57 protein-coding genes (1 of these 57 running past the window's edge) are annotated in these 55,921 nt (G+C 69.4%); 25 read left to right on the plus strand and 32 right to left on the minus strand.

Annotation, left to right across the window (positions count from 1 at the left end; translation table 11 throughout):
• From CF8_RS21065 to CF8_RS13210, 4 genes are all read left to right on the plus strand, one after another.
• Nucleotides 1-2,617 (plus strand): Ig-like domain repeat protein (locus tag CF8_RS21065; protein WP_198016850.1); only part of this gene is annotated, 2,617 nt, incomplete at its 5' end.
• Between the two features lie 36 nt (nt 2,618-2,653).
• The gene (locus CF8_RS13200; RefSeq protein ID WP_010833607.1) at nt 2,654-3,280 is read left to right on the plus strand and encodes a GNAT family N-acetyltransferase; all 627 of its coding nucleotides are present in this window, start codon (nt 2,654-2,656) and stop codon (nt 3,278-3,280) included.
• Between the two features lie 53 nt (nt 3,281-3,333).
• The gene (locus CF8_RS13205; protein WP_156887225.1) at nt 3,334-3,642 is read left to right on the plus strand and encodes a hypothetical protein; all 309 of its coding nucleotides are present in this window, start codon (nt 3,334-3,336) and stop codon (nt 3,640-3,642) included.
• Nucleotides 3,633-4,439 carry an HTTM domain-containing protein gene (locus CF8_RS13210; protein WP_084622874.1) on the plus strand — a complete coding sequence of 269 codons (807 nt, stop codon included), beginning with the start codon at nt 3,633-3,635 and terminating at the stop codon, nt 4,437-4,439. Before CF8_RS13205 ends, CF8_RS13210 begins: the two co-directional genes overlap by 10 nt.
• A gap of 197 nt (nt 4,440-4,636) precedes the next feature.
• On the opposite strand, the gene trpD is transcribed toward CF8_RS13210, so the two are convergent.
• The 3 genes from trpD to CF8_RS13225 all read right to left on the minus strand — a co-directional run bounded on the left by trpD (nt 4,637) and on the right by CF8_RS13225 (nt 7,087).
• Entirely contained in the window at nt 4,637-5,665 is a 1,029-nt protein-coding gene (gene trpD, locus CF8_RS13215) for an anthranilate phosphoribosyltransferase (protein WP_010833610.1), read from the minus strand.
• Nucleotides 5,666-5,727: 62 nt separating this feature from the next.
• Nucleotides 5,728-6,162 (minus strand): Rv3143 family two-component system response regulator, encoded by a 435-nt coding sequence (locus CF8_RS13220; RefSeq protein ID WP_010833611.1) that lies wholly within the window; start codon nt 6,160-6,162, stop codon nt 5,728-5,730.
• Nucleotide 6,163: 1 nt separating this feature from the next.
• On the minus strand, nt 6,164-7,087 hold the full coding sequence (locus tag CF8_RS13225) for a cytochrome c oxidase assembly protein (protein ID WP_232211511.1): 924 nt from the start codon (nt 7,085-7,087) through the stop codon (nt 6,164-6,166).
• Between the two features lie 76 nt (nt 7,088-7,163).
• Here CF8_RS13225 and ctaE point away from each other — a divergent pair, with 76 nt between their 5' ends.
• Genes ctaE through qcrB form a run of 4 tightly spaced genes read left to right on the plus strand, consistent with a single transcriptional unit; the run spans nt 7,164 to nt 11,546 of the window.
• Nucleotides 7,164-7,805, plus strand: a complete 642-nt coding sequence (gene ctaE, locus CF8_RS13230) for an aa3-type cytochrome oxidase subunit III (RefSeq protein WP_036491008.1) — start codon at nt 7,164-7,166, stop codon at nt 7,803-7,805.
• Between the two features lie 41 nt (nt 7,806-7,846).
• Entirely contained in the window at nt 7,847-8,734 is an 888-nt protein-coding gene (gene qcrC / locus CF8_RS13235) for a cytochrome bc1 complex diheme cytochrome c subunit (RefSeq protein ID WP_156887226.1), read from the plus strand.
• The gene (qcrA, locus tag CF8_RS13240) at nt 8,731-9,798 is read left to right on the plus strand and encodes a cytochrome bc1 complex Rieske iron-sulfur subunit (RefSeq protein ID WP_010833615.1); all 1,068 of its coding nucleotides are present in this window, start codon (nt 8,731-8,733) and stop codon (nt 9,796-9,798) included. The genes qcrC and qcrA overlap by 4 nt, the downstream gene beginning before the upstream one ends.
• On the plus strand, nt 9,795-11,546 hold the full coding sequence (gene qcrB, locus CF8_RS13245) for a cytochrome bc1 complex cytochrome b subunit (protein WP_010833616.1): 1,752 nt from the start codon (nt 9,795-9,797) through the stop codon (nt 11,544-11,546). The genes qcrA and qcrB overlap by 4 nt, the downstream gene beginning before the upstream one ends.
• Nucleotides 11,547-11,885: 339 nt before the next feature.
• On the opposite strand, the gene CF8_RS13250 is transcribed toward qcrB, so the two are convergent.
• The 4 genes from CF8_RS13250 to ctaC all read right to left on the minus strand — a co-directional run bounded on the left by CF8_RS13250 (nt 11,886) and on the right by ctaC (nt 16,259).
• Nucleotides 11,886-13,070: a L,D-transpeptidase gene (locus CF8_RS13250; RefSeq protein ID WP_010833617.1), complete on the minus strand. Its 1,185-nt coding sequence runs from the start codon at nt 13,068-13,070 to the stop codon at nt 11,886-11,888.
• A gap of 119 nt (nt 13,071-13,189) precedes the next feature.
• The gene (locus CF8_RS13255; RefSeq protein ID WP_010833618.1) at nt 13,190-13,588 is read right to left on the minus strand and encodes a cytochrome c oxidase subunit 4; all 399 of its coding nucleotides are present in this window, start codon (nt 13,586-13,588) and stop codon (nt 13,190-13,192) included.
• Entirely contained in the window at nt 13,585-15,273 is a 1,689-nt protein-coding gene (gene ctaD, locus CF8_RS13260; RefSeq protein WP_084623107.1) for an aa3-type cytochrome oxidase subunit I, read from the minus strand. The genes CF8_RS13255 and ctaD overlap by 4 nt, the downstream gene beginning before the upstream one ends.
• A 68-nt stretch (nt 15,274-15,341) precedes the next feature.
• Entirely contained in the window at nt 15,342-16,259 is a 918-nt protein-coding gene (ctaC, locus tag CF8_RS13265; RefSeq protein ID WP_051204217.1) for an aa3-type cytochrome oxidase subunit II, read from the minus strand.
• 139 nt (nt 16,260-16,398) lie between these two features.
• Between ctaC and CF8_RS13270 the strand changes: the two genes are divergently transcribed.
• Complete coding sequence (locus CF8_RS13270) at nt 16,399-17,496, plus strand: cysteine desulfurase family protein (protein WP_010833621.1); 1,098 nt, start codon at nt 16,399-16,401, stop codon at nt 17,494-17,496.
• A complete protein-coding gene (locus CF8_RS13275) occupies nt 17,493-17,729 on the plus strand; it encodes a sulfurtransferase TusA family protein (protein ID WP_010833622.1) in 237 nt (78 codons plus the stop codon). Before CF8_RS13270 ends, CF8_RS13275 begins: the two co-directional genes overlap by 4 nt.
• Before the next feature lie 22 nt (nt 17,730-17,751).
• On the opposite strand, the gene CF8_RS13280 is transcribed toward CF8_RS13275, so the two are convergent.
• Nucleotides 17,752-18,738, minus strand: coding sequence for a carbohydrate kinase family protein (locus CF8_RS13280; RefSeq protein WP_036491013.1), 987 nt, complete (start codon nt 18,736-18,738; stop codon nt 17,752-17,754).
• Nucleotides 18,739-18,845: 107 nt separating this feature from the next.
• Between CF8_RS13280 and CF8_RS13285 the strand changes: the two genes are divergently transcribed.
• A complete protein-coding gene (locus CF8_RS13285; protein WP_010833624.1) occupies nt 18,846-19,088 on the plus strand; it encodes a hypothetical protein in 243 nt (80 codons plus the stop codon).
• 66 nt (nt 19,089-19,154) lie between these two features.
• On the opposite strand, the gene erpA is transcribed toward CF8_RS13285, so the two are convergent.
• A complete protein-coding gene (erpA, locus tag CF8_RS13290) occupies nt 19,155-19,517 on the minus strand; it encodes an iron-sulfur cluster insertion protein ErpA (RefSeq protein ID WP_010833625.1) in 363 nt (120 codons plus the stop codon).
• An 82-nt stretch (nt 19,518-19,599) separates the two neighbouring features.
• Complete coding sequence (locus CF8_RS13295; protein WP_036493118.1) at nt 19,600-20,682, minus strand: glycerate kinase family protein; 1,083 nt, start codon at nt 20,680-20,682, stop codon at nt 19,600-19,602.
• A 90-nt stretch (nt 20,683-20,772) separates the two neighbouring features.
• On the opposite strand from CF8_RS13295, the gene CF8_RS13300 reads away from it, so the two are divergent.
• From CF8_RS13300 to CF8_RS13310, 3 genes are read left to right on the plus strand one after another with little or no spacing between them, the layout of a single operon-like run.
• Nucleotides 20,773-21,660, plus strand: a complete 888-nt coding sequence (locus tag CF8_RS13300; protein ID WP_010833627.1) for a GNAT family N-acetyltransferase — start codon at nt 20,773-20,775, stop codon at nt 21,658-21,660.
• Nucleotides 21,661-21,692: 32 nt separating this feature from the next.
• Complete coding sequence (gene nadA / locus CF8_RS13305) at nt 21,693-22,865, plus strand: quinolinate synthase NadA (RefSeq protein ID WP_010833628.1); 1,173 nt, start codon at nt 21,693-21,695, stop codon at nt 22,863-22,865.
• Entirely contained in the window at nt 22,858-23,208 is a 351-nt protein-coding gene (locus CF8_RS13310) for a zinc ribbon domain-containing protein YjdM (protein ID WP_010833629.1), read from the plus strand. The genes nadA and CF8_RS13310 overlap by 8 nt, the downstream gene beginning before the upstream one ends.
• Before the next feature lie 6 nt (nt 23,209-23,214).
• Here the strand turns inward: CF8_RS13310 and CF8_RS13315 are convergent, their stop codons facing one another.
• The 5 genes from CF8_RS13315 to CF8_RS13335 are packed head-to-tail and all read right to left on the minus strand — an operon-like array spanning nt 23,215 to nt 26,010.
• A complete protein-coding gene (locus CF8_RS13315; protein ID WP_010833630.1) occupies nt 23,215-23,442 on the minus strand; it encodes a hypothetical protein in 228 nt (75 codons plus the stop codon).
• Nucleotides 23,443-23,450: 8 nt separating this feature from the next.
• On the minus strand, nt 23,451-24,023 hold the full coding sequence (gene pspAB / locus CF8_RS13320; protein WP_036491016.1) for a PspA-associated protein PspAB: 573 nt from the start codon (nt 24,021-24,023) through the stop codon (nt 23,451-23,453).
• Between the two features lie 4 nt (nt 24,024-24,027).
• On the minus strand, nt 24,028-24,936 hold the full coding sequence (gene htpX, locus CF8_RS13325; protein WP_010833632.1) for a zinc metalloprotease HtpX: 909 nt from the start codon (nt 24,934-24,936) through the stop codon (nt 24,028-24,030).
• Between the two features lie 7 nt (nt 24,937-24,943).
• Nucleotides 24,944-25,222, minus strand: a complete 279-nt coding sequence (gene pspAA / locus CF8_RS13330) for a PspA-associated protein PspAA (RefSeq protein ID WP_010833633.1) — start codon at nt 25,220-25,222, stop codon at nt 24,944-24,946.
• A complete protein-coding gene (locus CF8_RS13335; RefSeq protein ID WP_010833634.1) occupies nt 25,219-26,010 on the minus strand; it encodes a PspA/IM30 family protein in 792 nt (263 codons plus the stop codon). The genes pspAA and CF8_RS13335 overlap by 4 nt, the downstream gene beginning before the upstream one ends.
• Before the next feature lie 119 nt (nt 26,011-26,129).
• On the opposite strand from CF8_RS13335, the gene CF8_RS13340 reads away from it, so the two are divergent.
• The 4 genes from CF8_RS13340 (at nt 26,130) to CF8_RS13355 (ending at nt 28,403) form a co-directional block, all read left to right on the plus strand.
• Nucleotides 26,130-26,717, plus strand: a complete 588-nt coding sequence (locus CF8_RS13340) for a DUF3043 domain-containing protein (protein WP_010833635.1) — start codon at nt 26,130-26,132, stop codon at nt 26,715-26,717.
• A gap of 152 nt (nt 26,718-26,869) precedes the next feature.
• The gene (locus tag CF8_RS13345) at nt 26,870-27,418 is read left to right on the plus strand and encodes a GNAT family N-acetyltransferase (protein WP_010833636.1); all 549 of its coding nucleotides are present in this window, start codon (nt 26,870-26,872) and stop codon (nt 27,416-27,418) included.
• The gene (locus CF8_RS13350; RefSeq protein WP_036491018.1) at nt 27,418-28,107 is read left to right on the plus strand and encodes an AzlC family ABC transporter permease; all 690 of its coding nucleotides are present in this window, start codon (nt 27,418-27,420) and stop codon (nt 28,105-28,107) included. The genes CF8_RS13345 and CF8_RS13350 overlap by 1 nt, the downstream gene beginning before the upstream one ends.
• Nucleotides 28,107-28,403, plus strand: coding sequence for an AzlD domain-containing protein (locus CF8_RS13355; protein ID WP_010833638.1), 297 nt, complete (start codon nt 28,107-28,109; stop codon nt 28,401-28,403). The genes CF8_RS13350 and CF8_RS13355 overlap by 1 nt, the downstream gene beginning before the upstream one ends.
• Before the next feature lie 86 nt (nt 28,404-28,489).
• On the opposite strand, the gene dapB is transcribed toward CF8_RS13355, so the two are convergent.
• Nucleotides 28,490-29,245: a 4-hydroxy-tetrahydrodipicolinate reductase gene (gene dapB, locus CF8_RS13360; RefSeq protein ID WP_010833639.1), complete on the minus strand. Its 756-nt coding sequence runs from the start codon at nt 29,243-29,245 to the stop codon at nt 28,490-28,492.
• 77 nt (nt 29,246-29,322) lie between these two features.
• Between dapB and CF8_RS13365 the strand changes: the two genes are divergently transcribed.
• Complete coding sequence (locus CF8_RS13365) at nt 29,323-29,838, plus strand: class I SAM-dependent methyltransferase (protein ID WP_036493126.1); 516 nt, start codon at nt 29,323-29,325, stop codon at nt 29,836-29,838.
• A gap of 134 nt (nt 29,839-29,972) precedes the next feature.
• On the opposite strand, the gene CF8_RS13370 is transcribed toward CF8_RS13365, so the two are convergent.
• The 6 genes from CF8_RS13370 to CF8_RS13395 all read right to left on the minus strand — a co-directional run bounded on the left by CF8_RS13370 (nt 29,973) and on the right by CF8_RS13395 (nt 36,035).
• Nucleotides 29,973-31,340, minus strand: coding sequence for a M16 family metallopeptidase (locus CF8_RS13370; protein ID WP_010833641.1), 1,368 nt, complete (start codon nt 31,338-31,340; stop codon nt 29,973-29,975).
• Nucleotides 31,337-33,619 (minus strand): polyribonucleotide nucleotidyltransferase, encoded by a 2,283-nt coding sequence (locus CF8_RS13375; protein WP_084622876.1) that lies wholly within the window; start codon nt 33,617-33,619, stop codon nt 31,337-31,339. Before CF8_RS13375 ends, CF8_RS13370 begins: the two co-directional genes overlap by 4 nt.
• A gap of 191 nt (nt 33,620-33,810) precedes the next feature.
• The gene (rpsO, locus tag CF8_RS13380) at nt 33,811-34,086 is read right to left on the minus strand and encodes a 30S ribosomal protein S15 (protein WP_010833643.1); all 276 of its coding nucleotides are present in this window, start codon (nt 34,084-34,086) and stop codon (nt 33,811-33,813) included.
• Nucleotides 34,087-34,262: 176 nt separating this feature from the next.
• Nucleotides 34,263-34,526, minus strand: a complete 264-nt coding sequence (locus tag CF8_RS13385; protein WP_010833644.1) for a DUF6458 family protein — start codon at nt 34,524-34,526, stop codon at nt 34,263-34,265.
• A gap of 145 nt (nt 34,527-34,671) precedes the next feature.
• Nucleotides 34,672-35,712 (minus strand): hypothetical protein, encoded by a 1,041-nt coding sequence (locus CF8_RS13390; protein ID WP_010833645.1) that lies wholly within the window; start codon nt 35,710-35,712, stop codon nt 34,672-34,674.
• The gene (locus CF8_RS13395) at nt 35,709-36,035 is read right to left on the minus strand and encodes a PadR family transcriptional regulator (protein WP_010833646.1); all 327 of its coding nucleotides are present in this window, start codon (nt 36,033-36,035) and stop codon (nt 35,709-35,711) included. Before CF8_RS13395 ends, CF8_RS13390 begins: the two co-directional genes overlap by 4 nt.
• Before the next feature lie 80 nt (nt 36,036-36,115).
• On the opposite strand from CF8_RS13395, the gene CF8_RS13400 reads away from it, so the two are divergent.
• A complete protein-coding gene (locus CF8_RS13400) occupies nt 36,116-38,236 on the plus strand; it encodes a molybdopterin-dependent oxidoreductase (protein ID WP_036491021.1) in 2,121 nt (706 codons plus the stop codon).
• A 16-nt stretch (nt 38,237-38,252) separates the two neighbouring features.
• Here CF8_RS13400 and CF8_RS13405 read toward each other — a convergent pair whose 3' ends face one another.
• The 3 genes from CF8_RS13405 to ptsP form a co-directional block, all read right to left on the minus strand.
• Nucleotides 38,253-40,214 carry a PTS mannitol transporter subunit IICBA gene (locus CF8_RS13405; RefSeq protein WP_036491024.1) on the minus strand — a complete coding sequence of 654 codons (1,962 nt, stop codon included), beginning with the start codon at nt 40,212-40,214 and terminating at the stop codon, nt 38,253-38,255.
• 127 nt (nt 40,215-40,341) lie between these two features.
• Nucleotides 40,342-42,078 carry an alcohol dehydrogenase catalytic domain-containing protein gene (locus CF8_RS13410; RefSeq protein ID WP_010833649.1) on the minus strand — a complete coding sequence of 579 codons (1,737 nt, stop codon included), beginning with the start codon at nt 42,076-42,078 and terminating at the stop codon, nt 40,342-40,344.
• Between the two features lie 30 nt (nt 42,079-42,108).
• The gene (ptsP, locus tag CF8_RS13415; protein WP_010833650.1) at nt 42,109-43,818 is read right to left on the minus strand and encodes a phosphoenolpyruvate--protein phosphotransferase; all 1,710 of its coding nucleotides are present in this window, start codon (nt 43,816-43,818) and stop codon (nt 42,109-42,111) included.
• Between the two features lie 113 nt (nt 43,819-43,931).
• Between ptsP and CF8_RS13420 the strand changes: the two genes are divergently transcribed.
• From CF8_RS13420 to CF8_RS13435, 4 genes are read left to right on the plus strand one after another with little or no spacing between them, the layout of a single operon-like run.
• On the plus strand, nt 43,932-44,699 hold the full coding sequence (locus CF8_RS13420) for a DeoR/GlpR family DNA-binding transcription regulator (protein ID WP_010833651.1): 768 nt from the start codon (nt 43,932-43,934) through the stop codon (nt 44,697-44,699).
• Nucleotides 44,696-45,649 (plus strand): 1-phosphofructokinase family hexose kinase, encoded by a 954-nt coding sequence (locus CF8_RS13425; RefSeq protein ID WP_010833652.1) that lies wholly within the window; start codon nt 44,696-44,698, stop codon nt 45,647-45,649. The genes CF8_RS13420 and CF8_RS13425 overlap by 4 nt, the downstream gene beginning before the upstream one ends.
• Nucleotides 45,646-47,655, plus strand: a complete 2,010-nt coding sequence (locus CF8_RS13430; protein ID WP_010833653.1) for a PTS fructose transporter subunit IIABC — start codon at nt 45,646-45,648, stop codon at nt 47,653-47,655. Before CF8_RS13425 ends, CF8_RS13430 begins: the two co-directional genes overlap by 4 nt.
• A 29-nt stretch (nt 47,656-47,684) precedes the next feature.
• Entirely contained in the window at nt 47,685-47,927 is a 243-nt protein-coding gene (locus CF8_RS13435) for an HPr family phosphocarrier protein (protein ID WP_010833654.1), read from the plus strand.
• A 27-nt stretch (nt 47,928-47,954) separates the two neighbouring features.
• Here CF8_RS13435 and CF8_RS13440 read toward each other — a convergent pair whose 3' ends face one another.
• Complete coding sequence (locus CF8_RS13440; protein WP_010833655.1) at nt 47,955-48,908, minus strand: GlxA family transcriptional regulator; 954 nt, start codon at nt 48,906-48,908, stop codon at nt 47,955-47,957.
• A 106-nt stretch (nt 48,909-49,014) separates the two neighbouring features.
• Here CF8_RS13440 and CF8_RS13445 point away from each other — a divergent pair, with 106 nt between their 5' ends.
• Entirely contained in the window at nt 49,015-49,650 is a 636-nt protein-coding gene (locus tag CF8_RS13445; RefSeq protein WP_010833656.1) for an isochorismatase family protein, read from the plus strand.
• Between the two features lie 22 nt (nt 49,651-49,672).
• Here CF8_RS13445 and CF8_RS13450 read toward each other — a convergent pair whose 3' ends face one another.
• The 6 genes from CF8_RS13450 to CF8_RS21595 all read right to left on the minus strand — a co-directional run.
• Nucleotides 49,673-50,554, minus strand: a complete 882-nt coding sequence (locus tag CF8_RS13450; protein WP_010833657.1) for a hypothetical protein — start codon at nt 50,552-50,554, stop codon at nt 49,673-49,675.
• Nucleotides 50,551-51,486 carry a bifunctional riboflavin kinase/FAD synthetase gene (locus CF8_RS13455; RefSeq protein WP_010833658.1) on the minus strand — a complete coding sequence of 312 codons (936 nt, stop codon included), beginning with the start codon at nt 51,484-51,486 and terminating at the stop codon, nt 50,551-50,553. Before CF8_RS13455 ends, CF8_RS13450 begins: the two co-directional genes overlap by 4 nt.
• Nucleotides 51,487-51,506: 20 nt before the next feature.
• Nucleotides 51,507-52,370, minus strand: a complete 864-nt coding sequence (gene truB, locus CF8_RS13460; RefSeq protein WP_010833659.1) for a tRNA pseudouridine(55) synthase TruB — start codon at nt 52,368-52,370, stop codon at nt 51,507-51,509.
• The gene (gene rbfA / locus CF8_RS13465) at nt 52,370-52,861 is read right to left on the minus strand and encodes a 30S ribosome-binding factor RbfA (RefSeq protein WP_010833660.1); all 492 of its coding nucleotides are present in this window, start codon (nt 52,859-52,861) and stop codon (nt 52,370-52,372) included. The genes truB and rbfA overlap by 1 nt, the downstream gene beginning before the upstream one ends.
• 130 nt (nt 52,862-52,991) lie before the next feature.
• The gene (gene infB, locus CF8_RS13470; protein ID WP_010833661.1) at nt 52,992-55,754 is read right to left on the minus strand and encodes a translation initiation factor IF-2; all 2,763 of its coding nucleotides are present in this window, start codon (nt 55,752-55,754) and stop codon (nt 52,992-52,994) included.
• Nucleotides 55,755-55,893: 139 nt separating this feature from the next.
• Nucleotides 55,894-55,921: the final stretch of a YlxR family protein gene (locus CF8_RS21595; protein WP_084622877.1), read on the minus strand. 278 nt of this gene lie beyond the right edge of the window; the window shows 28 of its 306 coding nt (coding positions 279-306); its start codon lies off the right edge, out of view — the gene reads right to left on this strand; its stop codon occupies nt 55,894-55,896.

Genomic DNA, 55,921 nt, shown 5'->3' on the forward strand with positions numbered 1-55,921 from the left:
GAGCCTCCATCAGACCCGGGGCGATTCAACTTCCTACACGCCGGTCGATCTCGAACTCAAGCCCGCCGACGGGCCTTTCACCTGGCGGTTGTCAGCGCTCGAAGCCGGCGGGCGGTCGTCTGCCCTCGTCTCCAACACCTTCAACGTCTCGGGCACGACCCCGACGTCAGGAGCCCCCGCGCTGACCGCGCTTTCGGGGCGTGCCTCCGACCCGGCAACGATGCGTGCACCTTCGCTGACGTGGGAACCGTTGGCTGGCGCTTCGTACTACCGCGTGTCGATCGGAGACGACGACGGGACGAACTTCTACTGGATCCCGACGTCGGACGAGTCGTTCGACAAGAAGTCCTACTTCCCGGCCTTCACCGAGACCGGCAAACGGGTGCTCCGTCCAGGCGCGTACAAGTGGGTGGTCGAGGCCTACGACGCCACCAACCTGCCGATCGGCGTGTCAGCGGTCAATGTGTTCCGGATCGCAAATTTCCCCGCGGTCACCGGGCAGACCATCGCCCTCGACGGCAAGACGCTCGATGCCGGGGCCGGATGCGACCTCGCGTTGGTCGACGCTGGCGCCTTCTGTGACGGCGTTCCTGCGACGCCCGTCCTGTCCTGGGACCAGTCCCTCGGCATGTCGTCCTACGTGGTCTACACCTCCCAAGACGCCAACTTCACGAACCTGACCGAGCTGACCCGGATTCCGAACACCTGGAACACCCGCTACGCGTTCACGTTCAGCAACAAGCAGCCCGCCCTCCCCGACAACGAGTCCGGAGTGCCCTATTACTGGCACATCCGCCCCTGCAAGGCGATCGCGGTTTGTGGGCCCGATCCGGTCAGCGCGTCCACGAGTAGGGCAACCAACGCGTTCCTCAAGACGTCGCCCAAGGTGGCGCTGTCCTCTCCGGGCGACACCGCCCCGGTCGACACCCACGAGGTCACCTTCGACTGGGCCGACTACTTCGACACGAACCAGTCAGTGCAGTGGCAGATCGAGAAGAGTCCTCAAAGCGGCAAGTGGTATCGGCTTCAGGTTGACGACAACAGCAACTTCTCGACTCCGATCGACGACATCAAGGTGGACCAGAGCACTTACACCGCCTTCACCAAGCTCTACCCCGAAGGCACGTTGCACTGGCGCGTCGGTGCCATCGATGGCGCTGACAATGAGCTCAACTGGTCGCAGCCGCGCACCTTCGTCAAGTCCAGCCCCCGACTCGCGCTCACGTCACCGCTGCCTGGCTCGACCGTGTCCGGCGTGACGCCCTTCAGGTGGGACTCTCAGGCCTTCGCCAGTGAGTATGTCGTCGAGGTCTACAAGGACGAGGACACCACGTTCTCGACCACAAATCGGATGTTCTCCGCGAAGGTGAGGACCGCGGCGTACGCCTGGACATCACCGCTGCCCCCCAGCCCCAAGCCCTACGTCTGGCGCGTTCGACGTATCGACTCGAACGGCAATGAAGGCCCGTGGTCCACCACCGGAAGGTTCACCGTCGATGGCGGCACGCTTACGCTGGCCTCACCCGCCGACGGCGCCGCTCAGCCGCCGAACGGTCCGGTGATGGCGTGGAATCCGCTGCTCGGTGCGGCGAAGTACCGGGTGGAGATCTTCGCCCTCGCCACGGGCCAGAACCAGACTCCTGTGACCACAGTGGCAACGTCGTACGCCCCGACGAGCATCTTCGCGACGGGAACCTATCGGTGGAGCGTGACGGCTCTCGACCCCAACAACAATGCGCTGACCACAGCCGCCAGGACATTCACCGTCGATGCGGGACTGACGGCGACATCGCCTCCCGCGATCGCGGCGCCCGTCAGCTCTGCGATCGGGCAGACATTGACGAGCACCCCTCCTGTGTGGAATCAGCCGGATGTGTCGAACGTCTACCAGTGGCTGCGCGACGGTAGTCCGATCAGCGGCGCGACGTCATCGACGTACACCATGGTCGCCAGCGACTACACGAAGCAGATCTCGCTGCGCGTCACTGGGAAGAAGCCCGGATACACCGATGGGGTCACCATCAGCAATGCCATCGGCGTCACCGCCGGTGGGGCGCTGCAAAACACCTCACCGCCGACGATCTCCGGCAGCGCCATCGTCGGCAGCAGCCTCATGACGACCGCTGGCACTTGGTCCGAAGCATCACCTGTCCTTCGGTATCAGTGGCTGCGTGCCGGTGCGCCGATCCCCAACGCCAAGTCGAGTTCCTACAGGCTGACGACAGAGGATGCCGGCAAGGGCATCTCAGTGACGGTCTTCGCCTCGAAGACCGGTTTCAACGAGGGGTCGGCCTCCACGGCGCCGGTGACGGTCGCGCGGCTGACGTCGACCACTGTCGCCACCCTCTCCAGGACACGGGTCAAGCCCGGCAAGCGGGTGAAGATCGGCATCACCGTCACCGTTCCGGGTGTCGCCGGGCCCGTAGGCATGATCAAGGTGTTCGACGGCGCGAAGAAGTTGAAGACACTGACGTTGGTGAGCGCCCGGGACGGAAAGATCGGTTGGCGGCTTCCCAAGCTGAAGAAGGGCAAGCACAAGATCAAGGCCGTGTATCTGGGCAACAACTCGACCGCAGGTTCCAAGTCGAAGCGAATCAAGCTCTACGTCGTCAGGTAGCCCCACGCACGATCCCGCCGCACGTACGCTCCGTACGTGACCTGGATCGGCAACCACTGGCTCGACATCCTCGGCTGGGGCGGCAGTGCACTGCTGGTGTACTCCCTGCTCCAGTCGAGGGTGCTCAGGCTGCGCGTCCTCAACCTCGCGGCGTGCCTGATCCTCACGGTGTTCAACTGGGCCCTCGAGGTCTGGCCGATGGTCGGCATGAACCTCGTCCTGTCCGCGATCAACCTGTGGTTCATCTTCTCGCTGCTGCGCGACCGCCACGATGAGGCGGCGTTCCAGGTGCTGCAGGTGCGAGGGGATGACGAATACCTGCGTCATGTAATCCGGGTGCATGCCGCCGACATCCTGCGGTTCAACCCTGACTTCGTCCACGATCCGTCGGCGGAGGGCTTGGACTCGTTCCTCGTCACACGTGGCGACGAGACCGTCGGTGTCGTGCTGCTGAGGGCGGCCGGCGACACCGCGCACGTCCTGCTCGACTACGTCACGCCGCGCTACCGCGACTTCTCGCCGGGCGAGTTCGTCTGGCGCCGGAGCGGGCTGCTCAGCGACCAGGGCTATCGCCGTGTCGTCACCTCTCCCGCCATGGTCGCCCCCTACTACGACAGGGTGGGCTTTCGCCGCGAGGGCGAGTCCTTCGTCCTCGATCTCTGACCGGGTCTGGTCAATCTCGGGACACGGGCAACCAGATCCAGCACGATTGACCCGTGTCGCGAAGGTCGAAGGTGTTGCTGGCGGTGATCGCGGCGCAGGTCGCGGTCCCTGCCGTCGCGCTCGGCCTCGCCCCCGCTCCGTTCGGGTTCCAGATGTATGCCGGCACCGGCTGGACGCAGGTCGAGGTCACGCGCCACGACGGATCCACCATGCAGATCCACCCCACCGGTCTCGTCGCGAACTATCGCGCCGAGATCGACTGGACACGGCGGCTGCCTGAGCGCATCTGCGAGAGCGACAGCGCCATTGCCGCTGTCACCGTGAGGCGCTGGCGCGAGGACAGGACGCTCACATGTCCCTGACACCACCCGACCCCCGGGCGATGGCGGTCTGCCGGATCCTGCTCGGCTGCGCCTTCGTGATGGATGCCCTCGAGGCCTCCGGGATCCTCCTGCGCATCGAGCAGGGCAGGCTGGCGGTGCCCGGCCCGCTGCCCCTGCCGATCACCGACACGACCATCCAGGCGTGGACCCTGCTCAGTGTCATCGCCGGGGCCATGGTGTTCGCGGGAGTGGTCACCGAGGCGGCCGCTGCGGCCGCCGCGGCGCTGGCGGTCCTCGCCCTGGCGTGGGACCAGCAGGTGTACAGCAGCCACCTGTGGCTCACGACCCTGCTCCTGACCTACCTGGTCTTCTCGAAGTCCGACTCCCGTTGGTCCGTGCGTGCCGCACTGCTCGGCAGACGGGACGCGGTGCCTGCGTGGCCGGCGCTGCTGATGGTGACCCAGCTGTCGGTGTGCTACTTCTTCGCCGGGTTGTCGAAGCTCAACCCCTGGTGGCTGGCCGGCGACGAGCTGCGGCCGACCGTGCGTCTCGACCTGCCCGGCGCCGGGTTCACCGTGCTCGCCGCGCTCGTCATTGCGACGGAGGTCTTCATCGCGACCGGCATGTGGTTCCGGCGAACGCGGCTGCTGGCGATCGGGACCGGTGTGCTGCTGCACGCCAGCATCGTGGCGCTGATGTACAAGCCGTTGACCCTGGTCGCCTTCACGTTCGCGTGCCTCGCGGTCTACCCCCTGATGGTGTCCGCTCCGTTCGTCCGCTCCCGCGATCGTGACGCGCGCCGAGCAGCCGATGCACGCGACGCCGTGCTGAGGTAGTACTCGCCGTTCCCCACGACAGGGGTTGTGCCCCGCTACGTCGCGAGCCAGCATGAGACGCCTGACCGGAGGTGTCCATGTTCCGCACGAGGTGGCTGAGCAACAACCGCATCATCGTCGGCATCTTCGTCGTCCTGGCGATCCTCAACGCCTACGCGATGTCCCACGGCTACTACCTCTGACGCCGCGTCACGCTCTCAGCGCGATGACGCCTCGACCCAACGCTCCAGGCTGGCGAGCGCGGCACCGGAGTCGATGGCATCGGCTGCCTTGGCCAAGCCGGTGGCGAGCGCGTCCATCGGCTCGCCCGCCGGGTCGTCGTACACAGCGAGCGCTGCACCGGCGTTGAGCACGACCGCGTCGCGGACCGCACCCTTCTCCCCCGCCATCACCCGGCGGACGACCTCGGCGTTGTGGGCGGCATCCCCACCCCGGAGGTCCTCGATGGTCGCGCGCGCGAGCCCAAGGTCGGCCGGCTCGACCGTGCTCACGACCACCTCGCCCGCGTGCACCGCCCACAGGGTCGAGGTCGTGGTCGTGGTGAGCTCGTCGAGCCCGTCGTCGCCGCGCACGACCCAGGCGTCCACGCCCCGCGCGGCGAACACGCCGGCCATCACCGGCGCCTGAAGGGCGTTGGCGCAGCCGATCGCCTGTGCCGCCGGGCGGGCCGGGTTGGTCAACGGGCCCAGCAGGTTGAAGCTGGTGGCGATGCCGAGCTCGCGGCGGGGCACAGCGGCGTAGCGCATGGCCGGGTGGAATGCGGCTGCGAAGCAGAACGTGATGCCTGCTTCGGTAGCGACCTCGGCGACCCGGTCGACCGGCAGGTCGAGACGGATCCCCAGCACCTCGAGCACGTCCGCCGAGCCGGACTGCGAGGACGCCGAGCGCGAGCCGTGCTTCACGACGGTGGCGCCCGCACCCGCGGCGACGATCGCGGCCATGGTCGAGATGTTGACCGACCTGGACCGATCACCACCGGTGCCGACAATGTCGAGCAACCTGCCCGGGACTGTGATCCGGTTGCCGGCGTCGAGCATCGCGTCAGCCAGGCCGGTGACCTCTTCGATCGTCTCGCCCTTGGCGCGCAACGCGACGGCGAAGCCAGCGATCTGCGCCGGCGTGGCCTCGCCGGCGAGCAGCTGGGCCATCGCCCAACCCGTCTGGTCCGACGTCAGGTCGTCGCCGGCGACCAGCGAGGAGAGGACGTCAGGCCAGGTGTGCGTCATGCGGGCGAGTCTCCCAGACGCCGAGGTACCTCAACCGGTCCGTCTCGCCGACCGTCACAGGCTCAGGCGGTGGTCGCCGGCACTCGCGCGCGCAGCAGCGAGACGACGGCCTCGGCGAGCTGCATCGGGTCGATCGGGTGCGGCACGGCCGCCTCGGCCCGCGACCACGTCGCCAGCCAGGCGTCCTGCGGACGACCGGTCAGCACCAGCACCGGCGGGCACTGGTAGATCTCGTCCTTGAGCTGCTTCGCGATGCCCATGCCACCGGCGGGGACCGCTTCTCCGTCGAGGATCGCCAGGTCGATGTGGCCGGCGTCCATGTTCTGGATCACGACCGGCTCGGTCGCGACCTCGACGTACTCGAGCTCGGGCAGGTCGGGATGCGGCCGACGACCCAGGGCGAGGATGACCTGCTGACGGGTGTCGATGTCGTCGCTGTAGACGAGGACCTTCAGGGCAGCGCGTTCCGATGACGTGGTCTGGCTCACGTTCGGCATGCTATCCCTCGCGGTCGGCCCGCGCCGCACGTGCCTCCATCAGGTCCAGCCGCCGGTCCTCGCGCACTGCCTCCTTCATCGAGGACCGCACCCACTGCACGAACAGCACGACGAAGAACACCAGACCGATCAGGTCGCCCGCGCCCCAGAGGATCCCGCCGGCGAGGTGCTGGTCCTCGAGCGCCGACGGGAGCCAAGACGCCATCGGTCCCTCCCGCAGCGCGAGGTAGTGCTCCTCCCCCAGCAGCGTGGTCTGGCCCATGATCGTCACGCCGAGGAACGCGTGGAACGGCAGCGTCATCACGGTCAACAGGACCCGGAACGGGTAGCCGACGCGACCGGGCAGCGGATCGATCCCCATCAGGGGCCAGAAGAACAGCGCGCCGACCGTCACGAGGTGGACGTGCATCATCTCGTGCACGAACGGCGAGGCCAGCGAGGCGGCGTACCACCCGGAGAAGTAGAGCGCCCACGGCGAGATGGCGTAGAGCAGGAACGTCAGCGGCGGGGAAGAGAGCACCTTCGCCACCCGTGAGTGGAGTACGGCGAGGAGCCAGCGCCGCGGTCGTGGCGGGAGCGTGCGCAGGGCGAGCGTGACGGGGGCGCCGAGCGCGAGGGACAGCGGCACCAGCATCGACAAGATCATGTGCTGCACCATGTGCACGCTGATCAGGGTGGTGTCGTAGCGCCCGATCCCCGAGGCCGTGGCGAAGAAGAACGACCCCATGCCGGCGACCACGAAGGCGAGCGTGCGACCGATCGGCCAGGCGTCCCCGCGGCGGCGCAGCACGGCCACGCCGACGAGGTAGAGCCCCGCGATCCAGATGGTCAGGACGAAGGGCAACGGATCGATTCCCCAGTCGGTGAACACGCGTCCGACGGTGAACCGCTCGAGGTTCGGATCACTCTGCAACGCTGCACTCACCACGGTGTGAACAATATGACGCCCAAAGTGAGGGGGTCGGGGTGCCCTCGGCAACGGCTACCGACATAATGAGCACGTGGCGACAGCACAAGCGACGATTCCGGCATCCCGACTGCACGGGCACCACGATCGACCGAGCATGGTCAGCGTGGGCACGATCATCTGGCTCTCCAGTGAGCTGATGTTCTTCGCAGCCCTCTTTGCGTCCTATTTCACGATCAGGGCCGTGAGCCCTGACCTCTGGGCGCAGGAGACACAGCTGCTCAACGTGCCCTTCTCGACGGCCAACACCATCATCCTGGTGCTGTCCTCGGTGACCTGCCAGCTCGGCGTCTTCGCCGCGGAGCGCGGCCAGGTCGGGCGCAAGGGCTCGGTCCTCAACGTCGGCGGCTGGGGCCTGCGTGAGTGGTTCATCCTCACGTACATCATGGGCGCCGTCTTCATCGGTGGCCAGGCGCTGGAGTACGCCGAGCTGATCCACGAGGGCATGACGATCCCGAGCTCTGCCTACGGCACGATGTTCTACCTCACCACCGGCTTCCACGGCATCCACGTGACCGGCGGTCTGATCGCGTTCCTCTTCGTCCTCGGACGCACTTATCTCGCACGTCGCTTCACCCACGAGCAGGCCGTGACCGCCATCGTCGTGTCCTATTACTGGCACTTCGTCGATGTCGTGTGGATCGGGCTGTTCGCCACGATCTACCTCATCAAGTAGCCCCCAAAAGCGACACCTCCCGGACAGTCAGGATTCTCCAAGTGCGTTTGTTGAACCGCTCCGCAGGTCGGATCTCCCGGCACCGCCGCGGACCCGTCGCGGGTCTGGCCGTGCTTCTCCTCGGCCTGCTCATGACTGGTGGCCTCTACACAGTCTTCGCCCCCGCCCAGGCCCAGAAGGCCCAGAGCGACACCGAGCTCATCGAGGAGGGGCGCAAGCTCTTCCTCGTCGGTTGCGCCTCGTGCCACGGCGAGAACGGCGAGGGCATCGCCACCGTCCGCGACGGCTACCTCAAGGGCCCCTCGCTCGTCGGTGTCGGCGCGGCCGCCGTCGACTTCCAGGTCGAGACCGGACGCATGCCCATGGCCCAGCCCGGCCAGCAGGCGCCCCGCAAGGAAGCTGCCTACAGCGCCGAGGAGACGGCCGCGCTGGCGGCGTACGTCGCGTCGCTGGCCCCCGGACCGGCAATCCCGTCCGAGGCGGACTACTCGATCGACGGACTGTCCGAGGAGGAGCGCGAGGAGGCGATCGTGCGCGGTGGTCAGATCTTCCTGACCAACTGCACTGCCTGCCACAACTTCAACGGCTCCGGCGGCGCCATGCCGCGCGGCGGCTACGCCCCCTCGCTGAAGGGTGTCGAGAGCAAGCACATCTACGAAGCGCTGCTGACCGGCCCGCAGGCCATGCCCAACTTCAGCAACGGCAACCTCTCCCCCGAGGAGAAGCGCGACGTCATCGCCTACCTCCGCAGCCTCGAGACCACCCCTGAGTACGGCGGTTTCGGACTCGGCGGCCTCGGCCCCGTCTCCGAGGGCCTGTTCGCCTGGCTCTTCGGCATCGGCGGTCTCGTCGGCTTCGCCGTGTGGATCGCCGCTCACACCACCCGCACCTCCAAGACCCACCCGATCGAAGAAGGGGCAGAGGCATGACCGACTCGCACGACCACACGCCCGCCGTCGTGGAAGAGCCGATCGCCAACCCCGGTCTGCCGGCGCACCAGTGGCGCCCCACCGACCTCGACGAGCGCGCCGCCAAGCGCGCCGAGCGACAGGTTGCCGGCTTCTTCGGCCTCTCGATGGTCTGCGCGATCCTGTTCGTGGTCGCCTACTTCACCCTCGAGATCGGTGACAACTTCGACACCTTCATCGGGCTGGGCGCCTCCACCGTCGCCCTGGGCCTGGCTCTCGGTGGCGCGCTGCTGTTCATCGGCATCGGCATCATCCAGTGGGCCCGCAAGCTCATGGGTGACCACGAGATCTCCGAGCTGCGCCACCCGGCGGCCTCCAGCGACGCGGACCGCGAGGCCACCCTCGAGGCCCTCTCGCTCGGCATCGAGGAGTCCGGCATCGGCCGTCGACCCCTCGTGCGCAACACGCTCCTCGGCGCCATGGGCATGATGGGCCTGCCGGCCGTCGTGCTGCTGCGCGACCTCGGACCGACCAACGCGCAGGTCGCCGACGCCGAGAAGGGCACCGGACTCCAGCACACCATCTGGAAGAAGGGCATGCGCGTCGTGCGCGACGTGGTCGGCACCCCGATCAAGGCTTCCGAGCTCGAGATCGGTGACCTCGTCAACGCCGCCCCCGAGGCGCTCTTCCCGACCGAGGCCAACGGCTACCCCGAGATCGAGGGTGTCGAGCTGCAGGTCCAGAAGGCCAAGGGCGCGATCATCATCGTCAAGATGGAGCCCGACGAGATCAAGGCCGGCGAAGGCCGCGACAACTGGACCGTCGACGGCGTCATCTGTTACTCCAAGATCTGCACCCACGTCGGTTGCCCGATCTCCCTGTACGAGCGGACCACGCACCACGTCCTCTGCCCGTGCCACCAGTCCACGTTCGACCTGGCCGACAGCGCCAAGGTCATCTTCGGTCCTGCGCACCGCCCTCTCCCCCAGCTGCCCCTGGCAGTCGACGAGGAGGGCTACCTCATCGCACAGGCCGACTTCAACGAGCCCATCGGGGCTAGCTACTGGGAGCGTGAGAAGCAATGAGTCTCGACACGAGCAAGGTGGCGAACTCCAACCGCGCCACCGCTGCAACACCTGCCAAGCCCTCCAAGCTCGGCGGCGTCGCCGGCTGGGCAGACGAACGTCTGGGCCTGGCCACCATGGCGAAGAAGAACCTTCGCAAGGTCTTCCCGGACCACTGGTCGTTCATGCTGGGCGAGATCGCCCTGTGGAGCTTCGTCGTCCTGCTCCTCTCGGGTGTCTTCCTCACGCTCTGGTTCAACCCGAGCATGGGCGAGGTCCACTACGAGGGCTCCTACGACCAGCTGCGCGGCATCGAGATGTCGGAGGCCATGGCCTCCACTCTCAACATCTCCTTCGACGTGCGCGGCGGCCTGCTGATGCGCCAGATGCACCACTGGGCGGCCATGCTCTTCATCGCCGCGATGATGGTGCACCTCCTCCGCGTTGCCTTCACCGGCGCCTTCCGCAAGCCGCGTGAGGTCAACTGGGTGATCGGCTGCGTCCTGCTGCTGCTCGGCACGCTCGAGGGCTTCACCGGCTACTCGCTCCCCGACGACCTGCTCTCCGGCACCGGCGTCCGCGCCGCGGACGGCTTCTTGAAGGCCACCCCGGTCGTCGGCAGCTACATGTCGTTCTTCCTCTTCGGCGGCGAGTTCCCCGGCGATGCGATCATCCCGCGCCTCTACATCATCCACGTGCTGCTGATCCCGGGCCTGCTGCTCGGCCTGATCGCCGCTCACATGCTGCTGCTCGTCTACCACAAGCACACGCAGTGGGCCGGCCCCGGCCGCACCGAGGAGAACGTCGTCGGCTTCCCGATGCTCCCCGTCTACGCCGCGAAGGCCGGTGGCTTCTTCTTCATCGTCTTCGGCGTCTCGGCCATCATGGGCGGCCTGCTGACGATCAACCCGGTCTGGAAGTTCGGCCCCTACGACCCGACCAAGGTCACCGCGGGCTCCCAGCCTGACTGGTACATGGGCTGGCCCGACGGCCTGCTGCGGATCATGCCCGGCTGGGAGTCGGTCCTCTTCGGCTACACCATCTCCTGGAACGTCATGATCCCGATCCTGATCGTGCCGCCGCTGATGCTGATGGTGCTGATCATGCTGCCCTTCATCGAGGCCTGGATCACCGGCGACAAGCGCGAGCACCACCTGCTCCAGCGCCCGCGCAACGCGCCGACCCGCACGGCCGTCATGGTGTCCCTGATGACGTTCTACGGCCTCGCCTGGGCCGCAGGCGGCAACGACATCATCGCGATCAAGCTCAACGCGAGCATCAACCAGATCACCTACTTCATGCGAGTGGCGGTCTTCGTCGGTCCCGCGATCGCCTTCTTCGTGACTCGCCGCTGGTGCATCTCGCTGCAGCGCCACGACAACGAGAAGCTGCTCCACGGCTACGAGACCGGCGTCATCATGCGCTCCACCGAGGGTGGCTATACCGAGCGGCACCTGCCGATCAGCGAGGCTTCGGCCTACACCCTCACGGCGCGCGAGCGCGACGAGATCTACACCGTCGACGGCGACACCGACGCCAACGGCGTCGTGGCCCCGGGCTCCCGGGTCCAGGCCGTTCGGGCCTCGTTGTCGCAGAAGATGTTCGGTCACAACGTGCAGAAGCCGACCGCCGAGGAGCTCGAGGAGGCGCACCACCACGCCGAGCACGAGCACGTCCTGGAGGCGGGTCTCGACCACCCGGCCGACGGACACCAGTTCGACGGGCACAGCGACCACACGGTCGAGGACGCACCGCTGCGCGGTCACTGACCCACCGCTCCACCCACTGGCCCGGCTCTCTCGAGAGCCGGGCCAGTGGCATTTCGGGGTGGCGGCCCCTCCCCCGGGCAGCCCCTGGAGCTCGCGGCACACCGCCTGCCGCCTGCATGGTGGCGGCACCTCGCAAGCTCGGCCGGGGTTTCGGCGCAAGGTGCCGCCACCCCCGCAGAGCCAGCCACGACGGTGGCGGCAGATCACGAGTGCGAAGGCCACGCGGAGGCAAAGTGCCGCCACCCCAGGAGACAGCCGGCAAGGTGCCGCCACTTCACGAGTGCGCCTCCCCCGTCGGGTGCCGCCACCACGCCGCTCTGAGCCAGCGGCGGGTCGACCTCAGCTGAGGGCGGAGCCCGCCTTGTACGACGCGAAGTCGGCGTTCCAGTCGCCGTACCCGTTCTCGAGGGTCATCCAGCGGTCGGTGCCGGTGTACTCGACGACGTCGCCACGCTTGGTCATGGCGTAGAGCCAGGCGGCGTTCTCGGTGGACAGGCCGGTGCAGCCGTGGGAGACGTTGGCGGAGCCCTGCGAGCCGACCGACCACGGGGCGGCGTGGATGAACTCACCGCTGCTGGTCACCCGCATCGCCCACTGGACGTCGTCGATGTCGTAGGCCTCGGGGTCGTTGCTGGCGATGCCGACGGTCTCGGAGTTCATCCTCTTCTCGGCGAACTTCTCCATGATGACCTTGGTGCCGGAGCGGGTGGTGAAGCCGGCCTTCCCCGTGGTGATCGGGATGGTCCGGACCAGCGCGCCGTTGGTGAAGACCTGCATCTGGTGGGACGCCGCGTCGACCTTGTAGACGTTGGCGTCGCCGACGTGGAAGTCGATCACCCGGCTCTCCTGGCCGTAGATGCCGTTGCCGGCCGGGATCGAGTTGAGGTCGAGGTCGACCGAGACGTCCGTGCCGGCCTGCCAGTAGGTCTTCGGTCGGAACCGCACCTCGTAGTCGTTGAACCAGTGCCACGAGCCTGCCTGCGCCGGCGTGCTGGTCACCGTCATGTGCCGCTCGAAGGCGGCCTTGTCGCTCACCGGGAGGTCGAACCTGACTGCGACCGGCATCCCGACGCCCACCGTCTCGCCGGCCAGCGGCGCGACGGAGGGGTAGGCCTGCTGGTCGAGCGTGAGGTCCTCGGTGTGGAACCGCAGCTGCTTGGTGACGACCTGGCCGTCATTGCGCTCGGCCTTGGCCCGCGCGACGTAGTCGGTGCCGGGCTCGAGCCGCGAGGCGAGCCTCCAGGTCTGCCCGTCGCGGTCGCCGTCGAGCTTCGTCCCGTCGCTGGCGAGGAGCGTGAGGGTCTTGAGGGTGCCGTCGACCAGCTTGAACCGCAACGGTGCAGCGATGGGTACGGCGCCCAGGTCCGCGGCACTGGCGGTGAGCCGGACCGGGACGACCGGAGCGGACTGCTCCGACTCCTCGGCCCCGCCACGGATGTCGTCGAGCCCCTCGGCCACGTCGCAGGCCGCGGGGGAGGCGGTCAGCAGAAGTGACGCACCGATGACGCTGAGACGTGCAGACATGTACGCGCTACCCCCGTGAAGACCGACGATCGGTCCTCAGGGTAACCCTGCGGCCGCAACGCGACCCAGTTCTGGACGTCGTGGTGACGTGGACTACGTCACCACGACGCCACCGAGGATCAGTGCGCGTGCTCGCCGCGGTAGTACTCGAAGATCCAGCCGCTGAGCGTCACCATGCCGATGACGCCACCGATGATGAACAGCCACCAGGCAGCCATCGCGGTCGCGAAGACGACGGTGCCGAGCGCCAGGGCGCACCACAGCGGCCACCACGAGTAGGGCGGGAAGAAGCCCAGCTCGCCCGCGCCGTCGGCGATCTCGCCGTCCTTGCGGTCCTCGGGACGAGGGTCCATCCGGGCGGCGTGCACGCCGAGGTAGACCGAGACCATCAAGGTCAGCAGCGTCGTCATCGTGAGGGCCGACGTGCCGGTCCAGTCGTAGGTGATCAGCCAGTAGGCCGGCGTGACCAGGACCAGGAAGACGGTGCAGATGACGAACAACCATGCTTCGTTCTTCATCGGGCGTCTCCCTCGGTGTCGATGTCGTTGTCGATGCGGTCGTTGAGCATGGCCTCGCGGCCCTCGACCTCAGGCGCGTCAGCGAGGTCGCCGCGGCGCTCCACGTCGTTCTCGTGCAGCTCAAGCATCGCGATCTCCGGGTGGTGCAGGTCGAAGGCCGGCGACTCGGAGCGGATGCGCGGGATGGTGACGAAGTTGTGACGCGGCGGCGGGCAGCTGGTGGCCCACTCCAGGGAGCGGCCCCAGCCCCACGGGTCGTCCACGTCGACGAGCGGCGCGTTGCGCGAGGCGAAGACGTTGTAGAGGAACGGCAGCGTCGAGGCACCGAGCAGGAAGGCACCGATCGTGGACACCTGGTTGAGCGAGGTGAACCCGTCCTCGGGCAGGTAGTCGGCGTAGCGACGGGGCATGCCCTCGACACCGAGCCAGTGCTGGACCAGGAAGGTGGTGTGGAAACCGACGAAGAGCAGCCAGAAGTGCAACTTGCCGAGGCGCTCGTTGAGCATCCGGCCGGTCATCTTGGGCCACCAGAAGTAGAACCCGGCGAACATCGCGAACACCACGGTGCCGAACACGACGTAGTGGAAGTGCGCGACCACGAAGTAGGAGTCGGACACGTGGAAGTCGAGCGGCGGGCTGGCCAGGATGACGCCCGTGAGTCCACCGAACAGGAAGGTCGTCAAGAAGCCGATCGACCACAGCATCGGGGTGTCGAAGGACAGAGATCCCCCCCACATCGTGCCGATCCAGTTGAAGAACTTCACGCCTGTCGGTACGGCGATGAGGAATGTCATGCCGGAGAAGAACGGCAGGTCCACGGCGCCCGTGACGAACATGTGGTGCGCCCACACGGCGACCGAGAGGATCGCGATGCCGAGCGTGGCGCCGACCAGGCCGACGTAGCCGAAGAGCGGCTTGCGGCTGAAGACCGGGAGGATCTCGGACACGATGCCGAAGAACGGCAGCGCGATGATGTAGACCTCCGGGTGACCGAAGAACCAGAAGAGGTGCTGCCACAGGATCGGCCCGCCGTGGACGGGGTCGAAGACGTGGGCGCCGAAGAGGCGGTCGGCCTCGAGCGAGAGCAGCGCGCCAGCGAGGATCGGGAACGCGATCAGCACGAGCAGCGAGGTGATCAGCGTGTTCCACACGAAGATCGGCATCCGGAACATGGTCATGCCGGGTGCGCGCATGCAGATGATCGTGGTGATGAAGTTGACGGCACCGAGGATCGTGCCGAGACCGGCCATCCACAGACCCATGATCCACAGGTCACCACCGACACCGGGCGAGCGCACGGCATCGGACAGCGGCGTGTAGGCGAACCAGCCGAAGTCGGCGGCACCGGCCGGGGTCAGGAAGCCGGAGGCAGCGATCAGGCCGCCGAACAGGAACAGCCAGTAGCTGAACATGTTCAGGCGCGGGAACGCCACGTCGGGCGAGCCGATCTGCAGCGGCATGATCACGTTGCCGAAACCGAAGAACAGCGGCGTCGCGAACAGCAGCAGCATGATCGTGCCGTGCATGGTGAAGAGCTGGTTGTAGAGCTCGTCGTTGACGACCTGGTTGCCCGGGAACGCCAGCTCGGAGCGGATCAGCATGGCCATCAGGCCGCCGACCATGAACCACCCGAACGAGGTGATGAGGTACATCTTGCCGATCAGCTTGTGATCGGTCGTGGTCATGATCCGGACCAGCTGCTGGCCCAGCGTCTTGCCAGCAGGCGTTGCGGTGGTCGCCGCAGTCGCGGTGCTCACTCGTGGCCCCCTTCAGTGTCGTCGTGGAGCCCGGCCACGGTGCGGGCGTTGGCGCCGCCGAGCAGCGGGGCGTCGGACTCGGCGCCCTGCTCGGCCAGACCTGCGAGATAAGCGTCGTAGTCAGCCTGGCTGACGACCTTGACGTCGAAGAGCATCCGCGAGTGGTCGACACCGCAGAGCTCGAAGCACTTGCCGTTGTAGTCGCCGATCACGGTCGGCGTGGCCTGGAACTTGTTGATCCGGCCGGGCACGACGTCCATCTTCATCAAGAAGGCGTCGATGCCGAAGGAGTGGATGACGTCCGGAGAGTGCAGGTTGAACTGGATCCGCTGGTCGACCGGCAGGATCAGCGTCGGACGCGAGTCACCGTCGCCCACCGTGTAGACGTAGTCGTCGTAGCGGTAGTCGTTGTCGGTGTAGTTGGGCGTGGCCGGCCCGGTGGGCTCGCCGACGCCGTGGTTGAAGGTCCACTGCCACTGCTGGCCGACGACCTCGATGGTCACGTCGGGCTCGGGCTCGATCTCGATCATCTCGTTCTGGACGTTGACGGTCCAGTAGAAGAAGACGATCACCATCATGATCGGCGCGATCGTGTAGAAGATCTCGAGCGGCAGGTTGTAGCGCGTCTGCACCGGGATCTCGTCGTCGCTGCGGCGGCGGTACTTCACCACGACCCAGAAGATCAGCGCCCAGACGATGGCACCGGTGATCATCGCGGCCACCCAGGACCACTTCCACAGCTCGAAGGTGTGGGGCGCCTGGGCCGTCGCTGGCTCCGGCATCGCGAGCCGCGCGATCTGGTCCTTGTCAGCAGCATCGCATGCGCTCAGGAAGAGCAGGGTCGCTGCGATCAGCGCACCCATGGCAAGCCGGCGCACCGGCGCGGCTGCACGTTTGGGGAGTTGCAGACCCACGAACGAGCCTCTCTCTAGGTCCAGTCTCGACACGAGCGAAGACTATCGTCATTCAGGTCCGGTGGCGGTGGCGGGTCGGGTGTCGAGCCGCTCACGTTCCCGGGGGCGCCGATCACCGTCGATGGTCTACGTTCGGCGCGTGAGCAAGGATATCGACGCCGCGTCCTCGACGCCCTTGCACCCGGCGGCGCGCGAGGCGTTCCTGGCCGCCCTGGATCGGGGGTACGCCGATCCGCGGCGCCTGCACGCCACGGCCCGCGACGCCCGCCTCCTGCTGGACAACGCGCGCGAGGCCACGGCCGACGCCCTCGCCGTACGACCCGACGAGGTGTCCTTCACGGCCACCGGCACCGAAGCCGTGCACCGGGGGCTGCTGGGGCTGGCCTACCGCGGGCTGCGCGACGGGCTGCCGATCGTCCACACGGCCGTCGAGCACTCCGCCGTCCTGCACGCCGCCCGCTGGGGCGGCACTCCCCTGCCGGTCGCGGTCGACACCGCGGGCCACGTCGACCTGGCGCAGCTGCCCTCGACGGCTGCGGTGGTCGCGGTCCAGAGCGCCAACCACGAGGTCGGCACCCTCCAGCCCGTCGCCGAGGCCGGCGCGCAGACCGGCGCGCCGCTCTTCATGGACGCCTGCGCCTCGATGGGCCGGCTCCCCCTCCCCCAGGGCTGGTCGGCCGCGGCCGGCTCCGCGCACAAGTGGGGCGGGCCGGCCGGTGTCGGCGTGCTGCTGGTGCGCAAGGGCGCCCGGTGGCGCAACCCCTTCCCCGGCGACGACCGGGTCGACGAGCGGACCTCCGGCTTCGAGAACGTCCCCGCGATCCTCGCGGCCGCGGCGTCGCTCCAGGCCGTGGTGGCCGAGCGCGACGAGGTCAACGCCCGCCAGCACGCACTCATCGCCCTGGTGCGCGCCCGCGTCGCCGCGGAGGTGCCGGACGTCCAGGTCGTGGGTGATCCGGACGACCGGCTCCCCCACCTCGTCACGTTCTCGTGCCTGTACGTCGACGGCGAGGCGCTCGTCCACGAGCTGGATCGGCGCAGCTTCGGGATCGCGAGCGGGTCGGCCTGCACGTCCTCGACCCTGGCGCCGAGCCACGTCCTGGAGGCGATGGGGGTGCTGACCCACGGCAACGTGCGGGTCTCGCTCCAGCGCGACACCACGCGTGAGCAGGTCGAGGCTTTCTGCGACGTGCTGCCCGAGGTCGTCCGCGAGCTGCGAGCGAGGGTGGGACTGTGACCGAACCCGTCGTCGAGCTGGACTGTCGGGAGCTGCGCTGCCCGATGCCGGTCATCGAGCTGGCCAAGCACCTCACCGACGTCGAGGTGGGCCAGCTCATCGGCGTGGTCGCCCACGACGTGGCAGCACGCGTCGACGTACCGGCCTGGTGTCGCCTGCGCGAGCAGGAGTACGCCGGGGAGGACACCGCGTCCGACGGCGCGCCTCGTTATCTGGTCCGGCGACTCAGCTAGTCACAGGACCGGAGCGACCTCGTCAGGGGTGCAGCGTGACGAGGTGCGGTTCGAAGTCCGCGGTCGCGTCGGCGCCGTACGTCGCAGTGCAGCGCTCGAGGAAGGCCGCGCGCGACAGGACGTACTCCTGGGTGCCGACCTGCTCGACGACGTAGACCGCGAGCAGGCAGCCGAGCTGGGCCGCGCGCTCGTGGGAGAGGCCCCAGCCGAGAGCGGCCAGGAAGCCGGCGCGGAACGCGTCGCCGACACCGGTGGGCTCGACCTTCTCGATCTCCGGGACGGCGGCGACGGTGATGGACTCCGCGCCCTCGCGGTCGATGCGGACGCCCTCGGCGCCGAGCGTGACGACCCAGGTGCCGACGCGGGAGAGGACGTCCTCGACCGACCAGCCGGTCTTCTGGGTGATGAGGTTGGCCTCGTACTCGTTGGAGAAGAGGATCTCGGCGCCGTCGATCAGCGGCCGGATCATGTCGCCGTCGCCGAAGGCGAGCTGCTGCGAGGGGTCGGCGACGAACTTGTAGCCGCGCTGGCGGCACTCGTCGGTGTGGCGGAGCATCGCCTGCGGGTCGTCGGGGCCGATCAGCACGAAGTCCGGGTCACCGACGCGGTCGGCGATCGGCTTCAGCTCGATCTCGCGGGCCTCGCTCATGGCGCCGGGATAGAAGCTGGCGATCTGCGCGTGCGCGCTGTCGTTGGTGCAGACGAAGCGCGCGGTGTGCCGCGTCTCGGAGACGTGCACCGACTCGCAGTCGACGTTGTGGCGCTCCAGCCAGGCGCGATATTCCGCGAAGTCCTCGCCGACGGCACCCACGAGCACGGGCGTCAGACCGAGGTTGCCGAGGCCGAAGCAGATGTTGGCGGCGCAGCCGCCGCGGCGCACCTCGAGGTCCTCGACGAGGAAGGAGACCGACAGCTTGTCGAGCTGGTCGACGACGAGGCTGTCGGAGAACTTGCCCGGGAAGGACATCAAATGGTCGGTCGCGATGGATCCGGCAATGAGAAGAGGCACGGCGGAACAGTACCCGCGCGCGCGTCTGCGCCCACATCGTTGAGCCCTCGAAAACTACCGATCGGTACGACGTGGGCTACGCACGAGTAGCCGTTAGCGTCCTTGGCATGACGCCTCGCACTCCTGCCTCGCACCTGGTCCACGACGAGCTGTCGCCGACCCCGGAGATGGCTGCCGACTGCCGCGCCCTCGGCGCGAACCTCCACCTCGAGCGGGTTGCCCGGGCGGCGGTGGAGACCCCGCCCAGCCTCCACTTCGCGGACTTCCCCAGCGACGTACCCAAGCGCGAGATCCAAGTAAGCGAAGCCGCCGCCCGGATCGCCAACGCGCTCCACCTGCATCTCGACTGAGCCCTCCCAGGTGTCGAGACACGACAAAGGCCCCCGTCCATCGGACGGGGGCCTTTGTGTCGTCGATCAGTGGAACGAGTCTCCACACGCGCACGAGCCCGTGGCGTTGGGGTTGTCGATCGTGAAGCCCTGCTTCTCGATCGAGTCGACGAAGTCGATCTGCGCACCGTTGAGGTAGGGGACGCTCATCCGGTCGACGACCACCGTCACGCCGTCGAAGTCGGTGGTGACGTCGCCGTCGAGGGTGCGCTCGTCGAAGAAGAGCTGGTAGCGCAGGCCGGAGCAGCCACCAGGCTGCACGGAGATGCGCAGGGCCAGGTCGTCGCGACCCTCCTGCTCGAGGAGGCTCTTGACCTTGGACGCTGCGACATCGCTCAGGTTGATCTGGTCGGTGCGGCGGTCAGTGGTCGTCTCGAGCTGCTCGGTCATTGGTGCTCCCAAAAGATTGTCGGGCGGTTGCCTGGCTCAATCCTCGCACATCAGCGGTTATTCCCCGACCCGTTGTGACGCATCAGCGAGACCAGGTGCGAGCGGTCCGCTGCGCGAGCTCGGCGAGGGCACCGGAGGGGTCGGCGAACGCCCGCTCCTCCCCCACCAGGTCGACGAGGGAGTAGGCCGACTCGATGCCCAGCGCCCGCATCTCCCGCGAGCCGACGAGCACCTGCCCGGCGAGCGCGATGCAGGGGCGCAACGCCTCGGCGGCGATCCCCGCGACGCCGTACGGCACCTTGCCCGAACGGCTGGAGAAGTCGAAGGCGCCCTCGCCGGTGATGACGAGGTCGGCCCGTCGTGCCCGCGCCGCCAGCCGCACGTGCTGCGCGACCAGCTCGATCCCCGGCTCCCGGGTGGCGCCGAGGGCGAGCAGCGCGAAGCCGATGCCGCCGGCGGCACCGGCGCCCTTCTCGAGGGAGGTACGGCGATCGGTGGCTGCCGCGAACTTCTCGAGGACGCCGTCGATCTCGACGATCCGGTCCTCCGCGATGCCCTTCTGCGGGCCGAAGGTCTTGGTCGCGCCGAAGAGGCCGGTCAGTGGGTTGTCGACGTCGGTCGCGGCGACGAGCTCGATGCCGGCCAGGCGTTCCCGGGCCGGCCCGAGGTCGACGGTGGTGACGGTGTCGAGGGCGATGGCGCCGCTGTCGAGGATGCCGTCGGAGGTGGCCCCCAGTGCAGCCAGCACGCCGGCGCCGCCGTCGTTGGTGCCGGAGCCGCCGAGCCCGATCACGATCTTGCGGGCTCCGGACTCGATGGCCGCGAGGATCAGCTCCCCCACCCCGGAGCTGTCGCCGAGCTCGGCGCCGCCCTCCATCAGGTGGATGCCGACGGCCTGCGCGGACTCGACGTAGGCGACGTCCTCGACGAACAGGATCGTCGCAGGCACGCGCTCACCGTGCGGGGCCTCGACGGCGACGCCCAGGAGCTCCCCACCGAGGGCGGCGTGGAGCACGTCGACGAACCCCGGGCCACCGTCGGCCATCGGCGCCAGGTCGAGCACGTCATCGGGCGAGTGCCGCCCCCAGCCCTCGGCGATCGCATCGGCCGCCTCGACCGCGGTCAACGTGCCGGCGAACTTGTCGGGAGCAATCAGCACGCGCATGCCGGCCATCTTGTCGCACGTGCACACACGATCCACAGCGCGCTGCGCCACTTCGCTCGGGGTCATCGGAGTGCACGGCAGGATGGCGCCATGACGCAGGTGCTGATCCGCCCGGCCCGGGAGGCCGACCTCGAGGCGCTGAGCGCGATCACGGCGACGAGCTACCACGAGGTCGACCGGCGGACGTTCCACCGCTCCTGGCCCGACCCGGAGATCAGGCCACCGGCTCGCAACGGCCTGTGGATCGACCGCACCCGCCACACCCTCACCACCGACCCAGAGGGCTGCTGGGTCGCGGAGGTCGACGGCGAGGTCGTCGGCGGCGCCATCTCCCGCGTGCGGGAGCTGATGTGGATCCTCGCGTCGTTCGCGGTCAGGCCCGGGCTCCAGGGGCAGGGCATCGGCCACCAGCTGCTCGCTGCCGCGATGCACCACGGCCGGGGGTGCCTGCGCGGGATGCTCGCCGCGAGCGCGGATCCGGGCGCCGTACGCCGTTATCGGCTCGCGGGCTTCACGCTGCACCCCCAGATGTTCCTCACCGGGGTCGTCGACCGCGACGCGATCCCCGTCGTCGAGCGGGTCCGTGAGGGCTCCGCCGGTGACATCGACCTGCTCAACTCCATCGACCGGCAGACCCGCGGCGCCGCCCACCTCTCCGACCACGAGGTGCTGCTCGACCAGCTGCGCCTGATCGTCTGCGAGCGCACGAACGGCGCCGCCTATGCCTACGTCGACGAGACCGGCGCACCGTCCCTCCTCGCAGGCACCACGCGGCGTACGGCGACGGACGTCATGTGGGAGGCCCTCGGCTCCTCGACGCCCGGCACGACGGTCTCGGTGCACCACATCACCGCGGCCAACGAATGGGCCGTCGACGTCGGCCTGGCCGCGCGGATGTCGCTGCACCAGAGCGGCTACCTGTGTCTCAGGGGCATGAAGCCGCCGGCGCCCTACATCCACCACGGATCGCTGCTGTGAGGGCAGTGGGCCGCCCCCAATAGACTGGGGCCATGACCACCATCGACCTGCCGCTGCTCCCGCTGGGCAAGGGCCGCGACCTCACCGCAGAACGCGGCGTGGAGTGCCCGGGCGACATGCCCGCCGCCTCCGACCCGGACCTCGTGGCGCGCGCCCGCGCGGCGAAGGAAGCCCTCGGCGACCGGGTGTTCGTGCTCGGCCACCACTACCAGCGCGACGAGGTCATCGAGTTCGCCGACGTCACGGGCGACTCCTTCAAGCTCGCGCGCGACGCGGCCGGGCGCCCGGACGCCGAGTTCATCGTCTTCTGCGGCGTGCACTTCATGGCCGAGTCGGCCGACATCCTCACCGCCGACTCGCAGAAGGTGATCCTTCCCGACCTCGCCGCCGGCTGCTCGATGGCCGACATGGCGCGCCTCGGCCAGGTCGAGGACGCCTGGGACGCGATGGCCGACGCCGGCGTCCAGGACAGCATCGTGCCGGTCACCTACATGAACTCCTCGGCCGACATCAAGGCCTTCTGCGGCCGCAACGGCGGCGTGGTCTGCACCTCGTCCAACGCCGACGTCGCCCTCGAGTGGGCCTTCGAGCAGAAGCCCGACGCGAAGATCCTGTTCTTCCCCGACCAGCACCTCGGGCGCAACACCGCGGTGCTGAAGATGGGCTTCTCGCTCGACGACTGCGTCGTGTGGGACCCGCTCCAGCCCGGTGGCGGCCTCACGGCCGAGGAGCTGCAGAACGCGCGGATGATCCTGTGGAAGGGCCACTGCTCGGTGCACGGCCGCTTCACCCCGGAGGTCATCGACGCGCTGCGCGAGAAGCACGAGGGCATCAACATCCTCGTCCACCCCGAGTGCACGCACGAGGTCGTCCTCAAGGCCGACCTCGTCGGCTCGACCGAGTTCATCATCAAGACGATCGAGGCAGCCGAGCCCGGCACCACCTGGGCGATCGGCACCGAGCTCAACCTCGTCAAGCGGCTCGCCGACGCCCATCCGGACAAGAACATCGTCTTCCTCGACCGCAACGTCTGCTACTGCTCGACGATGAACCGCATCGACCTCCCCCACTTCGTGTGGGCGATGGAGTCGCTCGTCGCCGGCAACGTCGTCAACCAGATCATCGTCGACGACGAGACCGAGCAGCACGCGCTCGTCGCCCTCCAGCGCATGCTGGACCTCCCCGGAAAGTCCCACCGTGACTGACACCCTCCCGGCCTGCCCGTCCTGCGCGTCGGCCTACACCTACGAGATGGGCACGCTCCTCGTCTGTCCCGAGTGCGCCCACGAGTGGTCCCTCACCGAGGCGGCGGAGGAGGCGGCCGCGGCCGTCGTCAAGGACGCCCACGGCACCCCGCTGGCCGACGGCGACGACGTCGTCATCGTCAAGGACCTGAAGATCAAGGGCGCCGGCGGCGGCACGCTCAAGGTCGGCACGAAGGTCCGGGGCATCCGGCTCGCCCAGGGCGTCGGCGACCACGACATCGACGCCAAGGTCGACGGCTTCGGTCAGATGCAGCTCAAGTCGAGCGTGGTCAAGAAGGCCTGACGCAGGTCAGTCGAGCGGCCAGTCGGCGGCCTTCGCCGGCAGTTCCTGGAGGCTCGACGCGAGCTTGGTCGCGTTGCGCTGCACGCGCTCGAGCAGGCCCGCCAGGTCGTCGTCACTGCCCTCGGGGAGTACGTCGATGGCCAGCTCGACGGCCATCGTGATCGCTGCCACGGTGTTCTTCAGGTCGTGGGCCGCCTGCTCGGCGAACGCAACGAGCTCCTCGCGAGTGCTCATGGGGGTGCTCACAGCCCGGGCGCATTCCACAGGGCGAGCCACTTCTGCAGGTCGCGCTCCATCGGCAGCTCGGCCGCGAGGTGGTCACGCACGCTGATCTCGGTCAGGTTGTCGCGCTGGTGGGCGCCGGTGGGCGCGAAGGCGTAGAAGGTCCCGCCCTTGAAGAGGTAGACCAGCCCCACCGGTCGCTCGGCCGGGCCGGTGAAGGTCACCATCGAGCAGAGCAGGCCGGACCCGAAGCCCTGCGCCTCCAGGCTGGTGTTGACGGCGTGCAGGTCGGTGCACAGGTCGGCCAGGTTGTCGGGGTCGCCGTTGACCACCAGCCACGTGAAGCCGAAGTCGTCGCGGCTCACCTCGACCGCGGGCGCGTCCGGGTCGTCGGAGATGAGCGCCGTCATGTCGTCCTGCGTCTGGGCGAAGGCTGCGCCGGTCGCTGATCGGTAGCAGACAGCACCCTGACCGGTCGGCGTGAAGCCGGCCGCGGTCTGGAGCGTGATCGCCGCGCTCGGGACCAGGAACAGTGCGTCGAGGTTGTTGGTGACGCGCTTGTTGCGCCCGGTCACCGCATCCACCCAGCGCACGGCCTCAGCCCATCGGGCGCGCGAGCTCGGCCTGGATCCGGGCCAGCTGCTCGAGGCGCTGCTCGAGGGAGGGGTGGGTCGCCGTGAGGGTCTTCATCGAGATGCCGGCGACGGCCGGGACGATGAACAGCGAGTTGACCGCGCTGTTGGCGCGCAGGTCCTTCTGCGGGATGGCGCCGGCTCCCCCGGAGATCTTGGTCAGCGCCGAGGCGAGGGCCTGCGGCTTCATCGTGAGGTAGGCGCCCGAGCGGTCCGCACACAGCTCGCGGTAGCGCGAGAGCAGGCGGAGCAGCAGGAAGCTGACGGCGTAGACCACCAGGCTCACGAGGACGGCGACCAGGACAGCGGGCAGCCCGCCGTTGTTGCCGCGTCCCCGCGACAGACCCGTGAACTGGGCGCCCCTGGTCAGCATGCCGGCCAGGATGCCGGCCGAGGAGGCGAACGTCATGACCAGCACATCGCGGTGGGCGACGTGGCTCAGCTCGTGGGCCAGCACCGCCTCGAGCTCCTCGGCGTCGAGGAGCTGCAGGATGCCGGTGGTCACGCACACCACGGCCCGGTCGGGCGAGCGGCCCGTCGCGAAGGCGTTGGGCAGGTCCATGTCGGCGACGCCGACGCGCGGCTTGGGCATGTCGGCCAACGCGCAGAGCCGGTCGATCATCCCGTGCAGCTCGGGGGCCTCCTCGGGAGTCACCTCGCGCGCTCGCATGGCCTTCATGGCGACCTTGTCGGAGGACCACCACTGCCAGAACACCAGGCCGATGCCGGCCAGGCCGATCAGGACGACGAACGGGCCCTCGACCACGAACATCAAGGCGACGATCAGCGCCACGAACAAGGCGCCGAGCAGGAACATGACCAAGGTCATCCGGGCCGTCAGACCGGCGTCCTTGATGAAACGCGAATGCGCCACGGTCAGGTCAGCCGGGGATCAGGCCGTCATCGCCGAGCAGCTCGCGCACCTCGTCGATGCTGGCGTCTCCCGGAGGCAGGATGAGGTCGGACTCGTCGAGGCTGTCGGGCGCGTGGTGGGTGCCGTTGGAGCGCACACCCGCCAGCAGCCCGGCCAGGGCGGTCCGGAACATCTCCTCGTCGCCCGCCTCGATCGCGAGCTCGATCTGCTGGTCGAGGCCGTTGAGGGCGTCGAGCGCGTGGTCGGCCACGTCGTACTGGCCCTCACCGAGGATGCGGACGATCATGCCGGACCGCCCTCGCTGATCTCGCGCTCGATCGCCTGCCGCTCGGAGTCGGCGAGGATGTCGCCGTCGCCGGCCTCGATCGCCTGTGGCTTGCTGCTCCCCTTGAGTCGCGCCAGCTCGGACTCGACGTCGGAGGTGGAGCTCAGGGCGTCGAGCTCGCGGGCGATGTCGTCGCCTGCGTTGAGCGAGGACGCGTCGTCGAGGGCGCCGGAGGCGATGAGCTCGTCGATGGCACCGGCCCGGGCCTGCATCTGGGCCGTCTTGTCCTCGGCCCGCTGGATCGCGAGGCCGACGTCGCCCATCTCCTCGCCGATGCCCGACATCGCCTCGCCGATGCGCGTCTGCGCCTCGGCCGCGGTGTAGTTGGCCTTGATCGTCTCCTTGCGCGTGCGGAAGGACTCGACCTTCGTCTGCAGGCGCTGCTGGGCGAGGACGAGCTTCTCCTCCTCGCCCTGGAGGTTGGCGTGCTGGACCTGGAGGTCCTGGATCTGCGTGGTGAGCCCCGACTTGCGGGTCAGCGCCTCACGGGCCAGGTCCTCGCGGTCGGCAGCGATGGCCTTCTCGGCCTGCCCCTGGAGCTTGGCCGACTGCGTCTCGAGCTGCTTGATCTGCAGCTCCACGCGCTTGCGGCTCGTGGCGACGTCGGCGACCCCGCGGCGTACTTTGCTCAACAGCTCCAGCTGGCGCTGGTAGCTGTAGTCAAGGGTCTCGCGCGGATCCTCGGCGCGGTCGAGCGCCTTGTTGGCCTTGGAACGGAAGATCAGACTCAAGCGCTTCATCACACTCATGGGGATGTTCTCTCCTGTGTCACCCTCGGGGTTCTGCCTTCACCCTAGGACCAAACCCAAAGGCAGTGATAGGCGCCGGTAGGCTGAAGGTTCACGTCACCCGATCTCATGAGGCTCAGTTGTTCGGTCGAAGCAAGTCGCAGGACACCAGCTCCACCACCCCGGTCGTGGACAAGCCGGGTGGCAAGGGCCGCCCGACGCCGAGCCGTAAGGAGGCCGAGGCGGCGGCGAAGGCCCGCGCCAAGGTGCCGCGCACCCGGCGCGAGCAGATGATGGCCAAGCGCGGCGTCAGCGCCGAGTCGAGCAAGACCATCCGGGCCGGCATGAAGGCCGGGGACGAGCGCTACCTGCTCCCCCGGGACAAGGGCCCGGTCCGCAGCTTCATCCGCGACTTCGTCGACTCGCGCTTCTCCTTCGTCGAGCTGATGGTGCCGCTGCTCATCGTGACGCTGCTGCTGGGCTACTCCGGCAACTCCTACCTCGTCGGCGTCGGCAACACCGTGCTGTTCGGCACCGTCCTCCTGGTCGCGCTGGACATCTTCGTGATGCGCTTCCGGCTGCGCCGTGAGCTCGCGCGACGCTTCCCCGACGAGCCCACCAAGGGCACGACCTACTACGCGATCATGCGTGCGCTGCAGATGAAGTTCATGCGGATGCCGAAGGCCAAGGTCAAGATCGGGCAGACGCTGCCCGAGCACTACCGCTGAGCTCCGGTTGATCCTCGGGCTCGCCAGCGCGCTGGCCTCCGGGGCTGGCCCAGCGTCGTCGTCGCCGGCCTGGCCCTCTCGGTGGCCGGAGCCATCCATCTGGGGCGGCAACCGGGGTCAGCCCCCGTTACGCCTGGTGTGAGGATGGGCCCATGAGCCACGCCCCGACCGCCGACGTGTCCGTGCGCATCGCTTGGGCCGACGACGCCGATGCCATCGCCGCCGTCCAGGTCCGCGCTTGGCAGGTGCTGTACGCCGATGTGGTCCCTGCCGAGGCCCTGCCGTCCGACCCCGAGCCGGTCGCGGCGGCCTGGCGGGTGTCCCTGGGCAAGCCCGACGACGCCCGCAACCGGGTGCTGGTCGCGCTCGAGCGCAACCGCGTGACCGGCTTCGCCGTCACCGGTCCGACGTCCGACCCGGACGCCAACCCGATCGACGACGGCGAGCTCAGCGAGCTCACCCTCGACCCCGCCGAGCGCGGCAAGGGCCACGGCTCGCGCCTGCTCCAGGCGGCCGTCGACACCCTCGCCGCCGACCGGTTCACCCGCGCGGTGAGCTGGGTCATCGCCACCGACGACGACCACCGCCGCTTCCTGACCGAGGCAGGCTGGGCGCCCGACGGCGCCCACCGCGAGCTCGACCTCGACGGCACCGGGACGACCACGGTCAAGCAGGTCCGGCTCCACACCGCGATCGGCTGATGTCGGCTCCCCTGCCACCTGCCGAACGCTCGCGGATGATCCGCGACGGCATCGCGGTCGGGATCGCCACCGGCACCTACGGCATCTCCTTCGGCGCCGTCGCGGTCACGGCAGGGCTGAGCGTCCTGCAGGCCTGCGCGCTCTCGTTGCTCGTCTTCACGGGGGCGTCCCAGTTCGCGCTCGTCGGTGTGGTCGCGGCGGGCGGTGCGCCTCTGAGTGGCGCCATGACCGCGATCCTGCTCGGCACCCGCAACACCCTCTACGGCCTGCGGTTGGCGCCGCTCCTCCAGTTCTCCGGCCTGCGCCGGGTCGCCGCCGCCCAGATCCTCATCGACGAGTCCACCGCGATGGCGGTCAACCGCGGGTCGGCACCGGCCGCACGCGTGGGCTTCCTGAGCACCGGGCTGGCCGTCTTCGTGCTCTGGAACGCCGCCACCCTGCTCGGCGCCCTGGCTGGTACGGCGATCGGTGACCCCCGCACGTTCGGGCTCGATGCCGCGGTCGGCGCGGCGTTCCTCGCCCTCCTGTGGCCGCGGCTGAGCGATCGACGCAACCAGGTCGTGGCGGTGTGCGCCGGCGCCGTCGCGCTGGGCCTGGTGCCCTTCACGGCGGCCGGGGTGCCCGTCCTGGCCGCCGGCGGGGTCGCCCTGCTGGCCGGCGTCCTGACTCATCCTTCGGAGCGCCCCTGATGTGGCTCGCGATCATCGTCGCCGCGCTCGGCTGCTACGCCCTCAAACTCGCCGGCCTCTCATTGCCCGAACGGGTGTTGAGCAACCCGCTCGTCGAGCGGATCGCCGACTTCATCCCGGTCGCACTGCTCGCGGCGCTCATCGCCGTACAGGTGTGGTCGGACGGGCCTGCCCTGACCGTGGACGCCCGGACAGCGGGTCTCGGATTCGCGGTCGTGGCCCTGCTCGTGCGGGCGCCGTTCCTGGTGGTCGTGATCGGCGCAGCGGTCGTCTCTGCGCTGGTCCGTCTCGCCTGACACGGTTGCCCAGGTGGTTACCCAATCTCGAGATTCGAAGGATTCGACAACTACCCGCCTACCGTCCGAGATCAGCTGAAACTCGTTCAGCCGAGCGGCAGGAAGTGCTCGAGGCCGACCGTGAGACCCGGGTGGTCGGCGATCTCGCGCAGGCCCGTCAGGACACCCGGCGAGAAGGAGGCCCGGTCGAGGGAGTCGTGGCGGATCGTCAGGGTCTCCCCCACGCCGCCGAGGATGACCTCCTGGTGGGCCACCAGCCCGCGGACGCGCAGGCCGTGGACCCGGACGCCGTCGACGTCCGCCCCGCGAGCCCCGTCGAGGCCCGTGGAGGTCGCGTCGGGCATCGGGGCACTGCCGGCCTCCCGGCGCGCCTGCGCGATGAGCTCGGCGGTACGCCGCGCCGTACCGCTCGGGGCGTCGGCCTTGTCCGGGTGGTGCAGCTCGACGACCTCGACGGACTCGAAGAAGGGCGCCGCCTGGGCGGCGAAGCGCATCATCAAGATCGCGCCGATGGAGAAGTTGGGAGCGATCAGGACGCCGGTCTGCGGGCTCACCTCGAGCCAGCCGCGCAGCTGGGCGAGCCGCTCGTCGTCGAAACCGGTGGTGCCGACAACGGCGTGGATGCCATGGGCGACGCAGAACTCCAGGTTGGTCATCACCACGTCGGGGTGGGTGAAGTCCACGATCGCCTGCGCACCGCTGGCGACCAGCTCGGCGATGTCGTCGCCGGCGTCGATCTGTGCCACGAGGGCGAGATCGGGGGCCGCCTCGACGGCTCGGCAGATCTCCGCTCCGACCTTGCCGCGGGCACCCAGGACTGCGACCTTGAACTGTTCACTCACGGCTTCAACCTACTGTGATGTGTGCCCGCTGGGTGGCGGTGACTGACGGGTGAACCAGGAAGTGGCAGGCTGTGACCATGCCAGTGCAGACGATCCCGCCGCGCATCCGATGGGCCGTGGAGCTCATGGACATCCAGCCCAACGACCAGGTCCTCGAGATCGGCTGTGGACCGGGTGCTGGAGCCGAGCTGATCTGCGGCAAGCTCGAGACCGGCAAGCTGTTCGCGATCGACCGTTCGGAGTCGGGAGTGGACCGCACCAAGCGCCGCAACCAGAAGTACGTCGACAGCGGACGCCTCGTCGTGCGCCAGATCGACCTCGCGACCCTGCGCGTCCCGGTGAAGCGCCTCACGAAGGTCTTCGCGTTCAACGTGAACCTCTTCTGGGTGCGCCGCTGCGACGACGAGATCGCCCTGCTGCACGAGCGCGTCGTGCCGGGCGGCGCCGTCTACTTCTTCTACGAGGCCAACCGCCCCGAGCTCGTCCCGAACATCGTCAAGAAGACCTCCGAGGCCCTCCTGCGCGGCGGCTTCCGGGTGTCCGTCGTGGAGCAGAAGGCCCCCGCCGTGATCGGGATCATCGGGCGGCGCTGAGCCGCTCCCGGCGGAAACCGTCAGGAACGTTCGATTCCCCCGCCTCTGCGGGGGAATCGAACGTTCTGGGGTGTTGCAACACTCACGAAGGTGACACTCCCCCGCATATGCGGGGGAACAGGGGGCGCGAGGGGTCAGGCCGGGCCGACGATGGCCAGGACCTCCGGCTGGGCGAACAGGGCTCCCGCGATGTCGCGGACCTCCTCGAGCGTGACCGCGTCGATCTTGGCGATCACGTCGTCGATCGAGAGGAACTCGTCGTAGACGAGCTCCGCCTTCCCGAGGCGCGACATCCGCGACCCGGAGTCCTCCAGCCCGAGCACGAGCCCGCCGCGGAGCTGGCCCTTGCCACGATCGAGCTCCTCGGCGGTGATGCCCTCGGCCGCCACCTTGGCGAGCTCGGCGCGGACGGTCGCGAGCACGTCGTCGAGCTTGCCGGGCAGGCAACCGACCGCGACCCCGACCAGGCCCGCGTCGGCGTGGTGGGAGGCGAAGGAGTAGACGGAGTAGGCGAGCCCGCGGTGCTCGCGGACCTCCTGGAAGAGCCGTGACGACGTGCCGCCGCCGAGGGCCGTGTTCAGGATGCCGAGGGCGTAGCGGCGCTCGTCGCTGCGGGTCAGGCCCTTCATCCCGAGGACGATGTTGACCTGCTCGAAGGGGCGCGTGGTGTGCGACTCCCCCGGCGAGACGGCGCGCGCCTTGGTGGTGTTGCGGTGCCCGACGGGCTCCGCGTCGCCGTCGAGGAAGCCTTGGCGGCCGAATGCGCGGCGTACGTCCTTCACGACCTTGGCGTGGTCGAGGTTGCCGGCGACCGCGACCACCATGTTGTCGGGCCGGTAGTGACGCCGGAAGAACCGGACGACCTGCTCACGCGTCATCGAGGTGATCGAGGCGTGCGTGCCCGCGATCGGGCGGCCCAGCGGCGAGTCGCCGAAGGCCTGGTGGGCGAAGAGGTTGTGGACGACGTCGTCGGGGTCGTCGTCGTGCATCGCGATCTCGTCGAGGATCACGTCGCGCTCCGCCTCGACGTCGGCAGCGGTGATCAGCGAGCTGGTGATCATGTCGCCGATGACGTCGACAGCGAGCGGCAGGTCGTCGTCGAGCACGCGCGCGTGGAAGCAGGTGTACTCCTTCGCGGTGAAGGCGTTGAACTCGCCGCCGACCGCGTCGAGGGCCACCGAGATGTCGAGCGCGGAGCGCTCACGGGTGCCCTTGAAGAGCAGGTGCTCGAGGAAGTGCGAGCAGCCGTGCAGCGCCGGGGTCTCGTCGCGCGAACCGACGTTGACCCACACGCCGATGCTCGCGGAGCGCGCACCGGCCATCTGCTCGGTGACGACCCGCAGGCCGCCGGGCAGGACGGTACGGCGGATGCGTGACGTCACCTGGCCGTCGGCGTCCTTGACGGTCTGGACCGTCCGGGTGGAACCGATCTTCTGGGGAACGGCCGACCGGCCAGCAGAGGAGCTCTGCTGACCGGTCGGACGGGTGGTGCGGGTGGTCACTCGGCGTCAGTCGCCTCGGTGGACTCGTCGGACTCGGACGCCTCGGCGCCCTCCTCCACGACCGGGACCAGCGACAGCTTGCCGCGGTCGTCGATCTCGCCGATCGCGACCTGGATCTTCTGACCGACCGACAGGACGTCCTCGACGGCGTCGACGCGCTTGCCGCCGGCGAGGGAGCGGAGCTTGCTGATGTGCAGCAGGCCGTCCTTGCCGGGCATCAGCGAGATGAACGCGCCGAAGTTGGTCGTCTTGACGACGGTGCCGAGGTAGCGCTCGCCGACCTCGGGCATGGTCGGGTTGGCGATCGCGTTGACGGCGTCCTTGGCGGCCTGGGCAGCCTCGCCGTTGGTCGCGCCGATGTAGACCGTGCCGTCGTCCTCGATCGACAGGGTCGCGCCCGTGTCGTCCTGGATCTGGTTGATGATCTTGCCCTTCGGCCCGATGACCTCACCGATCTTGTCCACGGGGACCTTGATCGTGATGATCCGCGGGGCGTGGAGCGACATCTCCTCGGGGGCGTCGATGGCCTCGGCCATGACGTCGAGGATCGCCAGACGGGCGCCCTTGGCCTGGGTCAGCGCCGAAGCGAGGACCTCGGCCGGGATGCCGTCGAGCTTGGTGTCGAGCTGCAGCGCGGTGATGAACTCGCGCGTGCCGGCGACCTTGAAGTCCATGTCGCCGAACGCGTCCTCGGCGCCGAGGATGTCGGTCAGCGCGACGTACTCGGTCTTGCCGTCGACCTCGTCGGAGATGAGGCCCATCGCGATGCCGGCGACGGAGGCCTTGAGCGGCACACCGGCCTGCAGCAGCGACAGGGTCGAGGCACAGACCGAACCCATCGAGGTGGAGCCGTTGGAGCCCATGGCCTCGGAGAGCTGGCGGATCGCGTAGGGGAACTCCTCACGCGTCGGCAGCACGGGCAGGATCGCGCGGCGCGCGAGCGCACCGTGGCCGACCTCGCGACGCTTGGGCGAGCCCACGCGGCCGGTCTCGCCCGTCGAGAACGGCGGGAAGACGTACTTGTGCATGTAGCGACGGTGCTTCTCCGGGGAGAGCGTGTCGAGCTGCTGCTCCAGCTTGAGCATGTTGAGGGTGGTGACGCCCAGGATCTGGGTCTCGCCACGCTCGAACAGCGCCGAGCCGTGGACGCGCGGGATCACGCCGACCTCGGAGTGCAGCGGACGGATGTCGGCCAGGCCGCGACCGTCCATGCGGATCTTGTCGCGCAGCACGCGCTGGCGCATGAGGGACTTGTTCAGCGAGCGGAACGCAGCGCCGATCTCCTTCTCGCGACCCTCGAACTGACCGGCGAGCGACTCGAGCAGCCCGGCCTTGATCTCGTCGAGCTTGGCCTCGCGCTCCAGCTTGTCAGCGATCGTGAGCGCCTCGGCGGTGGGAGCCGACACGGCACCCTCGACGGCGGCGTAGACGTCGTCCTCGTAGTCGAGGAAGATCGGGAACTCCTGGACCGGCTTGGCCGACTCCTTGGCGAGCTCGACCTGGGCCTCGATGAGCTGCTTGATGAAGGGCTTCGCGGCGTCGAGGCCGCTGGCCACGACCTCCTCGGTGGGGGCCTTCTGGCCGCCCGCGACGAGCTCGATGACACGCTCGGTGGCCTCGGCCTCGACCATCATGATCGCGACGTCACCGGTCTCGGTCACGCGACCGGCCACGACCATGTCGAAGACGGCGTCCTCGAGCTGCGAGTGGGTCGGGAACGCGACCCACTGGCCCTCGATGAGGGCGACGCGGACGCCACCGACGGGGCCGGAGAACGGCAGGCCGGAGAGCTGGGTCGACAGCGACGCGGCGTTGATCGCCAGCACGTCGTAGGGCATGTCGGGGTCGAGCGCCATCACGGTGATGACGACCTGGACCTCGTTGCGCAGACCCTTCTTGAAGGTCGGGCGCAGCGGCCGGTCGATGAGGCGGCAGGTGAGGATCGCGTCCTCGCCCGGGCGACCCTCGGAACGGAAGAAGGAGCCGGGGATCTGGCCCACGGCGTACATCCGCTCCTCGACGTCGATCGTGAGGGGGAAGAAGTCGAAGTGGTCCTTCGGCGTCTTGCCGGCGGTCGTCGCCGAGAGCAGCATGGTCTCGTCGTCGATGTAGGCCGTGACGGAGCCGGCGGCCTGACGGGCCAGCAGGCCGGTCTCGAACTTGATGGTGCGCTTGCCGAACTTGCCATTGTCGAGAACGGTCTCGACGGCGGAAATGATGGGGCCCTCGTTCAAAGGGTTTCCCTTTCTCTTCGCGGAGCGATCCGCGACGCCGCTCATGTGAGTGCCGGTCTTCGATCGAGGCCCGCAGGTGCGTTCACCTGAAGGCCACTACCGAGGACCGAGCCGGGCGAGGCGGGTCGCTCCTGGATCTGGAGTGTTCAGTTGAGTTGGTTCGGCTCCGAGCCTATCGGCTGGGGGCCGAAATGCTGAGAAGCGGCTCCCCGACCGGGGAACCGCTCCTCACGACGTCAGCGTCGGAGACCGAGGCGCTCGATGATCGAGCGGTAGCGCTCGATCTCGGTCTTCTGCAGGTAGTTGAGCAGACGACGGCGCTTGCCCACGAGGAGCAGCAGGCCACGACGGCTGTGGTGGTCCTTCTTGTGCATCTTGAGGTGCTCGGTGAGGTGAGCGATGCGGTAGCTCGCCAGGGCGATCTGCACCTCGGGCGAACCGGAGTCGCCCTCGGTCAGACCGTATTCGGCGATGATCTTCTTCTTGGTCTCCGCGTCAGTACCGATCGACATGCGGGGCTCCTCTCGTGTCTCGTTGCGCGGCGCTCGGGACAGGATGTCCGGGGCTCTCTCGATCCGCGGCCGTTCAGACGGCAATTCCCACCGGGGTGGGCAACCTGAGAAGACTAACAACGCAGTCACCCGGGCCCCAAAACGCTGGGACCCGGGTGACCACTCACTGTCGTGCGTCAGATCGCCGGCGGCGGAGGCGGGTCCGTCTCGGTACGCCGCTCGGTGGTCGCCTGGCGACCGTGGGCGTCCGTGGTGGTGGCGGTCGTGGTCGCTCGCCGGCGCGTGTTGGTCTGGATCGCGGTGAGCGCGATCACCAGGATGCCGGCGAGGCACAGGATGTAGCCGACCACGGTGAGGTCGACTGCCTCGATCATGTCCCGCACCGCGAAGGCGAGGATCAGCCCAATCGCAAGCAGGAAGACTCCCAGTCCGTAACCCATGATGTGTCTCCTTCTGTCCGGGCGATGGTGAGGGCGAATGCCCCGCCCCGGAGCGTCCACCACCTCGGCGCGCCGCACATCCCCCGCAGGGGTGGTGACCGTGTGGATCTGCTGCACCCCCGTGACACCAGATCCACACGGTCGGTCAGGGGCGCCGCTTCTTCTCGCGGCGCTTCTCGGCCTCGACGGGAGCCGTCACGGTCGGGGTCACGCCGTCCAGCGTCACCGGCGGAAGTACGGCGAACGGCGGCGCTTGCAGCGTCGGCTCGCCGACCGCCTCCCAGGCCATGTCGTCCCAGTCCCGCTCCGGGAGCGGGAACACGCTGTACAGCTCCGTGCGCCCGTTGAGCCACGGCGCAAGAACTCGCTCGCCGTTGTCGATGTACGCGTAGTCAGGATCGATCTTCAGCCGTCGCCCTTGGTCATCGACCAGCTGCACGCCGACGAGCGGATTGCCGGCCGCGTCGAACGGATAGACGTTGGTCACGGGCTGGCCGTTGAAGGTGAGCCCCGGGGTCGGGGTCGGCTGGCCGTTGTAACCGAGCCTCTCGACCATGTCGTCCTGGATCGAGTACTCGACCCGCTGGAGCGTGTCGAACGTGATGAGCAGCGCGAAGACGTTGAGGACGAGCAGCACCACTCGAGCGAGCAGTCCCGACGTGCCCGGCCAGATCTTGCCCCGACCGATCTGGATGCTGACGATCGATGCCACCGCGAGGATCAGCAGCCCCAGCCCCCACGAAGGTGTCGGCAGCCACGCGACGTCGGGGCGCGCCGCCCACCGGGCGAACGTGTAGTTGAACCACATCACCGCCAGCCACGCACGGAAGACCCACCACGCCGGGCGCGCCGCCCGGACGGCCGAGCCGATGTCGGCCGGCATCTTGTCCAGGAGGCGGCTCCAGTGCGTGCTCGCGGCGTCGAGCACGGCCGTCGGGGACGTGGTCGACCACTGCCTGCGACCAGGGCCGGCGGGCGCCAGCCCTGCCGCCGCACGGAGCTCGGCGGCGTACGCATCGGGATCACCGAGGGCCTCGGGGCCACGCTCGGCGACGAGGTCGGCCATGTCGGCCTCCAGCCCGTCGAGCAGGTCTTCACGCTCGTCGGCACCGAGGTCGGAGAAGCGTGCGCGCACGGCGGCGACGAAGGCGTCGACCTCGGGCGTGAGTCGGATCGTGTCGTTCATGCCGAGGCCCCCTGCAGCAGGTTGGTGACGGTGGTGGAGAAGTGCGCCCAGTCGTCGCTCTGGGTCTTGAGCTGGTCGCGGCCCGACGGCGTGATGCCGTAGTACTTCCGGTGCGGTCCGCTCTCCGACGGGACGACGTAGGAGGTCAGGGCGCCGGCGGCGTACAACCGACGCAGCGTGCCGTAGACCGACGCGTCGCCGACCTCGTCGAGGCCGCCCGCCCGGAGGCGGCGGACGACGTCGTAGCCGTAGCCGTCCTCGTCGTCGACCACGGCGAGCACCGCCAGGTCGAGCACTCCCTTGAGGAGCTGTGTGTTGTCCATGCCGTGAACAGTAGTGCGGATAGCGCACTACCGTCGACACCACAGTTCCGATGGGCGTGTCGGCATGTGATGATCCGCAGATGTCAGCCCACGAAGCGGCGCAGCAACGCATCGGCGTCTGCAACCTCTGCGAAGCCATCTGCGGTCTCGTCCTCACGATCGAGGACGGCACCGTCACCTCGGTGAGGGGCAACCCCGACGACCCGCTGTCCCGCGGACACATCTGCCCGAAGGGCGTCGCGATCGCGGACATCCACACCGACCCGGACCGGCTGCGCCGACCCGTGCGCCGCGACCGGGCGACCGGCGAGTTCCACGAGATCGGCTGGACCGAGGCGATCGAGCTGGTGTCGAGCGGGCTGGCCGCGACCATCAACGCGCACGGCCGCGATGCGCTCGGCATCTACCTCGGCAACCCCAACGTGCACAGCCTCGGCTCGATGACCCACGGCATCGGCCTGGTCAAGGCCCTGCGCACGAGGAACACCTTCAGCGCCACCTCGGTCGACCAGCTCCCCCACCAGCTGCTCGCGCACCTGATGTTCGGCCACCAGCTGCTGCTGCCGATCCCCGACATCGACCGCACCACCTACTTCCTCGTCTTCGGCGCCAACCCGATGGCCTCCAACGGCTCGCTGATGACCGTGCCCGACTTCCCCACCCGGCTGCGCGAGCTCAAGCGTCGCGGCGGCCACATGGTCGTCTTCGATCCACGGCGCACCGAGACCGCCAAGGTCGCCACGGAGCACCACTTCATCCGACCCGGCACGGACGCGTGGGTGCTGCTCGCGATGTTGAACGTGCTGTTCGCCGACGGGCTCGCGCTCGCTCCGGCGTACGCCGACGGGCTGGCCGAGGTCGAGTCGGCGGTCGCGCACTTCACCCCCGCCCTGGCGGAGCAGATGAGCGGCGTCCCTGCCGCGGACATCGAGCGCGTCGCACTCGAGCTCGCCACCGCCGAGGGCGGGGTGGCCTACGGCCGGGTCGGCGTCTCGACCCACGAGTTCGGCTCGGTCTGCCAGTGGGCGGTCAACCTGCTCAACATCGTCACCGGCAACCTCGACTCGGTCGGCGGCGCGATGTTCTCCTCCCCCGCGATCGACGCCGTCGGCACCGGCCTGATCGGGCGCGGCCACCACAACGCCTGGCAGTCCCGTGTCCGCGGCCTGCCCGAGACCGCCGGCGAGCTGCCCGTGTCCGCGCTCCGCGAGGAGATCACCACCCCCGGCGCGGGGCAGGTCAGGGCGATGCTGACCCTCTCGGGCAACCCCGTCCTGTCGACCCCCGACGGCGCTCGGCTCGACGAGGCGCTGGCAGGCCTGGACTTCATGGCGGCCGTCGACATCTACGTCAATGAGACGACCCGGCACGCCGACGTGATCCTGCCGCCGACGGGGGCACTGGAGCGCGACCACTACGACCTGATCTTCCAGACCTTCGCCGTACGCAACACCGCCCGCTTCACGCCTGCGGTGTTCGAGAAGGAACCGGAAGCCCGCCACGACTGGCAGATCTACCGCGACGTCGCGCTGGCCACGATCGACAAGCTGGACCGCAAGCCCTCCCTCAAGGCGCGGCTGACGCTGCGAGCGCGCCTCGGCCTGAGCCCGACGCGCCTCGTCGGGCTGCTGCTCGCGCGCGGTCGAACCGGGGTGACACTGCGCAAGCTGCGGGCCAACCCCTCGGGCGTCGACCTGGGCCCCCTGCGGCCGAACCTGCTGCCCGACCGGCTGCAGACGCGGGACCACCGGATGGGCCTGGCGCCGCCGTTGGTGCTCGCCGACCTCGAGCGCCTGACCACCGTCGAGCCGCCTGCCGAGGGTGAGCTGCTGCTCATCGGGCGCCGCCACAAGCAGGACAACAACTCGTGGATGCACAACGCCGGCCGCCTGACCCGCGGCAGGGCCCGCCACCACCTCCTCATGCACCCGGCCGACCTGGCCGAGCGCTCGCTCGAGGACGGCGCGGTCGTCACGGTCACCTCACGCGTGGGCAAGGTGCGCGTCGAGGTCGCCGCGACCGACGACATGATGCCCGGCGTCGTCAGCCTCCCCCACGGCTACGGCCACGCCCGCAACCCCGGGATGAAGAAGGCCGCCGAGGTGCCCGGGGTGTCGATCAACGACCTGACCGACCCCGAGCGCCTCGACGTCTCCGGCAACGCTGCGCTCACGGGAGTGCCCGTGACCGTGTCCGCCTGACGAGCCGAGCGGCGGGTCAGACCTTCACTCCACCGAGGACCGCACGGACGTCGGCGGCAGACGTCGCCCGGCGCAGCCGTTCGACCTGCTCGGCATCGACGAAGACGCCGGCCAGCTTCTGCAGCAGCGCGAGGTGGTCGTTGCCCGCCCCGGCGATGCCGACCACGAACTCGGCGGGCTTGCCGTTCCAGTCGATGCCGCCGGGATAGCGGACGAACGAGATCGCCGTACGGCGGATGGCGCCCTTGGCCTCGTTGGTGCCGTGCGGGATGGCCAGCAGGTTGCCCATGTGGGTCGACACCGACTTCTCCCGCTCGTGCATCGCATCGACGTAGGCGGGCTCGACCGCACCGCTCGCCACGAGCAGCTGCCCGGCCTCGGTGATCGCCTCGTCGCGCGAGGCGGCAGTGCCGTCGAGCACGATCGCGTCGTCACGCAGCACGTCGGAGTCGACACCGTCGTCGGCCACCTCACCTGACGTGGCGCCGGCGGCACCACCGTTCCGCTGCCGCACCAGCTCGACGATCTCGTCGTAGCGCGGACTTCCCATGAAGTTGTCGACCGAGACGTGGACGGCCGTCCCCGTGCGCTGACGCGCCCGGTCGGTGAGGTCCTGGTGGGTCACGACGACGTCGTAGGTGTCGGCGAGGTTGGCGATCGACTGGTTGGTGACCGACACGTCGCCGTACCCCGCTGCCTGGATCTTCTTGCGCAGCACCGACGCGCCCATGGCCGACGAGCCCATGCCGGCGTCGCAGGCGAAGACGATGGTGCCGATCGGGCCGCTCGCAGCGGCGCCGCTCGTGAGCAGGGAGGACACCGAGGACTTCTTGCCCTTCATGGCCTCCATGTCGGCGGTGGCCGCCGACAGGTCGCCCTCGTCGTCCGAACGGTCGGTCTTGAGCAGGAACCCGGCGACCAGGAAGGAGACGGTGGCAGCGCCGAGCATGGAGAGCGTCACGCCGAAGAAGCTGCCGCTGGCGGTCTGCGCGTAGACGGCGAACACGGAGCCGGGCGCGGCCGGCGCGCGCAGGCCGACGTCGAAGAGCACGTTGATGAAGACACCCGTCATGCCGCCCGCGATGGTGGCGAGGATGAGCTTGGGCTTCATCAGCACGTAGGGGAAGTAGATCTCGTGGATGCCGCCGAAGAAGTGGATGATCGCGGCGCCGGGCGCGGAGGCCTTGGCCATGCCCTTGCCGAAGACGGTGTATGCCAGCAGCAACCCGAGTCCGGGGCCGGGGTTGGCCTCGAGCAGGAAGAGCACCGACTTGCCTGCCTCGACCGCCTCGTTGGTGCCGAGGGGCGTCAGCACGCCGTGGTTGATGGCGTTGTTGAGGAAGAGCACCTTCGCCGGCTCGATGATGACCGACGTCAGGGGCAGCAGGTCGTTGTTGACGAGGAAGTCGACACCCTCCCCGAGCCGGTCGGCGATCCAGGTCACGACCGGGCTCATGCCGAAGAAGCCGAAGACCGCCAGCAGCATGCCCCAGATGCCGGCGGAGAAGTTGTTGACCAGCATCTCGAAGCCGGGCTTGATCTTGCCGTCCCACAGGGAGTCGACCTTCTGCATGGTCCAGCCGCCGAGGGGGCCCATGATCATCGCGCCCATGAACATCGGGATCTCGGTGCCGGCGATGACGCCCATGGTGGCGATCGCACCGACCACACCACCGCGGGTGTCGTAGAGCATCTTGCCGCCGGTGTAGCCGATCAGGATCGGCAGCAGGTAGGTGATCATCGGGCCGACGATCCCGCCCTCGGCGAAGTCGCCCCAGCCGCCGATCTTGGCGACCCAGCTGTCGGCGGAGTCACCGATGCCGAGCTCGGGCAGCCAGCCCACCTCGATGAACAGGGCGGTGATCAGGCCCCACGCGATGAACGCGCCGATGTTGGGCATGACCATGTTGGACAAGAACGTGCCGAACTTCTGCACGTGGACCCGGGCGCCGCCGCGGGCGGCAGTTTGAGTGGACATCGCTTCCTCCAGATCGGGGTGACCTCAGTCACATCTGAGAGTCAGTAAACTCCCATTCGGGCACGTTGCCAAGCAAACGGGCCGACTTTCTGGGTGATCGGGTGTGGCTTTACCCCCGTTCGCGCCGCTAGACGTTCAGCTGGCTATCGAAGAGCGCCCGCTCTGCCTCGTCGTTCCAGGTGTCGCCGGCTCCGAGCTTCGCGGCGACGTCCGGCAACGTGTCCTTCAGCTCGTCGAGCCCCACGAGGGGGAGGTCGTGGATCTGGGGGAAGATCAGGACCTTTCCTGAATAGCGACCGTCGACCAGTGCCTGGAGGCCGTCCTTGGCCGCGCGCATGCCGCCGACTGCGCCCACGATGGATCCCGGGGAGAGGTCACCCTGGTTGGCGAGGTCCACCACCTGCTGCTGGTCGTGGATGGTCAGCCCTGACGTCCCGGTGTACTGGGCGTTGTCCAGGTAGACGGCGCTCAGGTTCAGGGGCGCCAGCGTGCCGTTGGGGACACCGGCGAAGAAGACCAGCATGCCGTCGGCGTTCATCAATGTGTCTGCCTCCGCCATCACCTCGGAGATGGGGACACTGACCACGACGTCGTCGGCACCCCGGTTGTCGGTGAGTCCCATGACGAAGTCGCGGAGCGACTGGTCGGCGGTCTGGGAGTTGAAGGTGATCAGCTCGCAGTCGTTTTTATGCGCCAGGTGGCCCAGACGGTCCTCGAGGGCCTTCAGCCGCTCGTCGCTCACCTCCGTGGCCACGATCTTCCGGGGTCCGCCAGGCTGCTGGATGGCCCTCTGGACGTGCATCAGCCCCATCGGACCGCCGGCGCCCACGAAGACGGTCGTGCCCTGCGAGCGCAGGTCGCAGCGGTTGCGCGCCTCCCCGTAGGAGGCGGCGATGTCCGGACCTCGATCGCCGATGTAGGCGGTGTAGTCGTAGTGCAGACGGCCCACGTCGGTGTCCACCAGGCCGTCGAGGGCGGTCTCGCCCACCAGGTTGAGGGTGCCGCGCCGGGCGATGTGCGTGGCCACGGCGCCCACCGTGGTTGCCGATCGAGGATCGAGCACGACGATGTCGTCGAAGCCGGCGCCGTCGGTCAGCTCGTCCACCAACGCCTGGTAGTCGTCGGTGGTGATGCCGTCGCGCACCACCGTGGCGGCAGAGGTGCGCTCGACCATCTCGACCACCGAGGCGGGTACGTCGGTCAGCACGATGGTCGCCGGCGCGTCGAGCCCGGCCGAGAACTCGTACACGCGCTCGTCACCGGGCCGACCGATGACCCACATCGTCCCGCCGGCCCTGGGCTCCAGGCGACGACGCTGGGTGTAGGCGGCCATCACGCAGCCCCACGGCTCCAGCGTGGAGCCCTCGGCGTAGCCCATCGTGTCGGGAAGCGGCAGGAGGCAGGCGCCGTCGTCGGTCTCGAGCATCTCCGCACCCATGAGGTGGTACTGCGTGAGCCCGCCCGGGATGGTGTAGCCGTAGGCCGTGCTCCTGCCGTCCTGGTAGATGTCCGGCTGTACGGCCAGCCGCTGACCGGCGTGGTAGCGGTCCTGGAGGTTCTCCCCCACCTCGATCACCGTCAGGCTCACCTCGTGCCCGAGCCGGGTGGGGTCCTGGGAGAGGTCGCGGTCGTAGAGCTTCGGGTGGCTGCCGCCCTGGCGCATGATCTTCACGTCGGAGAAGCAGAGCCCCACGCTGTCGATGCGCACCAGCATGTGGTCGGCATCAGGTGACGGGATCGGGGCCAGCTCGGGCGCAGAGTCCTTGCCCATGTTGTCCTCGCCCGCGCCGTGCAGGAACCAGGTCCAGCTCTGCTCGGGCAGGTCGAGATCGGCCGCGCGGTAGCGGTCGTACGCTGACGTCATGCTTCCTCCGTTGTGAGGTGGTGGGGGTTCTCAGTGGCCGAGCAGCGCGCGCACGGCGTCGCGCGCGGCCAGCGGGTCGCTCGCGCCGAGGGCCGCTTCCGCGGCGGCCTCGCAGGTGTCCATCGAGACGCGCGAGAGCTGGGCGCCGACGGGGCGTACGGCGCGGGCGGCCATCGACAGGGACGTGATCCCCATGCCGACGAGCGCGCAGGCGAGCATCGGGTCGGCGGCGGCCTCGCCGCAGACGCCCACCGGCTTGCCGGCCTGCTTGCCCGCCTCGGCGGTGATGGCGATCAGCTGCAGCACCGCCGGCTGCCACGGGTCGGTCAGGTGCGCCAGGTCGGTGGCCATCCGGTCGGCGGCCATCGTGTACTGCGTGAGGTCGTTGGTGCCGATCGACAGGAAGTCGACGACCTCGAGCATCCGGTGCGCGAGCAGCGCGGCGCTCGGGATCTCCACCATCACGCCGGGCTTGAGCCCGCGGGCGCGCACCTTGTCGGCGAACTCGGCCGCCTCCGCCACGGTCGCCACCATCGGCGCCATCACCCACGTGTCGGTGCCGGTCGTCTCCACGGCGAGCTTGATCCCGTCGAGCTGGCGGTCCATCAGCCCGGGGTTGCCGAACGACAGCCGCAGTCCGCGCACCCCGAGGGCGGGGTTCTCCTCCCCGGGAGTCGTCGCGAACGCGATGGGCTTGTCCGACCCCGCGTCGAGCGTGCGGACCACGACGTACTGCCCCTCGCCGAAGGCGCCGAGCACCTGGCTGTAGATCTCGCCCTGCTCCTCGGCGGTGGGCTCCTGCGTCGCGTTGAGGAAGCACAGCTCGGTGCGGAAGAGACCGACGCCCTGCACCGGCTCCGCACTGGCGTGTACGGCGCTGGGCCCGTCGGCCACGTTGGCGAGCAGCTTGACCGGGGTGCCGTCGGACGTCTCGGCCGGTCCCGTCCAGGCGGCCAGCGCCGCGCGGGCCTCGCGACTGGCCGCGACCCGGGTCGCAGCGTCGGCGGGGTCGGCACCGGTCTCGACGGTGCCCGTCTCGCCGTCGACGACCAGGAACGAGCCGGCCTCCACGGCGGTGATGCCGGCGACGCCGACCACGCACGGGATGCCGAGCTGGCGGGCGATGATCGCGGTGTGGCTCGTGGCGCCACCGCGCTCGGTGACCAGCGCGCTGATCAGCGCGGGGTCGAGGCCGGAGGTGTCGCTGGGCGCGAGGTCCTCGGCGATGAGGACCGAGGGTTCAGCGGGGGTGGGCACCCCGGGCTCCGGCTCGCCGACGAGGTGGGCGACGACGCGGCGCTCGATGTCCTCGAGATCGGTGACGCGCTCGGCCATCAGGCCGCCCATGTTGGTGAAGATGGAGACGAACTGCTCGACGGCGGCGTCCACCGAGGCCACCAGCGGGGTGCCGGCGGCGAGGTTCTTGGACACCGCACTGCGCAGGCCCTTGTCGCGCGCCAGGCCGGCGCTCGCGGTGAGGACCTCGGCGGCGGGTCCCGTCGCCTGCGCGGCCTTGCGGGCGAAGGTGTCGGCGACCGCCGCGACCGCGTCGTCGTAGGCCGCCAGGGCGGCGTCGGCGTCGGCGAAGCCCCCGTCCCCGAAGCGGGCCACCGCCTCCGGAGACACCTCGCCCCGCACCACGAGTGCGGGCCCCGCTGCGACGCCGGGCACGACCGGGGTGCCGCGCAAACCAGTGGACGGTGCCGTTGCCGGAGTCGAGGCCGGGGTCGCGGTGGTCATGGACACACCGTAAGCCACCCAGACTTGACACTCAACAGGTTCGGCTATAAAACAACACATACACAGATTCACGTGACCGGCGCCACATGTCTTCCCGACCCCAAGGACTCCAGGTGTACGCAGAGGAACGACAGCAGGCGATGGCCCAGCTGATCAACCAGCACGGTCGCGTGTCGGTGGCCGAGCTCGCCGCGGACCTGTCCGTCACCACCGAGACCGTCCGCCGCGACCTGTCGGCGCTCGAGCGGATGGGCCTGATCCGGCGCGTGCACGGCGGCGCCGTACCCGCCAGCGCGCTGGCCGTCATCGAGTCCGGCATCTCCGAGCGCGACCAGGCCAACACCGAGGCCAAGGACGCGATCGCGGCCGCGGCCGTCGCACTGCTGCCGCCGCCGGGCTCGATGATCGTCATCGACGCCGGCTCGACCACGGCCCGCTTCGCCGCACTGCTCCCCCGCGACCACCGGCTGACGGTCGTCACGCACGCGGTGCCGGTCGCCGCGCGGCTCGCCGGCCTGCCCCAGATCGACCTCTTCCTGCTGCCCGGCCGGGTCCGACCGACCACCCACGCGGCCGTCGGCGCCGACACGGTGGCGGCGCTGTCCGACATCCGCGCCGACGTCTCCTTCCTCGCCACCAACGGGCTCAGCGCGACGCACGGCCTGACCACTCCCGACCGCGACGAGGCCGCGACCAAGCGCGCCATCGCGGCCGCCGGTCGCCGGTCGATCGTGCTGGCCGACTCGACCAAGCTGGGCGTCGAGTCCTCGATCCGCTTCGCCGCGCTCGACGAGATCGACGTGCTGATCACCGACTCGGGGATGTCCGACGCCGACGCCTCAGCACTCGCCGCGGCCGACGTCGAGGTGGTGATCGCGTGATCCTCACCCTCACTCCCAACCCCAGCATCGACCGCACGATCACGCTCGGCGGTGAGCTCGTCCGCGGCCAGGTGCAGCGCGTGGTCTCGGTGACCTCGCAGGCCGGCGGCAAGGGCGTCAACATCTCGCGGGCCTCCGTCAGCGCGGGCGAGCCGACCCTCGCCGTGCTACCCGCGGCCAAGGACGACCCGTTCGTGATGGAGCTGCTCACAGCCGGCATCGACTGCCGTCCAGTCCGGCCGGCCGGCGAGGTGCGGGTCAACGTGACGATCACCGAGCCCGACGGCACCACCACCAAGCTCAACTCCCCCGGCGCCACCGTCGATGCCGACGACCTCGAGGCAATGGCAGCCACGCTGCTCGCGCGCGCACCGGGCGCCAGCTGGACGGTGCTGGCGGGTTCGCTGCCCGCGGGCGCTCCTGCGGGTTTCTATGCCGAGCTCGTACGCCGCCTGCGTGCGATCGGCGCCCGCGTCGCGGTCGACACCAGCGACGCCCCGCTCCGCGCGCTCGTCGAGGCCCTCCCCGGCTCGGCGCCCGACCTGATGAAGCCCAACGGCGCCGAGCTCGCCTCCTTCGCCGGCGGTGACGCCGACGACCTCGAGCGAGATCCCGAGAAGGCGGCGACTGCCGCACGCACCCTGGTCGTCCGCGGCGTCGGCACGGTGCTGGCGACGCTCGGCGGCAACGGCGCCGTACTCGTCACCGCCGAAGGCGCCTGGCACGCCACTCCCCCTCCGACGACGGTCGTCAGCACCGTCGGCGCGGGCGACTCCAGTCTCTTCGGCTACCTGCTGGGCGACCTGCGCGGACTGCCCGCGCCCGACCGCCTGGCCCTCGCCGTGGCCTACGGCAGCGCCGCTGCCGCCCTGCCCGGCACCACCATCCCCGAGCCGGCGCACCTCCGCACCGACCTCGTCACCGTCACTGTCCTGGGAGGCAGCGAATGACCGACCTCATCACCACCCAGCTGGTCCGGCTCGACGCCACCTGGGGCGCCGAGAAGGCCGACGTCATCCGTGGCCTCGCTGCCGCCGTCGGCGACGCCGGGCGCGCCGACGACCTCGAGCAGCTGGTCGCCGACGCCTTCGCCCGCGAGGAGACCTCGAGCACCGGCCTGCCCGGCGGCATCGCGATCCCGCACTGCCGCACCACCGGCGTCTCCGAGCCGACGCTGGCCTTCGCCCGGCTCGACCCGCCCGTGCACTTCGGGGCCAAGGACGGCCCGGCCGATCTCGCGTTCCTGATCGCCGCCCCGGCCGGCGGCGACGCCACTCACCTCCAGCTCCTCACCAAGCTGGCCCGCTCGCTGGTCAAGCCGGCGTTCACCGACTCCCTGCGCGCCGCCGAGTCGGCCGAGGAGGTCGTCGAGCTGATCAGCCAGGCCCTGGGCGAGCCCGCCGCGGCACCCGCGGCCGCAGCGACCACTCCCGTTGCCGCATCCAGCGACGGACCGAGGTCCCTGGTCGCGGTCACCGCCTGCCCGACCGGCATCGCCCACACCTACATGGCCGCCGAGGCCCTCGAGGCGGCCGCCGAGAAGGCCGGCGTCGAGATCGCCGTCGAGACCCAGGGGTCGGCCGGCTCCACGCCGCTCTCGCCCGAGACGATCGCCAACGCTGCTGCCGTGATCTTCGCGGTCGACGTGGGCGTCCGAGACCGCGGCCGCTTCGCCGGCAAGCCGATGGTGTCCTCCGGCGTGAAGCGCCCGATCGACGACGCCGACGCGATGATCGCCGAGGCGCTGCGCTACGCCGACGACCCTGCTGCACCCCGGGTCGAGGGTTCCGTCTCCGAGGCCGGCGCCACGTCCGGCGGCACGGAGTCCTTCGGAGCCAAGACCCGTCGCGTGCTGATGACCGGTGTCTCCTACATGATCCCGTTCGTCGCGGCCGGTGGCCTGCTGATCGCGCTCGGCTTCCTCTTCGGCGGCTACGACATCACCGGCGACGGACAGGCCATCGCGGTCGACAACACCTTCTTCAACCTGCCCGACCTCGACGAGCTCGGCCTCGACAACGCCCTGTTCGACAGTGCGTTCTTCGCCTACATCGGCGCGCTCCTCTTCACCCTCGGGGCCGCTGCATTCGGCTTCCTGGTCCCGGCGCTCTCCGGCTACATCGCCTACGCCATCGCCGACCGGCCCGGCATCGCCCCCGGCTTCGTGATGGGGGCCATCGCCAACACCATCAGCTCCGGGTTCCTCGGCGGCATCGTCGGCGGCGTCCTCGCCGGCATGGTCGCCCTCTGGATCACCAAGTGGAAGGTGCCGACCTGGATGCGGGGCCTGATGCCGGTGCTGGTGATCCCGCTCCTGGCCACGCTCATCTCGGGCTTCGTGATGCTGGTGATCCTGGGCAAGCCGCTGGCCGCCCTGATGGAGGCCCTGAGCGACGGCCTCAACAGCCTCCAGGGAGGCTCGGCGATCGTGCTGGGCGTCATCCTCGGCCTGATGATGGCCTTCGACATGGGTGGGCCGCTCAACAAGACCGCCTACGCGTTCGCGACGACCGGGCTGGGCGCCGCCGCCACCGCGACCGACGCCCCCGAGCTCAAGGTCATGGCCGCCGTCATGCTGGCCGGCATGGTGCCGCCACTGGCGCTGGCTCTCGCCACGGTGGTGCGTCCCGGGCTCTTCACGATCCCGGAGCGCGAGAACGGCAAGGCTGCCTGGGCGATGGGAGCCTCCTTCATCACCGAGGGCGCGATCCCCTTCGCTGCAGCCGACCCGCTGCGCGTCATCCCCTCGATCATGGCCGGCAGTGCCGTCACCGGCGCGGTCGCGATGGGCATGGACGTCAGCCTGCGCGCGCCGCACGGAGGCATCTTCGTGCTCTTCGCCGTGGACGGGATCGTGGGCTTCCTGATCGCCCTGGTCGCGGGCACCTTGGTCGCGGCCGCCCTGGTCGTCATGGCCAAGAGCCTCGGCCGGACCGCCGACGCCGTCTCCCTCTGATTTCGCCCAACCAACCGCAAGGAGCACCCATGCCCAGCAAGTCTGTCGTCGTCGGTTCGGCCGTCGGCCTGCATGCCCGTCCCGCCGCGATCATCGCCGAAGCCGCCGGTGACCTCGGCTCCGACGTGACCATCAACGGGGTCGACGCCAGCTCGTCGCTGATGATCATGACCCTCGGCGCCGGCAACGGCGACACCGTCGAGGTGGCCGGCGACGACCAGGCCGCGGTCGACAAGATCGCGGCGCTCGTCGAGCAGGACCTCGACGCCTGAGGTCGAAAACGGCCTCGAGTGCGAGCATCACGTCGTGGGCAGTGAGAAGCGCTGCCGGTATGAGGTCGGGGTGGTCGCGTAGGTCGCGACGAAGTTCTGCCTGAACGTCACGACGCTGCTGAAGCCACAGGCCGCCGCAGTGCGAGCGACCGACCAGGACGTCGTCTCGAGGAGCCGCCGTGCCTCGTCGAGGCGCCGGGCCAGCACCCAACGCGCTGGGGTCGTGCCGGTGACCTCGGCGAACCGACGTGTGAAGTTGCGCCTGCTCATCCGGGCGTGTGCCGCGAGGTCGTCGACGGTGAGTGGCTGGTCGAGGTGGGCGAGTGCCCAGTCGATGGTCGGCCCGAGGTGCCCGACGCCGCCGGGCTGGGACATCGGGCGCTCGACGTACTGTGCCTGGTCACCCTCGCGATGTGGCGCCACGACGAGATTCCGCGCCACCGTGGCCGCGGCGGCAGAGCCCAGGTGGGAGCGGACGATGTGCAGGCAGGCGTCGATCGCGGAGGCGGTGCCCGCGGAGGTCAGGACGTCGCCGTGGTCGAGGTAGAGCGCCGCGGGATCAACCCTCACCTGGGGCCGACGGTGTGCGAGCTGCTCCGCGGCGCCCCAGTGCGTGACGGCATCGCGGCCGTCGAGAAGTCCGCTGTCCACGACAGGGAACGCACCCAGGCACAGGCCCGCGATCCGGCTCCCCCGGGCCTGCGCGGCGCGGATGCTGCGGACCAGCACCTCGTCGGTGGCGGGCAGGTCGGCCGGCCAGGACGGCAGCACCACCAGGTCGGCGTCATCGACCGCGTCGGGGCCCGCCACGTCCTCCACCCGCAGCCCCTCGACGGTCCGGATGCCGTTGCCGTCCCGAGTCCACACGACCGGGTCCCACCCCTCGGCCAGGCCTTGGCGGCCCACCTCGGCGAACACCAGCAACGGGGCTGCGAGGTGGAACATCGTGATGCCGTCGAAGGCATGGACCGCGATCCGCATGTTGGCCTGATCTCATCGAAAGTCGTCATTCGTGCCACTCACGATAGTACGGCGGCCGAGCCAGGCTGGAGGTCGCCCGTTCGTCACAGATCCAAGGAGAAGAGAAATGTCCGCTCCCCGCCGAGCACTCATCGTCGTCGACGTCCAGCAGGAGTACTTCAACGGGATCCTCCAGATCCAGGCCCCACCACGCGACAGGACGCTCGCCAACATCGTTGCCGCCCTCGAGGTCGCACAGCAGCACGACCTGCCCGTGGTCGTCGTGCAGCACGAGCTGCCGCAGGGTGCGCCGGTCTTCGCCGTGGGCAGTGAGAGTTGGTCGCTCCACCCCGAGATCGAGCAGCGCCTGAGCCCCACCTGGAAGCGGGTCAGCAAGGACAAGGGCAGCGTCTTCGCCGGCACCGACGTCGCCGAGTGGCTCGCCGAGCAGGACGTCGACACCATCACGATCGTCGGGTACATGACCAACAACTGCGACATCGCCACGGCCGTGGGCGCCGAGGAGCGTGGACTCGCGGCCGAGATCCTCTCCGACGCCACGGGCGCGATCCACCTGGCCAACGAGGCCGGCAAGGTGTCCGCGGACCAGCTGCACGAGACCCTGCTGGTGCTCCTGCACTCCAACTTCGCCGCCGTCGCCACCACAGACGCGTGGGCCACGGCCGTCAACGCCGGTGGAGCCCTCCCCAAGAGCGACCTGGGCACCTCCGCCATGCAGGGTCGTGCCGCCTTCGACGCCTGAGGGCCGTACGGCGACGGGTGGGTCACTTCCGGCGGAGGTAGCCCACCCGGACGCGCAACGCCTGCTCGAGCTCGCCGAGCACGTCGGCGAAGAACTCCCGCCGGTAGGTCTCGTCGGTGACCGCGAAGACCGCGAAGTAGAGCCCGCTGAAGGCCGCGAGGAACACCGAGACCTGCACCAGCTCGAGGCTGATCGGCCGGATGCCCCACGGGTAGGTCAGCGGCCCTTCGATCCACTTCTCGAGGACTCCCTCGTCCATGGCGACCGCGCCGAAGACGATGAAGAACGCGAACACGGCCAGCGCCAGCAGCAGCACCTGGAAGGCCTGGGTGATCAGCAGCACCAGCACCGGGTTGGCGCGCTGCAGGCCGACCACGTCGGCCTCGTCACCGAGCTCGGCCCGGCCGACCTGGTCGTCGAGCCGGTCGACCTCCTCGATCAGCCGCACGACGAGGAAGCCGAGCGCCATCGCGGCGAACAGGAGCACGGCACCCCACAGGGTCCCGCCGTCCAGCGCGGAGGCGACCATCCACACCTCGGTGTTGATGAAGAGGAACGTCACGAACAGCAGCAGCATCGGCAGCGCTCGCGTGGCCAGCGGGAACAGCAGCTCGAGGCTCGCGAAGGTGTGGCGCAGCGCCCACGTCGCGATCCGCCGCGCCTGCAGCGCCCGGCCCGCATACAGCGCTGCCACGAGCAGCAGCACCGTGGCGCCCACAGAGATGCCGGCGGAGACCTGACCCGTCCACCACCCGGCCCCGATCCCTGCCGGAACGGCGACGACCAGCAGCCGGCCGGTGGCCAGCCTGCGACGTACGTGCTCACGCAGGTCGTCGACGAAGTAGGGCAGCCCGTGGGCCAGGAACCACGCCTCCGCCTCGGCCCGGTCCTCCGGCTGGGTCACGCCAGGAGCTCGCGAGCGCGGCGTACGTCGCCGTGCATGGTCTCCACCAGTGCGTCGATGCCCTCGAACTTGACCATGCCGCGCAGCCGTTCGAGGAAGGCCACCTCGACCTCGACGCCGTAGAGCTCGAGGTCGTCTCGATCCAGGACGTAGGACTCGACGCGGCGCTCGCGCTCGCCGTCGAAGGTGGGGTTGGTGCCCACCGAGATCGCCGCGGGGAAGCTCTCGCCGGTGTCGAGGCGGGTGAGCCGGCCGGCGTAGACGCCGTCGGCGGGCGCCGCGCCCTCGACCGGCGTCGGCACGTTGGCGGTCGGGAAGCCGAGCTCGCGGCCGCGCTGGTCACCCTGGACCACCACGCCGCGGACGGTGAAGGGACGACCGAGCGCCTCGGCCGCGCCGGCCACGTCACCGGCCGCCAGGCAGTTGCGGATGTAGGTCGAGCTCCACACCTGCGGGCCGCCGTCGAGCGCGACGCCCTCGACCACGAACCCACGGGTCTCCCCCGCGGTGCGCAGGAGGGCGACGTCGCCGGCGGCCCGGTTGCCGAAGCGGAAGTTGGCGCCGACCACGACACCGCGCGCCTGCAGCGCGCCCACCAGCACGCGGTCGATGAACTCCTCCGGCGTCCAGCACGCGATGTCCCGGTCGAAGGGCACGACCAGGACGGCGTCGACACCGGCCGCCTCGAGCAGCCGCATGCGGGTCTCGATGTCGGTCAGCGTCGGCGGCGCGTGCTCGGGACGCAGCACCGCGATCGGGTGTGGGTCGAAGGTGACGACCACGACCTTCGGCACGGCGAGCTCCACGGCGGTGGCACGCGCCTGCTGCAGCACGTGCTGGTGCCCGAGGTGGACGCCGTCGAAGTTGCCGATCGTGACGACGGTCGGGCCGAGGTCGACGGGCACGTCGTCGAAGGAGGACCAGATCTGCACGGGCGCAGCCTACCGACGGATCAGCCGACGAAGACTGCGACCGGGCGAGCCCCGTCGTCGGTCGGCTCGTAGAGGGCGAGGAACTCGCCGTCGGGCGCGAACAGCGCATGCTCCCCCGCACCCGGAAGCGCCAGCGACAAGCGGCGTCCGACGCGTACGTCGAGGGCCTGCTGCTCGTCGAGGTCGACCCCGGGGAAGGTCGCGCGCGCCGCGTCGGCGATCGGGACGACGGTGAGCTCGTCGCCGAGCTGCTCGAGGCTGCGTGCCTGTGCGAGGTCGAAGCGCCCCACCGCCGTACGCCGCAAGGCAGTGAGGTGTCCGCCGACCCCGAGCGCCGCGCCGACATCGCGGGCGATCGCGCGGATGTAGGTGCCGCTGGAGCAGCGCACCGAGATGTCGACCTCGGGACCGCGGACGGCCGTGACGGTGAGCTCGTGCACGGTGACGCGGCGGGCCTTGAGCTCGACCTCCTCCCCGTCGCGCACGCGCTGGTAGGCGCGCTTGCCGTCGACCTTGATCGCGCTGACGGCCGTCGGGACCTGGTCGATCTCGCCGACGAACGAGGCGAGCGCGGCGCGGATCGCGTCCTCGGTGACGCCGTCGGTGGGCGCGGTCGCGGTGACCTCACCCTCCGCGTCGTCGGTGGTCGTCGAGGTGCCGAGCAGGATGGTGGCGTCGTAGGCCTTCTCGGTCAGCATCAGGTGACCGAGCAACCGCGTGGCGCGGTTGAGCCCGAGGACCAGCACGCCGGTCGCCATCGGGTCCAGCGTGCCGGCGTGCCCGACCTTGCGGGTGCCGGCCAGTCGACGTACGCGGGCGACGACGTCGTGCGACGTCATCCCCGCGGCCTTGTCGACGATGACAAGGCCGGCAGTGTCACCCATCAGTCTTCGAGCTCGTCCTCGTCAGCGGCGCGGAGGTCCTCGAGGTCGTCCTCGTCCTCGTCGTCCTCGTCGTGGATCTCGCGGGGCTTCTTGTACGGGTCTTCCTCGCCGGCGTAGGTCTCCACGCGCAGCGCGGCGACCTCCTCGTCCTTGGCCTTGGCCCGGGCGAGCACCTCCTCCAGCGCGCGGGCGCTGTCGGGGAGGGCGTCGGGGATGAAGGTGAGCGACGGGACGATGCGCATCCCGAGCTGCTTGGCGACCTCGGAGCGGATCACTCCCTTGGCCGACTCGAGCGCGGCGCCGGTGCTGGCGAGGTCCTCGTCGGCACCGAGGACGGTGTAGAAGATCGTGGCCTGCTGGCTGTCGCCGGTGACCCGGACGTCGGTGATCGTGACGAAGCCGAGGCGCGGGTCCTTGATCCGGCGCTCCAACATCTCGGCGACGATGACCTGGATGCGGTCGGCGATCTTGCGGACGCGAGGGTTGCTCATGGGTTCACTCTCTCAAACTGCCCTGTGCAGGAGTCCCCGCTTACCCGGGGACTCTTGCACTGGTAGGGGGTTGCAACGGCCGAACGGTGCAGGAGTCCCCGCCGAAGCGGGGACTCCTGCACCGGATCGATCAGGAACGCGCGATCTCGCGCATCTCGAAGGACTCGACGATGTCGCCGATCTTGATGTCCTGGAAGTTCTTGAGCACGATGCCGCACTCGAACCCTTCCCGGACCTCGGACGCGTCGTCCTTCTCGCGGCGGAGCGAGGCGAGGTCGACGTTGTCGGCCACGACGGCGCCGTCGCGCAGGATGCGCACCTTGGCGTTGCGGCGGATGAGGCCACCGATGACCATGCAGCCCGCGATGTTGCCGGCCTTGGACGAGCGGAAGATCTCGCGGATCTCCGCCTGCCCCAGGGTCGACTCCTCGTAGACCGGCTTGAGCATGCCCTTGAGGGCCGCCTCGATCTCCTCGATGGCCTGGTAGATGACCGAGTAGTAACGAATCTCGACACCTTCCTTGTCGGCCATCTGGCTCGCCTTGCCCTGCGGGCGGACGTTGAAGCCGATGATGATCGCGTCGGACGCGGCCGCCAGGTCGACGTTGGTCTCGGTGATCGCACCGACACCACGGTCGATGACGCGCAGCGACACCTCGTCGCCCACGTCGATCTTGGCGAGAGCGTCTTCCAACGCCTCGACAGAACCGGACACGTCGCCCTTGAGGATGAGGTTGAGCTCCTGGCTCTCGCCCTTCTCCATGGAGGCCATGAAGTCCTCGAGGCTGCGACGGACACGACGCTTGGCCTGCATGGCCGCACGCTCGCGCGCCTCACGCTTCTCAGCGATCTGGCGAGCCATCCGGTCGTCCTCGACGACGATGAAGTTCTGACCGGCACCCGGCACTGCCGAGAGACCGAGCACCATCGCGGGACGAGACGGGTCAGCCTCGGTGATCTCGTTGCCGTGCTCGTCGAGCATGGCCCGGACACGACCGTGAGCCGGACCGGCCACGATCGAGTCGCCGACGCGGAGGGTTCCGCGCTGGACGAGGACCGTCGCCACCGGACCGCGACCGCGGTCGAGGTGTGCCTCGACCACGAGGCCCTGGGCGTCCTGGTCGGGGTTGGCCCGCAGGTCGAGCGAGGCGTCCGCGGTGAGCACGACAGCCTCGAGCAGCTTGTCGAGGTTGAGCCCGGCCTTGGCCGAGACGTCGACGAACATCGCGTCGCCGCCGTACTCCTCGGGGATGAGGCCGTACTCGGTCAGCTGTCCACGGACCTTGGTCGGGTCGGCGTCGGGCTTGTCGATCTTGTTGACCGCGACCACGACCGGCACGCCGGCGGCCTTGGCGTGGTTGAGCGCCTCGACCGTCTGCGGCATGACGCCGTCGTCGGCCGCCACCACGAGGATCGCGATGTCGGTCGCCTGGGCACCACGAGCACGCATGGCGGTGAACGCCTCGTGACCGGGGGTGTCGATGAAGGTGATGAGGCGTTCGTTGCCGTCGACGACGGTGTGGACCTGGTAGGCACCGATGTGCTGGGTGATGCCACCGGCCTCCTTGTCGCCGACGTTTGCGTCACGCAACGCGTCGAGGAGGCGGGTCTTACCGTGGTCGACGTGACCCATGACGGTCACGACCGGCGGACGGATGGCGAGATCGGACTCGTCGCCCTCGTCGGCACCGAACTCGATGTCGAAGGTCTCGAGCAGCTCGCGGTCCTCGTCCTCCGGGGAGACGATCTGGACGACGTAGTTGAGCTCCTCGCCGATCAGCTCGAAGGTCTCGTCACCGACGGACTGGGTCGCGGTGACCATCTCGCCGAGCGAGAAGAGCATCTGCACCAGGGCAGCTGCGTCGACATTGATCTTCTCGGCGAAGTCGGTCAGCGAAGCGCCACGCGCGAGGCGAACGGTCTCGCCGTTGCCCTTGCGGACGCGCACGCCACCGATCGTCGGGGCCTCCATGGCCTCGAATTCCATACGACGGGCGCGCTTGGACTTGCGACCTCGACGCGACGGGCCGCCAGCGCGCCCGAAGGCACCCTGGGTCTGGCCACGCTGGCCGGGACGCTGGCCACCGCCGGGACGACCGCCACCCGAGGGGCCGAAGCCACCGGGACGGCCGGGAGCGCCACCGGGTGCGCCACCGGGAGCACCGCGACCGGGTGCGCCACCGGGGCCACCGCGACCGGGCGCGCTGGGGCGACCGCCGGGGCCGCCACCGAAGGCAGCAGGAGACTTGGGCATCATCGCCGGGTTGGGGCGAGGCATGCCGGGACGAGCCGGAACGCCACCCTCACGGGCAGCCGGCGGACGCGGCGGACGCTGGTCGCCGGGAGCGGCGGGTGCGCCTGCGGCGGGCTCGGCGCTCGGCGCGGGTGCCGGACGGCGACCCATGCCCTGGCTGGGCGCGAACGGGTTGTTGCCCGGACGCGGAGCGCCCGGACGGGCACCCGGACGCGGGGCGGGAGTCGCCGGCTTGGGAGCCTCGGCGGCCGGGGCCTCGGGCTCGGCCGGAGCAGCGGGCTCGGGGGCCACGGGGGCCGGGGTCTCGACGACGGGCTCGGCGACCGGGGCGGGCTCCGCGACGGGAGCTTCCTCGATGACGGGCTTGGCTGCCGGCTTCGGGCCGGGCTTGGGGCCGGGTCGACCTGCGACCGGCTTGGCGGGGGCGGCGTCCGCGGACGCTCCCTCGGCGGCGGGGGCGGAAGCCGCTGCGGACTTCAGCTCCTCGCCGTACTGCTTCTTGAAACGCATCTCGACGGGAGGCTCGACGGTCGACGATGCCGACTTGACGAACTCACCCATCTCCTTGAGCTTCTCGAGAACGAACTTGCTCTCGACACCGAACTCTTTTGCGAGTTCGTGGACTCGGGTCTTGGCCACGTGAAAACTACGCTCCTTCTGGTTCCGTCAACCCAGAAGGAGGGCAAACGGAGACGCTAGTGGTGGTGCAAACTCATCGGAAAGTACTCATCGAGTGCTCATGAGCTGCGTGCTCCAGCTTCTTGTCGGTGTTGCCTGGTCAATTGCTTGGTTCGAGCGAGTCGAGG

The sequence above is a fragment of the Nocardioides sp. CF8 genome, from assembly GCF_000389985.1.
In the GTDB taxonomy this organism is placed as follows: domain Bacteria; phylum Actinomycetota; class Actinomycetes; order Propionibacteriales; family Nocardioidaceae; genus Nocardioides; species Nocardioides allogilvus.

Bases quoted from the DNA above. Each gene is read 5' to 3' on its own strand.
- CF8_RS13210 (WP_084622874.1), top strand. From the start codon at position 3,633: ATGTCCCTGACACCACCCGACCCCCGGGCGATGGCGGTCTGCCGGATC.
- trpD (WP_010833610.1), bottom strand. From the start codon at position 5,665: ATGACGCACACCTGGCCTGACGTCCTCTCCTCGCTGGTCGCCGGCGAC.
- CF8_RS13220 (WP_010833611.1), bottom strand. From the start codon at position 6,162: ATGCCGAACGTGAGCCAGACCACGTCATCGGAACGCGCTGCCCTGAAG.
- qcrA (WP_010833615.1), top strand. From the start codon at position 8,731: ATGACCGACTCGCACGACCACACGCCCGCCGTCGTGGAAGAGCCGATC.
- qcrB (WP_010833616.1), top strand. From the start codon at position 9,795: ATGAGTCTCGACACGAGCAAGGTGGCGAACTCCAACCGCGCCACCGCT.
- CF8_RS13250 (WP_010833617.1), bottom strand. From the start codon at position 13,070: ATGTCTGCACGTCTCAGCGTCATCGGTGCGTCACTTCTGCTGACCGCC.
- CF8_RS13255 (WP_010833618.1), bottom strand. From the start codon at position 13,588: ATGAAGAACGAAGCATGGTTGTTCGTCATCTGCACCGTCTTCCTGGTC.
- ctaD (WP_084623107.1), bottom strand. From the start codon at position 15,273: ATGACCACGACCGATCACAAGCTGATCGGCAAGATGTACCTCATCACC.
- CF8_RS13285 (WP_010833624.1), top strand. From the start codon at position 18,846: ATGACGCCTCGCACTCCTGCCTCGCACCTGGTCCACGACGAGCTGTCG.
- erpA (WP_010833625.1), bottom strand. From the start codon at position 19,517: ATGACCGAGCAGCTCGAGACGACCACTGACCGCCGCACCGACCAGATC.
- CF8_RS13295 (WP_036493118.1), bottom strand. From the start codon at position 20,682: ATGCGCGTGCTGATTGCTCCCGACAAGTTCGCCGGCACGTTGACCGCG.
- CF8_RS13300 (WP_010833627.1), top strand. From the start codon at position 20,773: ATGACGCAGGTGCTGATCCGCCCGGCCCGGGAGGCCGACCTCGAGGCG.
- nadA (WP_010833628.1), top strand. From the start codon at position 21,693: ATGACCACCATCGACCTGCCGCTGCTCCCGCTGGGCAAGGGCCGCGAC.
- CF8_RS13315 (WP_010833630.1), bottom strand. From the start codon at position 23,442: ATGAGCACTCGCGAGGAGCTCGTTGCGTTCGCCGAGCAGGCGGCCCAC.
- pspAA (WP_010833633.1), bottom strand. From the start codon at position 25,222: ATGATCGTCCGCATCCTCGGTGAGGGCCAGTACGACGTGGCCGACCAC.
- CF8_RS13335 (WP_010833634.1), bottom strand. From the start codon at position 26,010: ATGAGTGTGATGAAGCGCTTGAGTCTGATCTTCCGTTCCAAGGCCAAC.
- CF8_RS13345 (WP_010833636.1), top strand. From the start codon at position 26,870: ATGAGCCACGCCCCGACCGCCGACGTGTCCGTGCGCATCGCTTGGGCC.
- CF8_RS13350 (WP_036491018.1), top strand. From the start codon at position 27,418: ATGTCGGCTCCCCTGCCACCTGCCGAACGCTCGCGGATGATCCGCGAC.
- CF8_RS13355 (WP_010833638.1), top strand. From the start codon at position 28,107: ATGTGGCTCGCGATCATCGTCGCCGCGCTCGGCTGCTACGCCCTCAAA.
- CF8_RS13365 (WP_036493126.1), top strand. From the start codon at position 29,323: ATGCCAGTGCAGACGATCCCGCCGCGCATCCGATGGGCCGTGGAGCTC.
- CF8_RS13375 (WP_084622876.1), bottom strand. From the start codon at position 33,619: ATGAGCGGCGTCGCGGATCGCTCCGCGAAGAGAAAGGGAAACCCTTTG.
- rpsO (WP_010833643.1), bottom strand. From the start codon at position 34,086: ATGTCGATCGGTACTGACGCGGAGACCAAGAAGAAGATCATCGCCGAA.
- CF8_RS13385 (WP_010833644.1), bottom strand. From the start codon at position 34,526: ATGGGTTACGGACTGGGAGTCTTCCTGCTTGCGATTGGGCTGATCCTC.
- CF8_RS13390 (WP_010833645.1), bottom strand. From the start codon at position 35,712: ATGAACGACACGATCCGACTCACGCCCGAGGTCGACGCCTTCGTCGCC.
- CF8_RS13395 (WP_010833646.1), bottom strand. From the start codon at position 36,035: ATGGACAACACACAGCTCCTCAAGGGAGTGCTCGACCTGGCGGTGCTC.
- CF8_RS13400 (WP_036491021.1), top strand. From the start codon at position 36,116: ATGTCAGCCCACGAAGCGGCGCAGCAACGCATCGGCGTCTGCAACCTC.
- CF8_RS13405 (WP_036491024.1), bottom strand. From the start codon at position 40,214: ATGTCCACTCAAACTGCCGCCCGCGGCGGCGCCCGGGTCCACGTGCAG.
- CF8_RS13410 (WP_010833649.1), bottom strand. From the start codon at position 42,078: ATGACGTCAGCGTACGACCGCTACCGCGCGGCCGATCTCGACCTGCCC.
- ptsP (WP_010833650.1), bottom strand. From the start codon at position 43,818: ATGACCACCGCGACCCCGGCCTCGACTCCGGCAACGGCACCGTCCACT.
- CF8_RS13430 (WP_010833653.1), top strand. From the start codon at position 45,646: ATGACCGACCTCATCACCACCCAGCTGGTCCGGCTCGACGCCACCTGG.
- CF8_RS13435 (WP_010833654.1), top strand. From the start codon at position 47,685: ATGCCCAGCAAGTCTGTCGTCGTCGGTTCGGCCGTCGGCCTGCATGCC.
- CF8_RS13440 (WP_010833655.1), bottom strand. From the start codon at position 48,908: ATGCGGATCGCGGTCCATGCCTTCGACGGCATCACGATGTTCCACCTC.
- CF8_RS13445 (WP_010833656.1), top strand. From the start codon at position 49,015: ATGTCCGCTCCCCGCCGAGCACTCATCGTCGTCGACGTCCAGCAGGAG.
- truB (WP_010833659.1), bottom strand. From the start codon at position 52,370: ATGGGTGACACTGCCGGCCTTGTCATCGTCGACAAGGCCGCGGGGATG.
- rbfA (WP_010833660.1), bottom strand. From the start codon at position 52,861: ATGAGCAACCCTCGCGTCCGCAAGATCGCCGACCGCATCCAGGTCATC.